At 71.0% G+C, this 57,140-nt stretch carries 54 protein-coding genes (2 of these 54 running past the window's edge); 9 read left to right on the forward strand and 45 right to left on the reverse strand.

What is annotated here, in order from left to right:
• The 3 genes from FPT20_RS08495 to FPT20_RS08505 form a co-directional block, all read left to right on the forward strand.
• A protein-coding gene (locus FPT20_RS08495; protein WP_158864372.1) for an LLM class flavin-dependent oxidoreductase crosses the window boundary here: on the forward strand, positions 1-561 show its 3' portion. The gene continues 465 nt to the left of window position 1, outside the view; only the last 561 of its 1,026 coding nucleotides appear in the window; its start codon lies beyond the left edge, outside the window; it ends in the stop codon at positions 559-561.
• A 120-nt stretch (positions 562-681) separates the two neighbouring features.
• Positions 682-1,644, forward strand: coding sequence for a hypothetical protein (locus FPT20_RS08500; RefSeq protein ID WP_158864374.1), 963 nt, complete (start codon positions 682-684; stop codon positions 1,642-1,644).
• Positions 1,645-1,706: 62 nt separating this feature from the next.
• Positions 1,707-2,483 (forward strand): SGNH/GDSL hydrolase family protein, encoded by a 777-nt coding sequence (locus FPT20_RS08505; protein ID WP_158864377.1) that lies wholly within the window; start codon positions 1,707-1,709, stop codon positions 2,481-2,483.
• Between the two features lie 6 nt (positions 2,484-2,489).
• On the opposite strand, the gene FPT20_RS08510 is transcribed toward FPT20_RS08505, so the two are convergent.
• A complete protein-coding gene (locus tag FPT20_RS08510; RefSeq protein WP_233265449.1) occupies positions 2,490-4,913 on the reverse strand; it encodes a phosphoketolase family protein in 2,424 nt (807 codons plus the stop codon).
• Between the two features lie 107 nt (positions 4,914-5,020).
• Between FPT20_RS08510 and FPT20_RS18110 the strand changes: the two genes are divergently transcribed.
• Positions 5,021-5,599: a GNAT family N-acetyltransferase gene (locus FPT20_RS18110; RefSeq protein WP_267902717.1), complete on the forward strand. Its 579-nt coding sequence runs from the start codon at positions 5,021-5,023 to the stop codon at positions 5,597-5,599.
• A gap of 32 nt (positions 5,600-5,631) precedes the next feature.
• A complete protein-coding gene (locus tag FPT20_RS08520) occupies positions 5,632-6,516 on the forward strand; it encodes an EamA family transporter (protein ID WP_158864379.1) in 885 nt (294 codons plus the stop codon).
• Positions 6,517-6,544: 28 nt separating this feature from the next.
• On the opposite strand, the gene FPT20_RS08525 is transcribed toward FPT20_RS08520, so the two are convergent.
• The 40 genes from FPT20_RS08525 to aroC form a co-directional block, all read right to left on the reverse strand.
• A complete protein-coding gene (locus FPT20_RS08525; RefSeq protein ID WP_158864381.1) occupies positions 6,545-7,453 on the reverse strand; it encodes an ABC transporter permease in 909 nt (302 codons plus the stop codon).
• On the reverse strand, positions 7,440-8,375 hold the full coding sequence (locus FPT20_RS08530) for an ABC transporter ATP-binding protein (protein WP_158864383.1): 936 nt from the start codon (positions 8,373-8,375) through the stop codon (positions 7,440-7,442). The genes FPT20_RS08525 and FPT20_RS08530 overlap by 14 nt, the downstream gene beginning before the upstream one ends.
• Positions 8,372-9,412, reverse strand: a complete 1,041-nt coding sequence (locus FPT20_RS08535) for a LolA family protein (RefSeq protein ID WP_199245723.1) — start codon at positions 9,410-9,412, stop codon at positions 8,372-8,374. The genes FPT20_RS08530 and FPT20_RS08535 overlap by 4 nt, the downstream gene beginning before the upstream one ends.
• 165 nt (positions 9,413-9,577) lie before the next feature.
• A complete protein-coding gene (gene pyk / locus FPT20_RS08540) occupies positions 9,578-10,993 on the reverse strand; it encodes a pyruvate kinase (protein ID WP_158864385.1) in 1,416 nt (471 codons plus the stop codon).
• A gap of 59 nt (positions 10,994-11,052) precedes the next feature.
• Complete coding sequence (locus FPT20_RS08545) at positions 11,053-12,510, reverse strand: glutamate synthase subunit beta (protein WP_158864387.1); 1,458 nt, start codon at positions 12,508-12,510, stop codon at positions 11,053-11,055.
• 42 nt (positions 12,511-12,552) lie between these two features.
• Positions 12,553-17,145 carry a glutamate synthase large subunit gene (gltB, locus tag FPT20_RS08550; protein WP_158867969.1) on the reverse strand — a complete coding sequence of 1,531 codons (4,593 nt, stop codon included), beginning with the start codon at positions 17,143-17,145 and terminating at the stop codon, positions 12,553-12,555.
• Positions 17,146-17,304: 159 nt separating this feature from the next.
• Positions 17,305-18,297, reverse strand: a complete 993-nt coding sequence (gene lgt / locus FPT20_RS08555; RefSeq protein ID WP_158864389.1) for a prolipoprotein diacylglyceryl transferase — start codon at positions 18,295-18,297, stop codon at positions 17,305-17,307.
• 86 nt (positions 18,298-18,383) lie between these two features.
• Positions 18,384-19,169, reverse strand: a complete 786-nt coding sequence (trpA, locus tag FPT20_RS08560) for a tryptophan synthase subunit alpha (RefSeq protein ID WP_158864391.1) — start codon at positions 19,167-19,169, stop codon at positions 18,384-18,386.
• Positions 19,166-20,413, reverse strand: a complete 1,248-nt coding sequence (trpB, locus tag FPT20_RS08565) for a tryptophan synthase subunit beta (RefSeq protein ID WP_158864393.1) — start codon at positions 20,411-20,413, stop codon at positions 19,166-19,168. Before trpB ends, trpA begins: the two co-directional genes overlap by 4 nt.
• A complete protein-coding gene (trpC, locus tag FPT20_RS08570; protein ID WP_158864395.1) occupies positions 20,410-21,183 on the reverse strand; it encodes an indole-3-glycerol phosphate synthase TrpC in 774 nt (257 codons plus the stop codon). The genes trpB and trpC overlap by 4 nt, the downstream gene beginning before the upstream one ends.
• Before the next feature lie 4 nt (positions 21,184-21,187).
• On the reverse strand, positions 21,188-21,418 hold the full coding sequence (locus tag FPT20_RS08575) for a DUF6704 family protein (RefSeq protein WP_158864397.1): 231 nt from the start codon (positions 21,416-21,418) through the stop codon (positions 21,188-21,190).
• A 67-nt stretch (positions 21,419-21,485) separates the two neighbouring features.
• Positions 21,486-22,244, reverse strand: coding sequence for a Trp biosynthesis-associated membrane protein (locus tag FPT20_RS08580; RefSeq protein ID WP_233265450.1), 759 nt, complete (start codon positions 22,242-22,244; stop codon positions 21,486-21,488).
• Positions 22,241-23,773, reverse strand: a complete 1,533-nt coding sequence (locus tag FPT20_RS08585) for an anthranilate synthase component I (RefSeq protein ID WP_158864399.1) — start codon at positions 23,771-23,773, stop codon at positions 22,241-22,243. Before FPT20_RS08585 ends, FPT20_RS08580 begins: the two co-directional genes overlap by 4 nt.
• Entirely contained in the window at positions 23,770-24,153 is a 384-nt protein-coding gene (gene hisI / locus FPT20_RS08590; protein ID WP_158864402.1) for a phosphoribosyl-AMP cyclohydrolase, read from the reverse strand. The genes FPT20_RS08585 and hisI overlap by 4 nt, the downstream gene beginning before the upstream one ends.
• Entirely contained in the window at positions 24,150-24,914 is a 765-nt protein-coding gene (gene hisF / locus FPT20_RS08595; protein WP_158864404.1) for an imidazole glycerol phosphate synthase subunit HisF, read from the reverse strand. Before hisF ends, hisI begins: the two co-directional genes overlap by 4 nt.
• Positions 24,914-25,753, reverse strand: coding sequence for an ATP phosphoribosyltransferase (gene hisG / locus FPT20_RS08600; protein ID WP_158864406.1), 840 nt, complete (start codon positions 25,751-25,753; stop codon positions 24,914-24,916). Before hisG ends, hisF begins: the two co-directional genes overlap by 1 nt.
• 55 nt (positions 25,754-25,808) lie before the next feature.
• Complete coding sequence (locus FPT20_RS08605; RefSeq protein WP_158864408.1) at positions 25,809-26,072, reverse strand: phosphoribosyl-ATP diphosphatase; 264 nt, start codon at positions 26,070-26,072, stop codon at positions 25,809-25,811.
• Between the two features lie 20 nt (positions 26,073-26,092).
• Positions 26,093-26,752, reverse strand: coding sequence for a ribulose-phosphate 3-epimerase (rpe, locus tag FPT20_RS08610; RefSeq protein WP_158864410.1), 660 nt, complete (start codon positions 26,750-26,752; stop codon positions 26,093-26,095).
• Positions 26,753-26,762: 10 nt separating this feature from the next.
• Positions 26,763-28,190: an RsmB/NOP family class I SAM-dependent RNA methyltransferase gene (locus tag FPT20_RS08615; protein ID WP_158864412.1), complete on the reverse strand. Its 1,428-nt coding sequence runs from the start codon at positions 28,188-28,190 to the stop codon at positions 26,763-26,765.
• A complete protein-coding gene (fmt, locus tag FPT20_RS08620; RefSeq protein ID WP_158864414.1) occupies positions 28,187-29,098 on the reverse strand; it encodes a methionyl-tRNA formyltransferase in 912 nt (303 codons plus the stop codon). Before fmt ends, FPT20_RS08615 begins: the two co-directional genes overlap by 4 nt.
• A gap of 75 nt (positions 29,099-29,173) precedes the next feature.
• A complete protein-coding gene (locus tag FPT20_RS08625) occupies positions 29,174-31,189 on the reverse strand; it encodes a primosomal protein N' (protein WP_158864416.1) in 2,016 nt (671 codons plus the stop codon).
• A gap of 2 nt (positions 31,190-31,191) precedes the next feature.
• Complete coding sequence (gene metK, locus FPT20_RS08630; RefSeq protein ID WP_158864418.1) at positions 31,192-32,385, reverse strand: methionine adenosyltransferase; 1,194 nt, start codon at positions 32,383-32,385, stop codon at positions 31,192-31,194.
• 96 nt (positions 32,386-32,481) lie between these two features.
• Positions 32,482-33,765 carry a bifunctional phosphopantothenoylcysteine decarboxylase/phosphopantothenate synthase gene (locus FPT20_RS08635; protein ID WP_158867972.1) on the reverse strand — a complete coding sequence of 428 codons (1,284 nt, stop codon included), beginning with the start codon at positions 33,763-33,765 and terminating at the stop codon, positions 32,482-32,484.
• Positions 33,766-33,854: 89 nt separating this feature from the next.
• The gene (rpoZ, locus tag FPT20_RS08640) at positions 33,855-34,112 is read right to left on the reverse strand and encodes a DNA-directed RNA polymerase subunit omega (protein WP_158864420.1); all 258 of its coding nucleotides are present in this window, start codon (positions 34,110-34,112) and stop codon (positions 33,855-33,857) included.
• Between the two features lie 75 nt (positions 34,113-34,187).
• Positions 34,188-35,120: a guanylate kinase gene (gene gmk, locus FPT20_RS08645; RefSeq protein WP_158864422.1), complete on the reverse strand. Its 933-nt coding sequence runs from the start codon at positions 35,118-35,120 to the stop codon at positions 34,188-34,190.
• Positions 35,113-35,988 carry an orotidine-5'-phosphate decarboxylase gene (gene pyrF / locus FPT20_RS08650; protein WP_158864424.1) on the reverse strand — a complete coding sequence of 292 codons (876 nt, stop codon included), beginning with the start codon at positions 35,986-35,988 and terminating at the stop codon, positions 35,113-35,115. Before pyrF ends, gmk begins: the two co-directional genes overlap by 8 nt.
• A complete protein-coding gene (carB, locus tag FPT20_RS08655) occupies positions 35,985-39,278 on the reverse strand; it encodes a carbamoyl-phosphate synthase large subunit (protein WP_158864426.1) in 3,294 nt (1,097 codons plus the stop codon). Before carB ends, pyrF begins: the two co-directional genes overlap by 4 nt.
• Entirely contained in the window at positions 39,278-40,480 is a 1,203-nt protein-coding gene (gene carA, locus FPT20_RS08660; RefSeq protein ID WP_233265451.1) for a glutamine-hydrolyzing carbamoyl-phosphate synthase small subunit, read from the reverse strand. Before carA ends, carB begins: the two co-directional genes overlap by 1 nt.
• On the reverse strand, positions 40,477-41,013 hold the full coding sequence (locus FPT20_RS08665; RefSeq protein ID WP_158864428.1) for a PH-like domain-containing protein: 537 nt from the start codon (positions 41,011-41,013) through the stop codon (positions 40,477-40,479). Before FPT20_RS08665 ends, carA begins: the two co-directional genes overlap by 4 nt.
• Positions 41,006-42,337 carry a dihydroorotase gene (locus FPT20_RS08670; protein WP_158864430.1) on the reverse strand — a complete coding sequence of 444 codons (1,332 nt, stop codon included), beginning with the start codon at positions 42,335-42,337 and terminating at the stop codon, positions 41,006-41,008. Before FPT20_RS08670 ends, FPT20_RS08665 begins: the two co-directional genes overlap by 8 nt.
• Positions 42,334-43,290, reverse strand: coding sequence for an aspartate carbamoyltransferase catalytic subunit (locus tag FPT20_RS08675; RefSeq protein WP_158864432.1), 957 nt, complete (start codon positions 43,288-43,290; stop codon positions 42,334-42,336). Before FPT20_RS08675 ends, FPT20_RS08670 begins: the two co-directional genes overlap by 4 nt.
• Positions 43,287-43,838 (reverse strand): bifunctional pyr operon transcriptional regulator/uracil phosphoribosyltransferase PyrR, encoded by a 552-nt coding sequence (gene pyrR / locus FPT20_RS08680; RefSeq protein ID WP_158864434.1) that lies wholly within the window; start codon positions 43,836-43,838, stop codon positions 43,287-43,289. Before pyrR ends, FPT20_RS08675 begins: the two co-directional genes overlap by 4 nt.
• 86 nt (positions 43,839-43,924) lie before the next feature.
• A complete protein-coding gene (locus FPT20_RS08685; RefSeq protein WP_158864436.1) occupies positions 43,925-44,626 on the reverse strand; it encodes a DsbA family protein in 702 nt (233 codons plus the stop codon).
• Positions 44,627-44,638: 12 nt separating this feature from the next.
• Complete coding sequence (nusB, locus tag FPT20_RS08690; RefSeq protein ID WP_158864438.1) at positions 44,639-45,049, reverse strand: transcription antitermination factor NusB; 411 nt, start codon at positions 45,047-45,049, stop codon at positions 44,639-44,641.
• A complete protein-coding gene (gene efp / locus FPT20_RS08695) occupies positions 45,050-45,613 on the reverse strand; it encodes an elongation factor P (protein WP_158864440.1) in 564 nt (187 codons plus the stop codon).
• A 102-nt stretch (positions 45,614-45,715) separates the two neighbouring features.
• The gene (locus FPT20_RS08700; protein WP_158864442.1) at positions 45,716-46,159 is read right to left on the reverse strand and encodes a type II 3-dehydroquinate dehydratase; all 444 of its coding nucleotides are present in this window, start codon (positions 46,157-46,159) and stop codon (positions 45,716-45,718) included.
• On the reverse strand, positions 46,156-46,539 hold the full coding sequence (locus FPT20_RS08705; RefSeq protein ID WP_158864444.1) for a hypothetical protein: 384 nt from the start codon (positions 46,537-46,539) through the stop codon (positions 46,156-46,158). Before FPT20_RS08705 ends, FPT20_RS08700 begins: the two co-directional genes overlap by 4 nt.
• The gene (gene aroB, locus FPT20_RS08710) at positions 46,536-47,621 is read right to left on the reverse strand and encodes a 3-dehydroquinate synthase (RefSeq protein WP_158864446.1); all 1,086 of its coding nucleotides are present in this window, start codon (positions 47,619-47,621) and stop codon (positions 46,536-46,538) included. Before aroB ends, FPT20_RS08705 begins: the two co-directional genes overlap by 4 nt.
• Positions 47,618-48,130 carry a shikimate kinase gene (locus FPT20_RS08715; protein WP_158864448.1) on the reverse strand — a complete coding sequence of 171 codons (513 nt, stop codon included), beginning with the start codon at positions 48,128-48,130 and terminating at the stop codon, positions 47,618-47,620. The genes aroB and FPT20_RS08715 overlap by 4 nt, the downstream gene beginning before the upstream one ends.
• Entirely contained in the window at positions 48,123-49,331 is a 1,209-nt protein-coding gene (aroC, locus tag FPT20_RS08720; RefSeq protein ID WP_158864450.1) for a chorismate synthase, read from the reverse strand. Before aroC ends, FPT20_RS08715 begins: the two co-directional genes overlap by 8 nt.
• Before the next feature lie 147 nt (positions 49,332-49,478).
• Between aroC and FPT20_RS08725 the strand changes: the two genes are divergently transcribed.
• The 4 genes from FPT20_RS08725 (at position 49,479) to FPT20_RS08740 (ending at position 53,015) form a co-directional block, all read left to right on the forward strand.
• Positions 49,479-51,353 (forward strand): alpha/beta hydrolase, encoded by a 1,875-nt coding sequence (locus tag FPT20_RS08725; protein WP_158864452.1) that lies wholly within the window; start codon positions 49,479-49,481, stop codon positions 51,351-51,353.
• Between the two features lie 83 nt (positions 51,354-51,436).
• The gene (locus FPT20_RS08730) at positions 51,437-51,889 is read left to right on the forward strand and encodes a hypothetical protein (protein ID WP_158864454.1); all 453 of its coding nucleotides are present in this window, start codon (positions 51,437-51,439) and stop codon (positions 51,887-51,889) included.
• A complete protein-coding gene (locus FPT20_RS08735; RefSeq protein ID WP_158864456.1) occupies positions 51,856-52,452 on the forward strand; it encodes a hypothetical protein in 597 nt (198 codons plus the stop codon). Before FPT20_RS08730 ends, FPT20_RS08735 begins: the two co-directional genes overlap by 34 nt.
• Positions 52,449-53,015, forward strand: a complete 567-nt coding sequence (locus tag FPT20_RS08740; protein ID WP_158864458.1) for a hypothetical protein — start codon at positions 52,449-52,451, stop codon at positions 53,013-53,015. The genes FPT20_RS08735 and FPT20_RS08740 overlap by 4 nt, the downstream gene beginning before the upstream one ends.
• Positions 53,016-53,064: 49 nt before the next feature.
• On the opposite strand, the gene FPT20_RS08745 is transcribed toward FPT20_RS08740, so the two are convergent.
• The 4 genes in view from FPT20_RS08745 to alaS are tightly spaced (at most 4 nt apart) and all read right to left on the reverse strand, a layout consistent with a single transcriptional unit that may run on beyond the window.
• Positions 53,065-54,192: a shikimate dehydrogenase gene (locus FPT20_RS08745; protein ID WP_158864460.1), complete on the reverse strand. Its 1,128-nt coding sequence runs from the start codon at positions 54,190-54,192 to the stop codon at positions 53,065-53,067.
• Positions 54,185-55,750, reverse strand: a complete 1,566-nt coding sequence (mltG, locus tag FPT20_RS08750) for an endolytic transglycosylase MltG (RefSeq protein ID WP_233265452.1) — start codon at positions 55,748-55,750, stop codon at positions 54,185-54,187. The genes FPT20_RS08745 and mltG overlap by 8 nt, the downstream gene beginning before the upstream one ends.
• Positions 55,740-56,207 (reverse strand): Holliday junction resolvase RuvX, encoded by a 468-nt coding sequence (gene ruvX, locus FPT20_RS08755; protein WP_199245725.1) that lies wholly within the window; start codon positions 56,205-56,207, stop codon positions 55,740-55,742. Before ruvX ends, mltG begins: the two co-directional genes overlap by 11 nt.
• A gap of 4 nt (positions 56,208-56,211) precedes the next feature.
• A protein-coding gene (gene alaS / locus FPT20_RS08760) for an alanine--tRNA ligase (RefSeq protein ID WP_158864464.1) crosses the window boundary here: on the reverse strand, positions 56,212-57,140 show its 3' end. 1,729 nt of this gene lie beyond the right edge of the window; only the last 929 of its 2,658 coding nucleotides appear in the window; its start codon lies beyond the right edge, outside the window; its stop codon occupies positions 56,212-56,214.

Raw genomic sequence — 57,140 nt, forward strand, 5'->3', positions numbered from 1 at the left:
GAGGCGAACCCTCAGATGACCGGAGGCCGGCGCGGCGCGCTGGCGATCGAGCCGCTGTCCCCGGGTCTTCCCGACCGGATCTGGTGGGGCTCGGGCACCCGCGCCAGCGCGGTGTGGACGGCGCAGCAGGGCATGAACCTCATGAGCTCGACCCTCCTCACGGAGGACACCGGCGTGCCCTTCTCCGAGCTCCAGGCCGAGCAGATCCGGCTCTACCGGGAGGCGTGGGCCGAGGCCGGCTGGGGGCGCGAGCCCCGGGTGTCCGTCAGCCGGAGCATCATCCCGATCACGACCGACACCGACCGCCGGTATTTCGGCGCCTCCGCCCTCGCCGACCGCCACGACCAGGTCGGGCACCTCGATGGCGGCCTCGCCCGGTTCGGCAAGAGCTACGTGGGCGAGCCCGACCGACTGGTGGAGGAGCTCCGCGAGGATGCCGCGATCGCGGAGGCCGACACCCTTCTCGTGACGATCCCCAACCAGCTCGGCGTCGAGTACAACGCCCACCTGCTGGAGACGATCGTCTCCCAGCTCGCGCCCGAGCTCGGCTGGCGGGACTGATCGGCCCGCACGGGGCCCGTCCCCCGAAGGTGGGCTGTCCCCCGCGCTCACGGCTGGGAGGATGAAAGGGCTGCACACCCGAAGCCGCAGCGTCGTCGTCGGTCGATCGAAGGGTGCGCCTTGCAGCTTCCACGGATCCGCTCCGCGCTCGTCGCGATCGGTCTGCTGCTCTCGCTCGGGACGATCGCCGCAGCGTCCGCTCCCGCCGCGGCCCGCCCGCACACCGGCGCCGGCCTCATGCTGACCGACCCGAGCGCGTCGTCCGCCCCCTCCGGCATCACCGCCCTGTGGGCCTGGGGCAACCCGATCGACCCCGCCGTCGACGCGCGAGGCCGCGGAGAGCCGCAGTTCGAGCCCGACGCGCTCGCCGACTTCGCGCGCGGTCACGGCCTCCGCACAGTCTACCTCTCCGTCCCGTGGGCGGCCGACGAGGGACCCTTCGGGCCCTGGCTCACGGCCGCTGTCACAGCGCTGCACGGAGCGGGTGTCACGAAGGTGGCGGCCCTCGGGGGCGACCCGGCCTGGGCCGACGACCCCACCTTGGCGGCGACCTGGGCCGCGGCAGCCCTGCGCGCGGCGCCGTTCGATGCGGTCCAGTTCGATGTGGAACCCTGGGCGGTCTCCTCGGATGCGGACCTCCCGGGCGTCGTCGCCCGGTTGTCGACGATGTACGACACGACCCGCGAGGCGATCGGCGCGACACCGATCGGGGCGGACCTCCCCTGGTGGCTCGCCGCCAAGCAGCAGCCCGACGGAGGTACGGCCTTCGATGCACTGCTGCCTCATCTGACATCCGTGGCGGTCGTCGCCTTCAGCGATCACGCGGAGGGGCCGGACGGCATCGTCGCGCTCGCACAACCGGCCGCGGCGGCGGCCTCGGCCGCCGGCGTCCCGTTCACGGTCGGCGTCGAGACGGACACTCCCGCGGTCGCGGGCGGCGCGTCGGCGACGTTCGGCGATGACACGGCGGCCGCCCTGGAGGAGCAGACCGGGCTGGTGCGCGCCGCCCTCTCGTCCCTCCCCGGCTATCAGGGGGTCTCGGTCGAGCACCTGCTCGCCTGGCAGGCGTTGATCGCCCGCTGACGCGAAGCCGCGGGATCGGCGCACGCGACGCCGCCCCCGATACGCGCGGTAGCGTTGGTCGGGTGTTCACCAGCTATATAGCGATCGGAGACTCCTTCACGGAGGGTGTCGGAGACGATCTCCCGGACGGGCGCCAGCGCGGCTGGGCCGACTTCGTCGCGCTGGGCCTCGCGGCTGCGTCGCCGGGCCCGGTGCGGTACGCCAACCTCGCCGTGCGGGGCCGGAAGCTCGGGCCGATCGTGGCCGAGCAGGTCGAGCCCGCGATCGCGCAGAAGCCCGACCTGATCAGCCTCAACGGCGGCGGCAACGACATCATGCGACCCCGTGTCGCGATCGAGTCGGTGGCCCGGGTCCTCATCGACACGGCCGATCGCGTCGTCGCCGGCGGGGCGCACATGCTGCTCCTTAGCGGCGCGGACCCGACCGCGCACCTGCCGCTCGGCGGTCTCGTCCGGAGGCGCGGCGAGGAGCTGGCACGAGCGGTCCGGGCGGAGCTCCCGCGCGACGGGGTCACCTTCGTCGAGAACTGGGCGGACGCCGGACTGCGCGACATCCGGTACTGGTCCGAGGACCGCCTCCATCTCAACGCTCTCGGGCATGCCCGCGTCGCGAGCAACGTTCTCCGGGCGTTCGACGTGCCGGTCCCCGCCGAGTGGGGCGTGGAGGAGGTCGCGAGCGCCCCCGCAGGCGGCCGTTCGCGCCGCACCGCCGACTACTACCGGCGCTATGTGCTGCCCTGGATCGGCCGCCGGCTGACCGGCCGGTCGTCGGGTGACGGCCGCACGGCAAAGATCCCCGTCCTCACCGTGGTGGACCCCGCCGGAGCCCAGCCGCTCTGACCCGCGTCAGTCGTTGTCGGCCTCGGTCGAGTCGATCCTGCTCGTCCGGGAGCCGCCTCCCCACGTCCACTCCGCGACCTCGGGGATGTCCTCGCCGTGGGCGCGGGTGTACTCCCGGGCGCGGATGCGCGCGTCCTGCATCTCCTGCCTGAGGTCCGCCTCGCGGGCCGCGAGACCGGGGACACGGTCGATCACGTCGATCACGAGGTGGTAGCGATCGAGGTCGTTGAGCATGACCATGTCGAAGGGCGTCGTCGTCGTCCCCTCCTCCTTGTACCCGCGGACGTGGAGGTTGGCGTGTCCGGTCCGGCGGTACGTCAGCCGATGGATGAGCCACGGGTAGCCGTGATAGGCGAACACCACGGGCTTGTCGGGCGTGAACAGCGCGTCGTACTCCCGGTCGCTCAGGCCGTGCGGGTGCTCGCCCTCGCTCTGCAGCCGCATGAGATCGACGACGTTCACGACGCGCACCTTGAGCCCGGGCAGGCGCCGGCGCAAGATGTCGGCGGCGGCCAGCACCTCCAGGGTGGGGACGTCGCCGGCGCAGCCCAGGACCACGTCGGGCTCCTCCCCCTCCGCCTCGGTGCCCGCCCACGGGAAGATGCCGATCCCGCGCGTGCAGTGGGCGATCGCGTCCTCCATGTTCAGCCACTGCGGTGCGGGCTGCTTGCCCGCCACCACGACGTTGACGTAGTCGACCGAACGGAGGCAGTGATCGTACGTCGACAGGAGCGTGTTGGCGTCGAAGGGCAGGTAGACCCGGACCACATCCGCCTTCTTGTTGACCACGTGGTCGATGAACCCCGGGTCCTGGTGCGAGGCGCCGTTGTGGTCCTGCCGCCACACGTGCGAGCTGAGCAGGTAGTTGAGGGAGGCGATCGGCCGGCGCCAGGGGATCTCGCGCGAGCTCTTCAGCCACTTGGCGTGCTGATTGAACATGGAGTCGACGATGTGGATGAACGCCTCATAGGACGTGAGGACGCCGTGCCGCCCGGTCAGCAGGTAGCCCTCGAGCCAGCCCTGGCACTGGTGCTCGCTCAGCACCTCCATCGAGCGCCCCGCGGGGCCCAAGTGGTTGTCGGCGTCGATCGGCAGATACTCGCCGTTCCACTGCTTCGGCGAGACCTCATAGACCGCCTGAAGCCGGTTGGAGGCGATCTCGTCGGGCCCGAACAAGCGGAAGTCCTCGGGGTTGCCGCGCATGACATCGCGCAGCCACTGACCGAGCACCCGCGTCGCCTCCGCCACCGTCTCACCGGGACGGTGCACGTCGACCGCATAGTCGCGGAAGTCGGGCAGCCGGAGGTCGCGCCGGAGGAGTCCGCCGTTCGCGACCGGGTTGGCGCTCATGCGCCGGTCGCCTTCCGGGGCGAGCGAGAGGACGCGCTCGACGGGGGCCCCCGACTCGTCGAACAGCTCCTCCGGACGGTAGGAGAGCAGCCAGTCCTCGAGGATCCGCGTGTGCTCCTCCGAATCGCGCGCGTTCTCCAGCGGCACCTGGTGAGCGCGCCAGTTGTTCTCCGCCGGATGCCCGTCGATCTCCGCCGGGCAGGTCCATCCCTTGGGCGTCCGCAGGATGAGCATCGGCCAGGCCGGACGGCCGTCGAGCTCACCGGCGGCGGCCGCGCGCTTGATCTCGGCGATCCGGTCGAGGATCTCGTCGAGGGTCCCCGCCATGCGCTTGTGGACCTCGCGGGGATCCTCCCCGTCGAATCCGCCCGAGACGAGGTAGGGCGAGTACCCGTAGCCGCGCATGAGCTGGAGGAGCTCGTCCTCGGGGATGCGTGCGAGCACCGTGGGATTCGCGATCTTGTACCCGTTCAGGTGGAGAATCGGGAGGACGACGCCGTCGGTGACCGGGTTGAGGAACTTGTTCGAGTGCCACGCGGTCGCGAGCGGACCCGTCTCCGCTTCGCCGTCGCCGACGACGGCTGCGACCAGGAGGCCCGGGTTGTCGAAGGCGGCGCCGTACGCGTGCGAGAGGGCGTAGCCCAGTTCGCCTCCCTCGTGGATGGACCCCGGCGTCTCGGGCGCGGCGTGACTCGGGATCCCTCCCGGGAAGGAGAACTGCCGGAACAGGCGGCGCAGGCCGTCCTCGCTGGGGTCGATCGCGCTGTAGGTCTCGCTGTACGTCCCGTCGAGGTAGGCGCTCGCGACGACGCCGGGCCCTCCGTGACCGGGTCCGGCGACGAAGATCGTGTCGAGGTCCCTCTCCTGGATCGCGCGGTTGAGATGCGCGTAGACGAAGTTGAGGCCGGGGGTCGTGCCCCAGTGGCCGAGCAGCCGCGGTTTGATGTCCTCGCGCGCGAGCGGCCGACGCAGCAGCGGGTTGTCGAGCAGGTAGATCTGCCCGACCGAGAGATAGTTCGCGGCGCGCCACCAGGCGTCCAGCCGGTCCAGCGTGTCGTCGGAGAGCGGAGCGTTCGTCATGTGTGGTCCTCCCGCGCGCATCGTACGCGGCGGCCGCACCGCGGCGACAGGGCGGAGGGCCATCGTCCAGCAGACGTTCACCCGCCGGTCGGCACTAGGGTCGACCCATGACTCACGACGAGGTGACGGTGGCCGCCGCGGGCGGCGCCCGGTGGGAGGACGTGTCGGCCGTGATGGGCACCAGGGGCGATCCCGCGTCGTGCTGGTGCCAGTGGTTCAAGCTGCGCCGGTCGGAGTGGGACGCCGCATCGCGGCAGGAGAAGTCCGCGCTCCTCCACGAGCAGCTGGACGAGACCGACCGGGGTGTGCTCGCTTACGTCGGAGGCGCTCCCGTGGGCTGGGCGGCGGTGGAGCCCTTCTCGGCCTACCCCGCGCTGACCCGGTCGCCCATCACCCGTAGGCGCGACGGCGATCCGGCCGACCCGTGGGCCGCCACGTGCTTCGTGGTGCGCCTCGAGTTCCGCGGGCGCGGGATCGCGCGGGCGCTCCTCGCGGGCGCGATCGGCCACGCACGCGACCACGGCGCCGAGGTGCTCGAGGGATACCCGGTCGACCCGCAGGTGCGTCCCTCCCTGTCGAGCGCCGAGCGCTACCACGGGACGGTCGGGCTGTTCCGGGCTGCCGGCTTCGAGGAGGTCCGCCGCCCGAGCGCGACGCGCGCCATCATGCGGCTCCGGTTGCGCTGATCGGGCCTGCGCGACGACCTAGAATCGACCGGGTGAGTTCTCAGCGCGACCGCCTCGTCGGAGCGGGCACGCAAGTCGCGACCGAGGTCAGCATCAACTTCGGATCGTCGATCGCCGGACTGCTGATCCCCGTCGTCGGCTCCGTCGTCGTCGTCGCTGTGCGCCAGGTGGTGATCGCCGCGGCCGTCCTGCCCTTCTACCGGCCGCGCCGCGCCGAGCTCACCTGGCGGCGCCTCTGGCCGGCGCTAGCCCTCGGGGTGGTGCTCGCCGCCATGAATCTCAGCTTCTACGAGGCCGTGGGGAGGCTCGGCCTCGGCATCGCCGCGACGATCGAGTTCCTGGGTCCGTTCGCGCTCGCGCTCGCCGGCTCGCGCCGGCTGCTCGACGCCGCCTGTGCCGTCGCGGCCGCGGCCGGTGTGGTCCTCCTCACCGGAACGGAGGGCGCGATCGACCCGGTCGGGGTCGCGCTCGCCCTGACAGCCGCGGCGTCGTGGGCCGCGTACATCCTGCTGACCCGCCAGGTGGCGACGCGCCTCCCCGGTCTCGAGGGGCTCAGCGTGGCGAGCGTGGTATCGATGGTGCTGACGGTGCCGATCGCGCTCGCACTGATCGACGTCTCGCGCATCGACTGGAGGATCGCCGTGCTCCTGCTCGCCGCCGGGGTGCTCTCGAGCGCCGTCCCGTACAGCCTCGACACCTTCATCCTCCGGCGGATCACCCCGCGCCTGTACGCCGTGATCACGAGCGTCGGCCCGGTGATCGCGACCGCCTTCGGCGTGCTGGTCCTCGGCGAGCGGTTCTCACCCGTCCAGCTGGCCGGGATCGTGATCGTCTGCCTGGCCGCAGGGATCACCATCGCGACGCAGCGCGACCATCCGAGGTCCGAGCTCGAGTCGGCGGCCGAGTCGATTCCCTGAGGCGACGGGCCACCGCCACGCTGTCAGCTCAGGACAGGATGTCCTTCGTCGTGAAGCGGCCGATGGCGAGAGCGCCGAAGACCGCGATGTAGCCGAGCTGCAGGAGCGCGTTACTCCCGAACGAGTCCCAGACGATCGGGGCGCGCAGGAAGTCGCCGAACCCCAGCCAGTAGTGGCTGAACAGCCACGGGTGCAGCGCCGAGAGCTGCGGCAACTGGTCGAGCACCTGCGAGATCACGGCGAGCACGGCGGTCGCGGCCATCGCCCCGACCGGGACGTCGGTCATGGTGGACAGGAACAGCCCGATCGCGCACAGCCCCAGCAGCGAGACCACGATGTACAGGGCGATCAGCAGCAGGCGGAGGTACGCCTCCCCGATCCCGACCTGGACGCCCGACAGCAGCGTCACCGGACCGATCGGGAAGAGCAGCATCCCGATGAGGGCGCCCGCCACGCCGACGACGAGAGCGGCCGCCACGCAGAACGCCGCGCAGCCCGCGTACTTCACGGCGAGCAGGCGCAGACGACCGGCTGGCGCTATGACGAGGTACCGCAGCGTGCCGTGGGACGCCTCCCCCGCGATGGTGTCCCCGGCCACGACGCCGATCGTCAGCGGCAGGAACAGGGGCACGCACACGACGAGCGCCGTGAACGAGACGAAGATGCCGTTGCTCGTGATCTGGCTGAGGAACGCGGGGCCGCGGGACGACCCGGTGATCCGGACCGCGACGGCGATGAGCACCGGGATCGCTGCCAGCGCCGCCAGCATGGCCCACGTGCGCCAGCGACGGAACAGCACGGCGAGCTCGGAGCCCAGCAGCGCCCAGCCCGCGGAGGGACGCTGCAGGCGGTCCGCTGCCGGACGCGCGGCGGCGATCGTCGCCGATGGGCGCTCGGTTCCCGTGCCTGCGCCCGGGGCCGCCTCACTGCTCGACATCGAAGCCCTCCCCGGTGAGCTCGACGAACCGCTCCTCCAGGCTGGAGCTGCGGACGGCGTAGCCGCGCAGGCGGACGCCGCCTTCGACGAGCGCGGCCGCCAGCTCCTCGGCCGGCGGCGAGCCGGGCGGGAGGGGCGCCTCCACACCGTCGTCCCGCGCCTCCGTGTGAAGGCCGCGACCGGCGAGGACGCGGTTCGCGATGTCCCGGTCGGGCGTCACGACGACGACCCTCGGGCCGCTGCCCGTGCGGAGATCGTCGAGCGGTCCCTGGGCGACGATCCTCCCGGCGCGCATGATCGCGGCGTGCGTGCAGATCTGCTCGATCTCCGCGAGCAGGTGGCTCGAGACGAACACCGTCGTCCCCTCGCCCGCGAGCGAGCGGATGAGCGACCGCACCTCCCGCGTCCCCTGCGGATCAAGGCCGTTGGTCGGCTCGTCGAGCACGAGGAGGTCGCGGTCGGTGAGCAGAGCGCCCGCGATCCCGAGCCGCTGCTTCATCCCGAGGGAGTACGCCCTGACGTGCTTCCCGGCGGCATGCGAGAGTCCGACGCGCTCGAGCGCCGACCTGACTCGGGCAGCGCGGGTCGCGCCGGGCGCCCACCGGTCTGCCGAGTCCCGGCGGATGAGGTTCGCCTCACCGGACAGGTAGGGCGCGAAGGCCGGACCCTCCACCAGGGCACCGACGCGGGGCAGGACGTGCTCCAGGCGGTCCGGCATCGGCTCGCCCAGCACGTGCATCGTGCCCGCCGAGGGTGAGATCAGGCCGAGGAGCATCCGGATGGTCGTCGTCTTCCCCGACCCGTTGGGGCCGAGGAAGCCGAACACGGACCCGCGCGGGACCGACAGGTCGACGCCGTCGACGACCGCGCGCGACCGGAAGCGCTTCGTCAGGCCGCTGGTCGCGATCGCGACGTCGGTCACCGCGCCGCGGCCTGCAGGGCGGAGACCGGCACCGCCCCCGCGAGCACCCGGCCGTCGTCGGTCACGAGGACCGACAGGAGGGAGGAGCTCAGCGCGCGCCCGCCGGCGACCGGCTGCGTCAGCTGCCCGAAGAGCGGGTCGCTCGTGACCGAGGCCGGAGCGGACCCCGCGGGGAGCGTCACGATGGCCGCCCAGCCGTCGCCGGTGACGGTCGGCTTCGGCTCGCCGCTGTGCCGGGGGGATTCCTCCCCCCGACTCGGCGGCTGCGACACCGAGGCGCCGGGCGGGGGCGTGAAGGCGAACAGAGCCGGGTCGGGTCGGTCGCTGCTGAAGCTCGAGAAGGCGGCTTCGAACGCCGGGGAGCCTGCTCCCCGCGCGGTCACCGAGACCCGCAAGGGGACGCCGGTGCTGCCGTCTACGGCGATCGACACGGACCCGACCAGCGTGGCGTCGGTCCGTGGCTTGAGGACGAGGTCGTACGCGTTCCGACCCGCGACGGTGACGTTGTCAGCGAGGGTGACGCTCGTGCTCGGGTCGACGGAGGCGAGGAAGCGCTGCGCGAGCTGCTCGGGCGTCATCGCGGAGGCGTCCGGAGCGGTGCTCGCGCCGGCGTGCTCGGGCAGCGTGGCATGGGTGGCCTTCTCGCCCTTCGAGTCGTACAGCCAGACATCCGAGCCGTTCCGGATGACGTCGCGCTCCGCGAGCTGGTCGAGCACCTGGACGCGCTGACGGGTCGCACCATCGGCCCACACCTTGGCCGTGTGATCGGCGAGAAGCAGTTCCAGGGTGTTCGTCGCGCTGCTGTCCGACGCACTGGACGAGGTCTTCGGGAGGTCCGGGAGTCCGAGCGACGAGGTCTGCTCGACCGTTCCGGAGAACGCCTGCGAGCCGCTCGAGGCGACGAGGCGGAGCACGTCGGACGGGGTCCGGACCGGCAAGTCCGCCGCACCCGCGGCGAGAGGAGCCGCGATCGCCCCGACGGCGATCACGGCGGGGACGACGACAGCGGGCAGCCAGCGCACCCAGCGATGCTTCATGGATTCAGGGTACGCGCGCGGAGGGCCTCCCGGCCCTGCGAAGTCGATGTGAACCCGGGGAACCGTTCGCAGGGATGAGCGGTGTCATCCGAAGGGATGACCCTGCTCCTGCGGTCGCCGAAGACGCGGAAGGCCCCGCACGAAGCGGGGCCTTCCTCCGGGTGGTCAGAGGACGTCGCCGACCTTGTGCACGCGGATGTCGTTCGTGGTACCGGGGATCCCGGGAGGGGAGCCGGAGATGATGATGACCTTGTCGCCGTTCACGGCGCGGCCGGTGGACTTCAGCGCCTCGTCGACCTGGGCGACCATCTGGTCGGTGTGGGTCACACGATCGACGACGAACGACTCGACGCCCCAGTAGAGCGCCATCTTGCGACGCGTCTCCTCCTCGGGCGTGAACGCCAGGATCGGGATCTGGTTCCGGAGACGGGCCATGCGACGAGCCGACTCCCCCGACTCCGTGAACACGCAGAGGTACTTCGCCTCGACGAACTCGGCGACCTCGGTCGCAGCGGCCGTGATCGCGCCGGACTGGGTCCGGGGCTTGGTGCCGAGGGGCGCGATCCGCTCCAGCCCGTGCTCCTCGGTCGACTTCACGATCCGCGCCATGGTCTGGACCGTGATGGCCGGGTACTCGCCGACACTGGTCTCACCCGAGAGCATGACCGCGTCGGCGCCGTCGAGGACCGCGTTCGCCACGTCGGACGTCTCGGCGCGGGTCGGGACCGGGCTCGAGATCATCGATTCGAGCATCTGCGTCGCCACGATGACCGGCTTCGCCGCGCGGCGGGCCAGCTCGATCGCGCGCTTCTGGACGATCGGGACGGCCTCGAGCGGGAGCTCGACGCCCAGGTCGCCACGGGCGACCATGATCGCGTCGAACGCCTCGATGATGCCCTCGAGCGCCTCCACGGCCTGGGGCTTCTCGATCTTGGCGACGACGGGGACGCGGCGCCCCTCCTCCGCCATGATCTCGTGAACGCGCGCGATGTCGGAGGCGTTGCGCACGAACGAGAGCGCGATCAGGTCTGCGCCGAGGCTGAGGCCCCAGCGCAGGTCGGCCTCGTCCTTGTCGGACAGCGCCGGCACGTTGACCGCGACACCCGGGAGGTTGATGCCCTTGTTGTTCGAGACGGGACCGGCCACGACGACCTCGGTCGTGACGACCGTCCCGTCGGTCTCGAGCACGCGGACACGGACCTTGCCGTCGTCGATCAGGAGGTAGTCGCCCGGGTTGACGTCGTGCGGGAGCCCCTTGAACGTCGTCGACGAGATCTCCTTCGTCCCGATGATGTCCTCGGTGGTGATCTTGAAGATGTCGCCCTCGGCGAGCTCGTACGGCCCCGCCTCGAACTTGCCCAGGCGGATCTTCGGACCCTGCAGGTCGACCAGGACGGCGACCGGCTTCCCGGCGTCGGCGGCGGCCTTCCGCACGTTGGCGTAGACCCCCTCGTGCACCTCGTAGCTGCCGTGGCTCAGATTCATCCGGGCCACGTCAACGCCCGCGTCGATGATCGCGCGGATGTTGTCATAGCTGGAGGTCGCCGGACCCAGGGTCGCGACGATTTTCGCCCTTCTCATGCTTTCTTGCTGCTCCGTGATTCTCGCGCGCGAGGGCGCGTTATCGGTGGTGGAGGGGGTCAGACCAGGATGCCGCGGTCCGTCGGACGGACCGGCGACGGCAACTGGGTCTCCCCTTCAAGATACCGGTCGACGGCGGCGGCCGCTGCCCGGCCCTCCGCGATCGCCCACACGATGAGCGATTGACCCCGCCCGGCGTCGCCGGCGACGAACACGCCCGGCTGATCGGTGTGGTACTCGCCGTCGCGGCGCACGTTCCCGCGGTCGTCGAACGCGAGGCCCAGCTGACCGGCGAGGTCGGACTGCTCCGGGCCGGTGAACCCGAGCGCCAGCAGCACGAGGTCCGCCGGGATCTCGCGCTCGGTTCCGGCCTTCGGGACACGCCGGCCGTCGAGGTACTCGGTCTCGGCGACGCGCAGCGCGCGCACCTCCCCGTACTCGTTCGCGAGGAACTCGACGGTCGACGCGAGGTACTCGCGGTGACCGCCCTCCTCGTGGGCGCTCTGCACCTCGAAGAGCGTGGGCGTGGTCGGCCACGGCTGGTGCCCGGGACGCTCCGCGGGCGGCTGCTTGCCGATCGCGAGGTTGGTCACGCTCGCGGCGCCCTGACGGTGGGCCGTGCCGATGCAGTCAGCACCGGTGTCGCCGCCGCCCAGGACGATGACGTGCTTGCCGTCGGCGGTGATCTGGTCCGCGACCTGGTCGCCGGCACCAGCCTTGTTCTGCTGGACCAGGTACTCCATCGCGAAGTGCACGCCGGAGAGGTCGCGTCCCGGGATCGGCAGGTCACGCGGGACCATGGCACCGGTGGCGACGATCACGGCGTCGTACCGTGCGCGGAGGTCGTCCCAGCTGATGTCGACGCCGATGTTCACGCCCGCGCGGAAGCGGGTGCCCTCCGCCATCATCTGGTTGAGCCGGGCCTCCAGATGCTTCTTCTCCATCTTGAAGTCCGGGATGCCGTAGCGCAGCAGGCCCCCGATGCGGTCGTCGCGCTCGTAGACCGCGACGGTGTGGCCGGCGCGGGTGAGCTGCTGGGCAGCGGCCAGGCCCGCGGGACCCGACCCGACGACGGCGACCGTCTTGCCGGTGAGACGCTCCGGCGGGTGCGGCTGCACCCAGCCGTTCTGCCAGGCCTGGTCGATGATCGACACCTCGACCTGCTTGATCGTCACCGCCGGCTGGTTGATGCCGAGCACGCACGAGGACTCGCACGGCGCGGGGCAGAGCCGCCCGGTGAACTCCGGGAAGTTGTTCGTCGCGTGGAGGCGCTCGATCGCCTGACGGCCCTCGCCCCGCCACATGAGGTCGTTCCACTCCGGGATGAGGTTCCCGAGCGGGCAGCCCTGGTGGCAGAACGGGATGCCGCAGTCCATGCAGCGACCGGCCTGACGCCGCAGCTGCGCCGGGTCTCCGGCTTCGTAGACCTCTTTCCAGTCCATGATCCGGACGGAGACCGGGCGCCGCTTCGGCAGCTCCCGTTCGGTCACCTTCAGGAAGCCCTTCGGGTCAGCCATGGTTCTCTCCTTGTCGCGGGAAGTCCGGGGAACTCGAGCTCGTCATCCGCCCGTCACCTCCAGGATCCGGTTCCAGACGATGTCGCCGTCGGGGTCGAGACCCTCGTCGACGGCCTCCTGCCGCATCTGCAGCACGGCGGCGTAGTCGCGCGGCAGCACCTTCACGAACGCGGCGACCGTCCGGTCGAAGTCGGCGAGCATCCGTTCAGCGAGAGCCGACCCGGTCTCCGCGCGGTGCCGCTCGAGCAGGTCGCGGACGATCTCGATGTCGGCGCTGCCGAGCGGGAGGAGCTCGAGCTCGCCGCTCGCCAGGGCCTCGCGGTTGACGCGCTCGGTGGCGAGGTCGTACACGTACGCCGTGCCGCCGGACATCCCGGCGCCGAGGTTGCGACCGGTGCTGCCGAGGATGACGGCCAGGCCACCGGTCATGTACTCGAGCGCGTGGTCGCCCACGCCCTCCACCACCGCGGTCGCACCCGAGTTGCGGACCAGGAAGCGCTCCCCCACGATGCCGCGGATGAACATGCTGCCCTGGGTGGCGCCGTACCCGATCACGTTGCCGGCGATCACGTTGCGCTCGGCCGGGAACACGCTGTCGCGCGGCGGCCGGACGACGATCTCGCCGCCGGAGAGCCCCTTGCCGACGTAGTCGTTGCTGTCGCCCTCGAGGCGGAGCGTGATGCCCGCCGGGAGGAACGCGCCGAGCGACTGCCCGGCGGAGCCCGTCAGCGTGATGTCGATCGACCCCGCGGGAAGGCCGTTCTCGCCGTGCCGCAGCGTCACCTCGTGGCCGAGCATCGTGCCGACGGCACGCTCGGTGTTGCGGATCGGCAGCGAGAGCTCGACGCGCGAGCCGTCCGGGCCTCCGCGACCCTCGAGCACGGGACGGGCGGCGTCGATGAGCTGCCGGTCGAAGTGCTCATCGAGCCCGTGCTCCTGCGCGCGGCCGTTCTTGCGCGGCTCGTCGTCGCGGAAGCGCGGACCGCGCAGGATCGGCGAGAGGTCGAGGCCGGAGGCCTTCCAGTGATCGATCGCCGTGTCCACGTCGAGCAGCTCGGCGTGGCCGATCGCCTCGTCGAGGCTGCGGAATCCGAGCTCGGCGAGGTACTCGCGCACCTCCTCGGCGATGAACTCGAAGAAGTTCACGACGAACTCGGGCTTGCCGGAGAACCGTGCGCGCAGCTCGGGGTTCTGCGTGGCGACACCCACCGGGCACGTGTCGAGGTGGCAGACGCGCATCATGACGCAGCCGGAGACGACGAGAGGCGCGGTCGCGAAACCGAACTCCTCGGCCCCGAGCAGCGCGCCCACGATCACGTCGCGGCCGGTCTTCAGCTGGCCGTCGACCTGGACCACGACGCGCTCCCGCATGCCGTTCAGCATGAGGGTCTGCTGGGTCTCGGCCAGGCCGAGCTCCCACGGGGTGCCGGCGTGCTTCAACGAGTTGACCGGGGAGGCGCCCGTGCCGCCGTCATGGCCGGAGACGAGGATGACGTCGGCCAGCGCCTTCGCCGTCCCCGCGGCCACCGCGCCGATCCCGGACTCGCTCACGAGCTTCACGTGGACCCGGGCGCGGGGGTTCGCGCGCTTGAGGTCGAAGATGAGCTGCTTGAGGTCTTCGATCGAGTAGATGTCGTGGTGCGGAGGCGGCGAGATCAGGCCGACGCCCGCCGTCGCGTGACGGGTCCGGGCCACCCACGGGTAGACCTTCGTCGGCGGCAGCTGGCCGCCCTCGCCGGGCTTCGCGCCCTGCGCGAGCTTGATCTGGATGTCGTCGGCGTGGGTGAGGTACATCGAGGTGACGCCGAACCGGCCCGACGCGACCTGCTTGATCGCGCTGCGGCGTTCGGGGTCGAGGAGGCGGTCGAGGTCCTCGCCGCCCTCACCGGTGTTCGACTTGGCTCCGAGCCGGTTCATCGCGATGGCGAGCGTCTCGTGGGCCTCCTTCGAGATCGAGCCGTAGCTCATCGCACCGGTTGAGAAGCGCTTCACGATCGACGCGACCGACTCGACCTCGTCGAGCGGCACGGGCGGACGCTCGCCCGTCTTCAACTTGAACATCCCGCGCAGCGTCATCAGCGACGACGACTGGTCGTCGACGCCCTTCGTGTACTCGCGGAAGATGTCGTACCGGCGCGTCCGCGTCGAGTGCTGGAGACGGAAGACCGTCTCGGGGTTGAACAGGTGGGGCGAGCCGTCCCGGCGCCACTGGTACTCGCCTCCGGTCGCCAGGCGCTCGTGGGCGAGGGCGGCGCCCTCCGACGGGTAGGCGGCGGAGTGACGCGAGAGGTTCTCGGCCGCGATCACCTCGATGCCCACGCCGCCGAGCTTGCTCGTCGTGCCGGTGAAGTACTGGTCGACGAACTCCTGGCTGAGGCCAACGGCCTCGAACGCCTGGGCCCCGGCGTACGACGAGACCGTCGAGATGCCCATCTTCGACATGATCTTGAGCACGCCCTTGCCGAGCGCCTTGATCACGTTCTTGACGGCCTTCTCGGGCGTCACGCCCGTGATGAGGCCGCTGCGGACCAGTTCCTCGCAGGTCTCCATGGCCAGGTAGGGGTTGATGGCGGAGGCGCCGTACCCGATCAGCAGGGCCACGTGGTGCACCTCGCGCACATCCCCGGCCTCGACGATGATGCCGACCTTCAGCCGGTTGTCGTCGCGGATGAGGTGATGGTGCACGGCGGCCAGCATGAGCAGCGACGGGATCGGGGCGAGGTCCTTCGTCGAGTCGCGGTCGCTCAGCACGATGAACTGCGCGCCGGCCTCGATGGCCTCGTCGACCTCGTCGCACATCTCGGCCAGCCGGCGCTCGAGGGCGTCCGGCCCCGCCTCGACCCGGTACAGGCCGCGGATCGTCGTCGTCAGGCGGCTCCCCGGCGTCGGGTCGATGTGCTGGATCTTCGCGAGCTCGTCGTTGTCGATCACGGGGAAGTCGAGGACGACCTGGCGCGCGTGCTCCGGGCCGGCGGAGAGCAGGTTGCGCTCCGGACCCAGGCCGAGCTTGAGGGAGGTGACGACCTCCTCGCGGATCGAGTCGAGCGGCGGGTTGGTCACCTGCGCGAACTGCTGCGTGAAGTAGTCGAACAGGAGGCGCGGCCGCTCCGACAGGACGGCCACCGGCGTGTCCGACCCCATGGCGCCGAGGGGCTCGGCACCCGTCGTCGCCATGGGCTTCAGCAGGATGCGCACCTCCTCCTCGGTGTAGCCGAAGGTGCGCTGGCGGCGCACGATCGAGGCCGGGGTGTGCACGATGTGCTCGCGCTCCGGGAGGTCCTTCAGGTTGATGCGGCCGTTCTCGAGCCATTCCCCGTACGGTGCGCCGGCGGCGAGCTCGGACTTGATCTCGTCGTCCTCGATGAGGCGCCCGGCGACCGTGTCGACCAGGAACATGCGGCCCGGCCGCAGGCGGCCCTTGCGGACCACGCGGCTCGGCTCGATGTCGAGCACGCCGATCTCGGAGGCGAGCACCACGAGGCCGTCGTTCGTGACGACGTAGCGTCCCGGGCGGAGCCCGTTGCGGTCGAGGGTCGCGCCGACGAGCGTGCCGTCGGTGAAGACGATCGCCGCGGGGCCGTCCCATGGCTCCATGAGCATCGAGTGGTACTCGTAGAAGTCCCGGCGGACCGGGTCGATCTCCGTCTGGTTCTCCCACGCCTCGGGCACCATCATCATGACGGCGTGCGGCAGGGAGCGGCCCGTCAGCGACAGCAGCTCCACGACCTCGTCGAAGGAGGCCGAGTCGCTGGCGCCGGGCGTCACGATCGGGAGCACCGGGGACAGGTCGCCGAGCAGCTCGCTCTCGAGCTGCGACTGGCGCGCCCGCATCCAGTTGCGGTTGCCCTGCACCGTGTTGATCTCGCCGTTGTGCGCGATCATGCGGAACGGCTGGGCGAGCGGCCACGATGGGAACGTGTTGGTGGAGTACCGGGAGTGCACGAGCGCGAGCCGGGAGGCGAACCGGTCGTCCGACAGGTCGGGGTAGAACGGCTCCAGCTGGAGGGTCGTGACCATGCCCTTGTAGACGAGTGTGCGGCTCGAGAGCGACGAGAAGTAGAGGTCGAGCTCGCGCTCTGCGCGCTTGCGCAGGAAGAAGGTCTGCCGGTCGAGCGCGATGCCGCCAGCCGTCTCCCCCTGCTCGTCGCGTCGCGTGGACACGACGAAGAGCTGCTCGATCACAGGCATGGCGTCGCGGGCGAGCGTCCCGAGCTCCTCCGGGCGGACCGGGACCTCGCGCCAGCCGAGCACGGCGAGCTCGTGCTCGCCCGCGATCGCAGCGACCGCCTCCTTGACGCGGTCGCGAGCGGCCCGGTCGGTCGGGAGGAAGGCGTTGCCGACGGCGTAGCGACCGGCGGGCGGCAGGTCGAAGTCCGCCACAGCCCGCAGGAAGGCGTCGGGCACCTGCGTGATGATGCCCGCGCCGTCGCCGGTGCCCGCGTCGGAGCCGACGGCGCCGCGGTGCTCGAGGTGACGGAGCGCCTCGAGCGCCGCGTCGATGATGTCGTGCCCGGCGGTTCCGCGCAGGGTCGCCACCATGGCGAGGCCGCAGGCGTCCTTCTCGTGCGCAGGGTCGTACAGGCCCTGCCGCTCGGGCATGGTGCCGAACCGGCTATGGGGAGGCGTGAGCGCCATGGTGACCGTCCTCACAGTGTCGTGGATGTGGGGATGTGGTGTGCGGGGACGCCATCGGCCCGTCACGGGGAGGGGTTCCGCCGCATGGTCCACCGGGCTGTGTGCGGCCCGGCGTCTCGCGTGCGGTCAGTGGTGCGTGCGGGATCGCCTCGACGGGTGCTATCGGGAGCCGGACGGGCTTGTGGCCTCGGCCTTCCGAGACCTGGCAGGCTCTCCGTCGGCATCGTCGGAGACCTCGTCATCCAGGTCCGTGTCGTCAGAGTCTACCGCAGCATCGGGTCGCACCCATTCACGACCCGGAACGTACGGGCTCGGCTCGAGCCCGGTGTGCCTCCGGGACTGCACGATGAAGAGCGCGACGCCGAGGACGACGGCGGCGAACGCGGCCCACACGTTGCTCGGGATGCCGAGGAAGGAGAACTCGCTCGGGTCGATCCGGATCGACTCGAGGTAGGAACGGCCGAGGCCGTACCAGACGAGGTAGAGGGCGAAGAGCTTGCCCCACTGCATGCGGAACCGGCGCTCGATGAGCACGAGCAGGACGACGCCGATGACGTTCCAGATGATCTCGTACAGGAACAGGGGCTGGAACAGCGTGCCCTCGGGCAGGCCCACCGGGATCGCCTTGTTGCCGGCGTCGATCTGGAGCCCCCAGGGCAGGTCGGTCGGCAGACCGAAGAGCTCCTGGTTGAAGTAGTTGCCGAAGCGCCCGATCGCCTGCGCGAGCAGGAGCGCCGGCGCCAGCGCGTCGGCGAAGGTCCAGAAGCGGAGGCCGGTCCAGCGGCAGCCGATCCAGGCGCCGACCGCGCCGCCGATCAGGGCTCCGAAGATGGCGTTGCCGCCCTCCCAGATGAAGAACACCTTCCACAGGTCGGCGCCCGGGAAGAAGTAATCCTGCGGGTGCGTGAACACGTGATAGAACCGCGCGCCGATGATGCCCAGCGGCACGGCCCAGAGCAGCACGTCGAGCACCACGCCCGGCTCGGCGCCGCGCTTGGTGAGCCGGCGGGAGGTCCACATCGCGGCTATGACGATCCCGATGAGGATCATGATGGCGTAGGTCTGGATCCGCCAGTGCAGACCGAAGATGTCGATCGGGATCTGCTGCCACTCGGGCCCCGGGCTCGGGATGCTGGTAACCCAGCCGCTCATCGTCGCAACCACCCGATGACTCACCTTTCGATTCCGTTGGGATTCCGCGCAGAAGGGCGCGCGGCCACCCTAGTCTAAAGCCGCGATCAGGCCCGCTTCGCGCCCTCGGCGAGAGCCGCGGCGACGCGACCGGCCTCGGCGACGCCGCCGTCTCCGAGCGCCTTGACGAGCGCGGAGCCGACGATCGCGCCGTCGGCGTACTCGAGCACCTCCGCCACCTGCGCTGCGCTCGAGATGCCGAGCCCCACGCAGGTGCTCGTGGCGCCCGCGTTCCGCAGCCGGCCGACGAGCGTCCTCGCGGCCGCGTCGACGTCGGTGCGCGCTCCGGTGATGCCCATCGTCGAGACCGCGTACACGAACCCGCGGCTGCGTTCGACGGCCTGACGGAGCCGCTCATCGGTGGAACTCGGCGCCGCGAGGAAGACGCGGTCGAGGTCCGTGCGATCCGAGGCGTCGAGCCAGAGACCGGCCTCGTCGGGGATGAGGTCCGGCGTGATCAGCCCGGCGCCTCCCGCCTCGGCCAGGTCGTCGGCGAACCGGTCGACCCCGTACTGCAGCACGGGGTTCCAGTACGTCATGACGAGCACGGGGACGTCGACCGCGGCCGTGATCTCGCGCACCGCGGTGAACCCGTCACGCAGCCGGAAACCGCTCGACAGCGCCTGCTGCGTGGCGGCCTGGATCACGGTGCCGTCCATCACCGGGTCCGAGTACGGCAGACCGAGCTCGATGATGTCGACGCCGTTCTGCGCGAGGGCCACGGCCGCCTCGACGCTGGTCCGCAGGTCGGGGAACCCGGCGGGCAGGTAGCCGATGAGAGCGCCGGCGGCCTCGTCATTGCGGCGGGCGATGGTGTCGGCGACGCGGCTCACGACTGCACGGCTCCCTCGTCGATCAGTCCGAAGTAGCGTCCTGCGGTCTCCATGTCCTTGTCGCCGCGGCCGCTCAGGTTGATGAGGATGATCCCGTCGGGACCGAGCTCACGGCCGAGCTCGAGGGCACCGGCGAGGGCGTGGGCGGACTCGATGGCGGGGATGATGCCCTCGGTCCGGCTCAGCAGTCGGAGCGCCTCCATCGCCTCGGCGTCGGACACGGGGCGGTACTCCGCGCGCCCGATGGAGGCGAGGTGCGAGTGCTCCGGGCCGACGCCCGGGTAGTCCAGGCCGGCCGAGATGGAGTGCGACTCGATCGTCTGGCCGTCCTCGTCCTGCAGGAGCATCGTGCGCGCGCCGTGGAGAACGCCGGGGCGCCCCTTGGAGATCGTGGCCGCGTGGCGCGGCGTCTCGGCGCCCTCTCCCCCGGCCTCGAAGCCGACGAGGCGGACGTCCTCGTCGTCGAGGAACGCGTGGAAGATGCCGATGGCGTTCGAGCCGCCGCCGACGCACGCGGCGACGACGTCGGGCAGGCGGCCGGTCAGCTCGAGCACCTGCCCGCGCGCCTCCTCACCGATGATCTTCTGCAGGTCGCGGACCATCGCCGGGAACGGGTGCGGGCCGGCCGCCGTGCCGAAGATGTAATTGGTGGTCTCGACGTTCGTCACCCAGTCGCGCATCGCATCGTTGATGGCGTCCTTCAAGGTGCGCGACCCGGTCTTGACCGCGATCACCTCGGCGCCGAGCAGCCGCATCCGCGCAACGTTCAGGGCCTGGCGCTCGGTGTCGACCTCGCCCATGTAGATCGTGCACTCGAGGCCGAACAGAGCGGCCGCCGTCGCGGTGGCCACGCCGTGCTGACCCGCGCCGGTCTCGGCGATCACGCGGGTCTTGCCGATGCGGCGGGTCAGGATCGCCTGCCCGAGCACGTTGTTGATCTTGTGCGACCCGGTGTGGTTCAGGTCTTCGCGCTTGAGGATGATGCGCGCGCCGCCCGCGGCCGCCGCGAACCGGGGCACCTCCGTGATGATCGAGGGGCGGCCGGTGTAGCTGCGGTGCAGCTCGTCGAGCTCGGCGTGGAAGGCGGGGTCGGCCTTCGCCAGCTCCCACGCCTCCGTCAGCTCGTCGAGCGCGGCGACGAGGGACTCGGGGACGAAGCGGCCGCCGAACTCGCCGAAGTACGGGCCCGTCGCGTTGCGGCGGGAGGCCGCGTCAGCGGACGACGGCGGGGTGTGGAGGGTCATCGTGCTCCCAGGAACTGGTGGAGGGTGGCGACGGGATCGCTGGTGACCAGCGCCTCGCCGACCAGGACGACATCGGCCCCCGCGTCGCGGTAGTGCGCGACGTCGGCGGCGGTCTTGACGGCGGACTCGGCGACGCGGACCGCGCCGGCCGGGAAACGGCCGGACAGCCGTCCGAACAGGTCGCGGTCGAGCTCGAACGTGGTGAGGTCGCGCGCGTTGACGCCGATGAGCCGCGCTCCGGTGTCGGCGGCGCGGGCCAGCTCTTCGGCCGAGTGCGCCTCGACGAGTGCGGTCATGCCGAGCTCGGTGATCAGCCCGTACAGCTCGACGAGCTGCGCCTGATCGAGCGCGGCAACGATGAGGAGCACCAGGTCGGCGCCCGCCGCGCGGGCTTCGAACACCTGGTACGGCTCGGCGATGAACTCCTTGCGGAGCACCGGGATGGAGACGGTGCGGCGCACCGCTTCGAGATCGGCGAGCGATCCGCGGAAGCGGCGCTCCTCGGTCAGGACGCTGATCGCGCTCGCTCCGCCCTGCTCGTAGCGGGCGGCGAGGGCGGCGGGATCGGGGATCTCGGCGAGGGCGCCGCGGGAGGGGCTGGCGCGCTTCACCTCGGCGATGATCTTGACGCGCTCGGCCGGCGCCAGCGCGCTCAGCGCGTCGATCGCCGGTTCGCGGTCGAGAGCGGCTGCCTCCACAACGGCGAGCGGTCGCTCGGACCGCCGCCGCTCCGCATCCTCCAGGGCGCCGGCGACGAGGTCTGCCAGCACGGGGTCAGTGGCCCTTCGGCGTGTACTTGGAGCCGCCGACGCCGTACCCGGCGCGCTTCATGACCCAGCCCACGATGAGGCCGATGACGGCGAGGGCCGCGGAGGCCCAGACGATGATCGCGGCGTCGAAGAAGAACGCGACGGCTCCGATGGCGAAGGCGACCAGCATGATGATGACGGCCGTCCACGCCGCCGGAGAGTGACCGTGGCCTGGCTCGACTGACTCGGTGCTCATGGGACTCCTGCACGTCGGGTGCGCACGTCGGTGCGCACGGGGGTTGGATCGGATCCAGTCTAGTGGCTCAGCGCGTGGGGTCGTCGCCCCGGCTGAGCTCGTCCCAGCTGTCGATGGCGGTGTCGCGGTCGAGCGTGCCCGGCTCACGCGGGCTCTCCCCCTCCGCGACCGCACGCGCCTCGGCGTCGTCATCCGGGCGCGCCTGCGGTTCCTCGCCGCCAGCGGAAACCGCCGACGCATCGAGGGCCTCGGCGGCGGGCCGCCCGTCCTCCGTCTCGAAGCGGGTCCGGTACTTGCGCGACGCTCCCGGCCACAGGCGGGAGAAGACGATGACGGAGGCGCCCCCGAGCACCAGCACCACTCCGCCGGCGACCGCCGCCCACGGCCACGGCTCGACCACGACGGACTGCACGAGACGGCGGATCGACGCGTCCCCCGCCACCCCGGTCGCGGTCGTGACCGCGGCCGACGAGGAGCGGATCGGGTCCGCCAGCGCCGTTCCCGCCGAGATCAGGACGGAGACCCCGAGGAGCACGCCGAGCAGGGCGAGCACGATGCGGAAGGCCGGTCCGGCGATCGCGAGGGCGGCGGTCAGGGCCAGGCCGGCCAGGGCCAGGGCCGTGAGGGCGGGCGCGGCCGCCGACCCCGCGACGCTGATCGTCGCAACGTGGTCGGCCGTGTCGACGAGGCGGACCGAGAACCACGACTGCGTGGCTGCGAGCAGGCTGAACGCACTCCCGACCACGAGCGCGAGCATCGATGCGTACTTCCAGCGGCGCCCCACGGCGGCGCGCCGGACGTCCGCGGTGCTCTCCGCCTCCGTCACAGCACCCTCGTCATGGCGTTGGCGACCGCGACGGCGCGCAGCGGTGCGGCCGCCTTGTTCCAGGACTCCTGGTACTCGTTCTCCGGCACGGAGTCGGCGACGAGTCCGCCCCCGGCCTGCACGCGTGCCACGCCGTCCATGATCGTGGCCGTGCGGATCGCGATCGCCAGGTCGGCGTCCCCCGCGAAGTCGAAGTAGCCGATCACGCCGCCGTAGACCCCGCGCTGCGCCGGCTCGAGCTCGTCGATGATCCGGAGCGCCATCGGCTTGGGGGCGCCCGACAGCGTCCCCGCGGGGAAGGTCGCCCGGAAGACGTCGATCGCGCTCGCCTCGGGACGGAGGTCGCCCTCCACCGACGACACGATGTGCATGATGTGGCTGAACCGCTCGACGCGCATGAACTCGGTGACCTCGACGGTCCCGGCCTCGCACACCTTGAGCAGGTCGTTGCGTGCCAGGTCGACGAGCATGAGGTGCTCCGCCCGCTCCTTGTCGTCGGCGAGGAGGGACGCCTCGAGGTCGAGGTCCTCCTCCGGGGTGGCGCCGCGCGGCCGGGAGCCGGCGATCGGGTGCGTGAAGGCGCGCCCCTCCTGGACCTTGACCAGCGCCTCCGGCGAGGAGCCGACGATCTCGTAGCGGTCGCCGTCGGGCTTCTCGAGCGACAGGAGGTACATGTACGGACTCGGGTTGAGCGCCCGGAGCACCCGGTAGACGTCAAGCGCGGAGGCATGGCACTCGAGCTCGAAGCGCTGCGAGACGACGACCTGGAAGATGTCGCCTGCGACGATGCGCTCCTTCGCCGTCTCGACGGAGGCGAGGAAGTCCTCCTTGCGCGTCCGGAACTCGGGCTCGGCGGGCGTGGACAGGTCGATCTGCGCGAGGACCGCCTCCGCGGGCTGCGCCAGTTCGGCCTGCATGCGGTCCAGTCGCGCCTGCGCGTCGGCCCAGAGGGCGTCCGCCGTCTCCTCGCCGTCGGCCAGCGCGTTGGCGACGAGCTTGACGGTGCCCGTGCGGTGGTCGATCACCACGAGGTCGGCGACGAAGGCGAGGGCCTGGCCGGGCACGGCGTAGTCGGCGGGCGGGCGGTGCGGGAGCCGCTCGAGCTGGCGGATCGCCTCCCAGCCGATGAAGCCGACGAGACCACCGGTCAGCGGCGGCAGCCCCGGGATGCGCGGTGTCGTCCAGCGCCGGTGGAGAGCAGCGAGGGCGGCGAGCGGCTCGGCCGGCCGCTCGGTTCCGAGGGCCCGCTCGGCGTTCAGGCCGTAGTCGAGCCACCGCACCTCGTCGCCCTGCTGCGTGAGCACCCCGAAGGAGGCCGCGCCGACGAACGAGAACCGCGACCAGATGCCTCCCTGCTCGGCGGACTCGAGGAGGAACGTGCCCGGGCGCCCCGCCGCCAGCTTGCGGTAGATGCCCACGGGCGTCTCGCTGTCGGCGAAGAGCTCCCGGATGACGGGCACGACGCGATGTCCGGCCACGAGCGACCCGAATTCGTCGCGGGTCGTCGTGCCGGCGACCTCGGCGATCACCGGTCCTCCCGGGCGGCTTCGGGGCTCTCCCCCACCACGGGCGAGAGCTGGTCGGCGTCGAAGCACGTGCGCGTGCCGGTGTGGCAGGCGGCGCCGATCTGGTCGACGGTCACGAGCAGCGTGTCGCCGTCGCAGTCGATGGCGAGGCCCTTCACGTACTGCACGTGTCCGGAGGTGTCGCCCTTCCGCCAGTACTCCTGGCGCGAGCGCGACCAGAACGTGACGCGGCCCTCGCTCATGGTCCGGCGGAAGGCCTCCGCATCCATCCAGCCCATCATGAGCACCTCACGGGTGTCCCACTGCTGGATGATCGCCGCGACGAGTCCCGCCTCGGTGAAGCGGATGCGGCTGAGCGCCTCGTCGATCTCGGTCGTGCTCATCGTCGTACCTCCAGTCCGGCGGCGGCCAGCTCGTCCTTCACGTCGCCGATCGTGAGCTCCCCCTGGTGGAAGACGCTGGCGGCCAGCACGGCGTCCGCTCCCGCCTCGATCGCCGGGGGGAAGTGCTCGACGCGTCCCGCGCCTCCCGAGGCGATGACGGGCACGCTGCTCAACTCGCGCATGGCGCGGATGAGCTCGAGGTCGAAGCCCTCCTTGGTGCCGTCGGCGTCGATCGAGTTGACGAGCAGCTCGCCGGCACCGAGCTCGATCGCCCGGGTCGCCCACTCGAGTGCGTCCAGCCCGGTCTCCGTCCGGCCGCCGTGCGTGGTGACGACGAACCCGGAGGGGGTCGCCGCCGAGCGCTTGACGTCGAGCGACAGCACGAGCACCTGCGCGCCGAAGCGCGCGGCGATCTCGGCCACGAGCTCCGGCCGGGCGATCGCGGCCGAGTTGACGCCGACCTTGTCGGCGCCGCTGCCGAGGAGCCGGGCCACGTCCTCGGGGCTGCGCACGCCTCCTCCGACCGTGAGCGGGATGAACACCTGCTCGGCGGTCGCGCGGACGACGTCGTACGTGGTCGCCCGGTCGTCGACCGTGGCGGTCACGTCGAGGAACGTGAGCTCGTCGGCGCCCTGCTCGAAGTAGCGGCGAGCGAGCTCGACCGGGTCGCCCTGGTCGCGCAGGTTCTGGAAGTTGACGCCCTTCACGACGCGGCCGGCGGCCACGTCGAGACACGGGATCACGCGGACCGAGACGCCCATCAGATCCGTGCCGCGTGGATCGAGGTCACGAGGATCGCCCGCGCTCCCAGCTCGTAGAGGTCGTCCATGATGTGGTTCGTGTGCTCGCGGCGGATCATGACGCGGACGGCGACCCAGTCCGGCTCGCCGAGCGGCGACACGGTCGGGGACTCGACACCGGGGGTCAGCGCGACCGCCTTCTCGAGCAGGGCGACCGGCAGGTTGTAGTCGACGAGAACGTACTGGCGCGCGACCATGACGCCCTGGAGGCGCCGCAGGAGGGTGTCGACCCCGGTCGCGGGCTCCGGTGACGAGATGAGCACCGCCTCCGACTCGAGGATCACCGGCCCGAAGATCTCGAGGCCCTGCTTCCGCAGCGTGGAGCCGGTCTCGACGACATCGGCGACCGCGTCGGCGACGCCGAGGCGCACGGCCGACTCGACGGCGCCGTCGAGCTTGATGAGCGCGGTATCGACGCCGTTCTCGGCGAGGAAGGCGCCGACGAGCCCGGGGTAGCTGGTCGCCACCCGCTTGCCGGCGAGGTCGGCGAGCTCGGTGAACGCGGCGGCGGGCCCGGCGAAGCGGAACGTCGACGCGGCGAAGTCGAGGGCGGCGATCTCGGCGGCGGCTGATCCGGAGTCGAGAAGAAGGTCTCTCCCCGTGATGCCCACATCGAGTGCGCCGGAGCCGACGTACGTGGCGATGTCGCGCGGTCGCAGGTAGAAGAACTCCACGCCGTTGCGCTGATCGGTGACGATCAGCTCCTTCGGGTCGCGGCGGCCGACATAGCCGGCCTCGTGGAGCATCTGCGCCGCGGTCTCGGAGAGGGAGCCCTTGTTCGGGACGGCGATCTTCAGCATGGTCGAGTCTTTCGTGACGGGTCCGGTGTCGTGGTCGGGATGCCTCGGCGGCCGATCACAGATGTCGGTACACGTCGGCCGGGGTCAGGCCCTTCGCGAGCAGCAGCACCTGGAGGTGGTACAGCAGCTGCGAGATCTCCTCGGCGGTGGCCTCGTCGGTCTCGTACTCGGCGGCCATCCAGACCTCGGCGGCCTCTTCCACGATCTTCTTGCCGATGGCGTGCACGCCGGCGTCGAGCTCGCGCACCGTCCCGGAGCCCTCCGGACGGGCGGCGGCCTTCTCGCTGAGCTCGGCGAAGAGGTCGTCGAAGGTTTTCACCGTTACAGCGTACCGGTCCGTCAGTGACGGTGCGCCGCGACCGCGTCCCTCAGCGCCGCGATGCGCTCGGCCGGCTCGCCGCGGAACACGCTGGAACCGGCGACGAACGTGTCGGCCCCGTTCTCGGCTGCTGTGACGATCGTCTCCTCGGTCACGCCGCCGTCGACCTGCAGCCAGACGTCGAGGCCGCGCGCGTCGACCGCCTCCCGGAGGGCGCGGAGCTTGGGCATGGTCTCCGGCATGAACGACTGGCCGCCGAACCCCGGTTCGACCGTCATCACGAGCACCTGGTCGAACTCGGGCAGCACCTCGAGGAACCGGTCGGCCGGGGTGCCGGGCTTCAGCGCGATCCCGGCCCGCGCGCCGATGTCGCGGAGCCGCCGGGCGAGCGCGACCGGATCGGAGGCCGCCTCGGCGTGGAACGTCACCGAGAACGCGCCGAGTTCGGCGTACCCGGGCGCCCAGCGGTCGGGGTCGTCGATCATGAGGTGCACGTCGAGCGGGATCGGGCTGACGTCCTGGATGCGGCCGACCATCTGCGGCCCGAACGTCAGGTTGGGCACGAAGTGGTTGTCCATCACGTCGACGTGCATGAGATCGGCGCTCGCTATCCGCTCGATGTCGCTCTGGAGGTTGACGAAGTCAGCGGCCAGGATGCTCGGGTTGATGCGTGCTGCCATGCCCTCCAGCCTAGAGGCGGCCTCCGTCGCGCTTGCGCAGCAGGGCGATGAACATCGCGTCGGTGCCGTGCCGGTGGGGCCAGAGCTGGACCGTCTCCGGCGCGCCCGCGAGATCGAGCCGCTGCATGGCCACATCCTGCAGCACGGCGGCGGTGTCGAGCTGCTCGATGGCACCATCGTGACGGTCGAGGGCGCCCGTCACGACGCCCCGGGTCTCGGCCAGATGGGGCGAGCACGTCACGTAGGCGAGGGTCCCGCCGGGGCGCAGCGCCGCGAAGGCCGAGTCGAGGAGGCGGGACTGGAGGGCCGTCAGCTCGGCGACGTCGCGCGGGGTCTTCCTCCACCGCGCCTCCGGGCGCCTGCGGAGTGCGCCGAGGCCCGTGCACGGCGCGTCGAGGAGGATGCGATCGAAGGCCTCGGGCTCCTCACGCCCGACGAGCGTCCCGTCCTTCTCCCAGACGGGCACGTCCATGGGCACGGCGGAGAGCGCGCGGCGCACGAGATCGGCGCGCGCCGGGACGAGCTCGTTGGCGACGAGGGACGCGCCTCCCGCCAGCGCTTCGGCCGCGAGGAGGGCGGCCTTGCCTCCGGGCCCCGCGCACAGGTCGAGCCAGCGCTCGCCGGGCTGGACGGGGGTGGCGCGCGAGAGCGCGAGGGCCGCGAGTTGCGAGCCCTCGTCCTGCACGCGGAGCCGGCCGCCGCTCTCCTCGACCAGCCGGAGGGGGTCGCCGCCGCCGGTCGTGAATCCGGGCGGCGAGAACCGGTCCGGGGTGGAATCCGCGGGCGCGTCGGCGAGCCCGGGCAGGGCGACGAGGTTGACGCGAGGCGCTGCGTTGTCCTCGTCCAGGAGCTGCTCGAGCTCCGCCTCCCTCCCCTCGGCCTCGAGCGCCCGGCGGAGCGCTCGGACGATCCACACCGGGTGGGAGGCGAGCACGGCCAGGCGCTCGTCCTCGGAGCGCACGCGCTCGACGACGCGGAGGCGCCACTCCTCCTCCGCATGGCGTCCGATCTCTCGGAGCACGCCGTTCACGAAGCCCGTTCCGGACCGGCTCCCGACCGTCCGCGCGAGCGCGACGGACTCGTTCACCGCGGCATGGGCGGGCACGCGCATCGACAGCAGCTGGTGCGCCCCGAGGCGGAGCACGTCGAGGAGCGGCGGGTCGATCATGTCCACGGATCGGCCGGCCGCCCGGGCGATCACACGATCGTAGTAGCCCTGCATGCGCAGGGTTCCGTAGGTGAGCTCCGTCGCCAGCCCCGCGTCGGCCGGGGAGAGGCCGGCCTGCGCGATGCGTCCCGGGAGGAGGAGGTTCGCGTACGCGTCGGACTCCCGGACGGCGGTCAGGACGTCGAGCGCCACGCGCCGGGCGGGCTGAGCGCGGGTTCCGGCGGCGGGAGCGCCTCCGCGTCGCCCTCCCCTGCTGTTCCGGTCGGTCATGACAGCACCACTCCCTCCCCCGCTCCGCGGTACCAGTCAGCGGCCGGCATCGCGCGCTTGCCCGCCGGCTGGACGGTGATCAGCTCCAGCGGATGAGTACCCGTCCCCATGAGGACGCGGTCGCCGCGCAACGCGACGGCACCGGGGGCCCGAGGCTCGTCGTCGGCTGCGAGCCGCGCCGCGTGGATCTTGAAGCGATCGCCTCCGAGCAGCACGAAGGCGCCCGGCTCAGGCGTCACTCCCCGAAGTCGTGCGTAGACGCGTTCGGCCGGCTGCGCCAGGTCGAGCCGCGCGTCGTCGATCGTCAGCTTCGGTGCCAGCACCGGCTCGCCGGCCTGGGGCTCGGCCATAGCGGTGCCGTCGGCCAGCGCATCGACGGTGTCGGCAAGGAGGTCGGCGCCCGAGACGGACAGCGCCTCGAGGAGCTCGCCCGCGGTCTCGTCCGGTCCGATCGGGCGGCGGAGCTCGCTGAAGACATCGCCGGCGTCGAGCTCCCGGACGAGCCGGAAGACGGCGGCCCCCGTCTCGGTGTCGCCCGCCATGACGGCACGCTGGACCGGCGCGGCCCCGCGCCATCGCGGCAGCAGCGAGAAGTGGAGGTTCACCCAGCCGTGCCGGGGAAGCGAGAGCAGCGGCTCGCGCACGAGCCCCCCGTAGGCCACGACCACCCCGAGCTCCGGCTCGAGGGCGGCGACCCGCTCGGTCACCTCGTCGCCGAGGCGGTTCGCTTTGATGACCGTCAGCCCGAGGGCCTCGGCCGCGCCGGCGACCGGGGACGGCGTGAGAACCCGTTTGCGACCGAGAGGGGCGTCCTCCCGGGTGATCACCGCGACCACATCGTGGCGGGCGGCGACCGCCTCCAGGGAGGGGACGGCGACGGCGGGCGTGCCGGCGAAGACGAGGCGCATGGCAAGGTTCTTTCGGTTCAGGTCAGTCCGGCAGTCTACTCGCGCCGGGTGTGCCGGAGGTGGTCGGCGGACGCGCTACAGCACATCGGGGTCGTCGAACCGCACCCGCAGGGTCGGGGCCGGGCGGTATCCCGAGCGGCCGGCCGGCGCGCGGCGGCGGCGCGTGGCGTTCCGGACGACGGCCGCGCGGACGGCGGCGGCGACCTCGGCCCCACGGGCGTACTCGAAGCGGAGCACGGCCCGCACGAGGTCGCGACCGCGGTCGTCGGAGACGGTGGCCGGTCCGAGCACGTCGATGAGGAGGATCGGATCGACCGCAGCGATGACCTCGCGCACGGCCTGCTCGACGCCCGTCACCGACGCCAGGCGCACGGCCGGCGGGAAGCGGAGCTCCCGGCGCTCGACCAGCTCCTGATGGGCGAACGGCGCGAGCCTCCCCGTGGCGAAATCGCGCGCGATCGGGCCCGAGACCCCGACGAGCACGGTCGGCGCGCCAGGCGCTGCCAACCCCGCGGCCGACGACCACCAGCGCAGGCAGTCCTCCGCCACGCGGAGATCCTCGCGGGCGAGCATGCGCTCGCCGTCGAGGAGGAGCACCGCCTGATAGCCGCCCTCGGCGATCGGCTCCGCACCGCGCGTCGCGACCACGAGAGCGGGTGCCGCGCCCACCCGGAGGACGGGATGGTCCCCGTCGGCGAGGACGACCCTGGTGCCCGGGAAGGCGCGGCCCAGCTCCTCGGCCGTGCGGCCGGAGCCGACCGTGACGATCCGGAAGCGCTCGTGCTCGCAGTGCTCGCACCTCCACTCGGTCGCCAGGCGGCCGCACACGCCGCACGACGGCACGGCGCCGGCCCTCGTCTGCCCGAGCGGTCCGCGGCAGTTCGTGCAGTGCGCGGCGCGAGCGCAGTTCGCGCACGCGACGAGGGGCGCATAACCCGGGCGAGCGACCTGGACGAGCACCGGTCCGCGGGGGCGCCCGCTGTCGCCGCTCAGCGCATCCTTCGCGGTGCGCCAGGCGGTCGACGGGATCCGCGCTGCTCGCACGGCCGGTTCCGACGCCTGCTGCGCCGCCGTGAGGACCACCCGGGGGGTGACGGCGCGCTCCGGGCCCACCTCGGAGAGCCAGCCCACCTCCACCAGCCGCTGCGCCTCGACACTCCTGATGTGGCCGCTCACCACGAGTGCGCAGCCCTCGAGCTCCTGGCGCACGAGGGCGGCGTCGCGCGTGTGGACGTAGGGGCTGAGCGGCTCGGAGTGCAGGGGGTCGCTGTCCTCCCAGATCGCGATCAGGCCGAGTCGCTCCGCCGGCGCGTAGACCACCGAACGGTTGCCGATGATGATCCGCGGGCCGCCGAGGGCGTCCAGGAAGCCCCGGTATCGATCGGCGTTGGCCTGTCCGGCGTCGGCCCGGACGACGGCGCGCGGCGGCGCGATCGCGGCGAGGGAGGCGGCGAGCTGGTCGAGATCGCGATGGTCGGGCACCGCGATGATCGCGGTCCGGCCCCCGCTCCAGACATCGAGCGCGAGAGCGGCCAGGGTCACGGACCACTCGCCCACCCAGGCGCCGTCGGGGAGCCGCGTGAGGCCGGGAATCGCGGTCAGGGCGATCCGGCGCCCGGCGGCGACCGCGTCTTCGAGCGCTCGCGCGCCGTATCCGCGGACGGGGACTGTCGTGGGAGCGGACGCTGAAACCGGGTCGGCGTCGCCGCCCTCGCGCCGGGCCGCCAGCCACGCCTTCTCGACCCGGACCATGCGAGGAGGGACGGCCAGGCGCAGGATGTCGCTCGCGGTCCCGGCGCTCCGGTCGGCGAGCCGCCTCGCCAGGGCCCAGACCTCCGGAGTCAGGACGGGCACGGGAGAGACGACCGCCTCGAGCGGGCTGAGGGCGCCGTCGAACGCGTCATCCGGGTCTCCCAGCCCGACGAGGAAGCCGTCGGCCACCCGGCCTGCCGAGCGCAGCGGGACGCGAACGCGCACGCCCGGCTTCGCCTGCTCGGCGAGCTCCTCGGGGACGAGGTAGTCGAACAGGTGGTCGAGCTGCGGGAGCGGCGAGTCGATGACGACGCGGGCGACCCGGCCGGCCGCCGGCACCGCTACAGCCCCGCGGCCGACCGCAGGTCGTCGACGCGATCCAGCCGCTCCCAGGTGAAGTCGGGCAGCTCGCGGCCGAAGTGGCCGTAGGCGGCCGTCTGCGCGTAGATCGGACGGAGGAGGTCGAGATCGCGGATGATGGCGGCCGGGCGGAGGTCGAAGACCTCGCGGATCGCCGCGATGATCCGGCTGTCCGGCACGGTGCCGGTGCCGAACGTCTCGACGTAGAGACCGACCGGCGCGGCCTTGCCGATCGCATAGGCGACCTGCAGCTCCAGCCGGTCGGCGAGTCCGGCGGCGACGGCGTTCTTGGCGACCCAGCGCATCGCGTAGGCGGCGGAACGGTCGACCTTCGACGGATCCTTGCCCGAGAAGGCCCCACCGCCGTGACGGCTCGCGCCCCCGTAGGTGTCGACGATGATCTTCCGGCCGGTGAGACCCGCATCGCCCTTGGGGCCGCCGATCTCGAACCGGCCGGTGGGGTTGATCAGGGTGCGCACGTGCGAGGACTCGAGGCCGGCCGCGTGGAGCACCGGCTGGATGACCTCCTCGATGACCTCCGCCTGGAGCTGCTCGGTGGAGACGTGCGGCGCGTGCTGGGTCGACAGCACGACCGTCTGCACCGACCGGGGCACCGAACCCTCGTAGCCGACGGTCACCTGCGTCTTGCCGTCCGGCCGGAGGTAGTCCAGCGTGTCGTCCTTGCGGACCGCGGCGAGGCGCTCCGCGAGACGGTGCGCCAGCCAGATCGGCATCGGCATGTACTGGGGGGTCTCGGTGGTGGCGTAGCCGAACATGATGCCCTGGTCGCCGGCGCCCTGCCGGTCGAGGTCGTCATGGCTCTGCTCGGCCCGCGTCTCGAGCGCGTTGTCGACGCCCTGCGCGATGTCGGGCGACTGAGCGCCGATCGAGATGGAGACGCCGCACTGGTTGCCGTCGAAGCTGACCTCCGACGAGTCGTACCCGATCTCGACGATCTTGTCGCGCACGAGCGCGGGGATCTCGACGTAGCCGGCGGAGGTGACCTCGCCCGCGACGTGCACGAGCCCCGTCGTCACGAGCGTCTCGACGGCGGCGCGGCTGTGCGGGTCGACAGCGAGGAGCGCGTCGAGGATGCTGTCGGAGATCTGGTCGCAGATCTTGTCCGGGTGGCCCTCGGTGACCGACTCGGACGTGAAAAGACGCAGATCTGCCATGTGTTCTCTCTCGGTAATGGACGTGACCTCGGTCGCAGGCTCCCTCGGCGCTGGGATCGCGGAACCGCTTCGCGCTTCCCCAAGCTCCCCCGCGCGCTAGGCGATGACGTCGAGAATACGGTCGGCCACCGACAGCTTGCTGCCCGAGGCCTCCATCACTATATCGCCGCCCCTCCGGAGCACGACGACCTCGTTGCTCTCCGTTGCGAAGCCCTGCGACCAGCCCACCTGGTTGAGCACGAGGAAGTCGCTGCCCTTGCTGTCGAGCTTGCGGCGGCCGAGCTCGATCAGGGCCTGCGGGTCGAGCTCGGTCTCGGCGGCGAAGCCGACGATCACCTGCCCGTCGCGCTTGCGAGAGGCGAGGCCGGCGAGGATGTCCGGGTTGGCGACGAGCTCGAGCGTCATCCGGTCGCCGTGATCGGACTTCTTGATCTTGGCGTCCTGCGCCTCTGCGGGCCGGTAGTCGGCGACCGCGGCGGTCATGACGACGATGTCGGCGGCGCGGGCCGCCTCCTCGACGGCCTCTTGCAGCTCGAGGGCCGTGCCGACCTCGATGAGCTCGACGCCGTCCGGCGGTTCGACCTCCAGATGGGCGGCGACCAGGACCACCTCGGCGCCGCGCGCGAGCGCCGCGCTCGCGAGGGCGACGCCCTGCCGTCCGCTCGAGCGGTTCCCGATGAACCGCACCGGGTCGAGCGGTTCGCGGGTGCCGCCGGCGGTCACGACGACGCGCTTGCCCGAGAGGTCGACACCTCCGCGCGGTCGTCGTGCGGCCTCGTTCGCCCGGCGGCGCTCGGACAGCACGACCACGTCGGCCACGGGCTCCGGGGCCGCAGCGACCGCGGGACGGGGCGAGACGCCGGCGGCGCGCAGCGCGGCACGGACGATGACCTCGGGCTCCTCCATGCGGCCCGGGCCGGAGTCGGCACCGGTCAGTTGACCGCTGGCCGGGCCGACGACGGTGACGCCGCGGCCCCGGAGGGTCGCGATGTTCGCGACGGTCGCCGGGTTCCGCCACATCTCGGTGTGCATCGCCGGAGCGATGACGAGCGGCGCGGTGGAGGCGAGGACGGTGTTGCCGAGGAGGTCGTCGGCGATGCCGGCCGCGAGCTTGGCGATCGTGTTCGCCGTGGCGGGCGCGATGACGATGAGGTCGGCGGACTGCCCGATGGCGACGTGGCGGACCTCGGCGACGCCCTCATAGAGGTCGGTGGCCACCGGGTTGCGGCTGATGGCCTCGAGGGTGGGGCGCCCCACGAACCGGAGCGCCGCCTCCGTCGCGACGACGTGGACCGAGTGGCCCTCGAGCACCAGGGCGCGGATCACGCCGACGGCCTTGTACGCGGCGATGCCGCCGGTCACTCCGACGACGATGGTCAATCGTGGGCTCAACGGCGCCAGCCTCCTCAGCGGCAGGGGTGTCTCGGCCCCGGGACCCTCCCGGCGGCCGGGCTGTCGTTACGGGGCGATCACTCGGCGATCGGCTTGATGACGAGCTTGTCCTCGTTGATCTCGTGGAGGGCGACCGACAGCGGCTTGTCGTCGACGGAGGAGTCGACGAGCGGGCCGACGTTGTCGAACAGGCTGCCCTCGTGGAGGTCGGCGTAGTAGTCGTTGATCTGACGGGCGCGCTTGGAGGCGAAGATGACGAGCGCGTACTTCGACTCGACCTTCGCGAGCAGGTCGTCGATGGGCGGGTCGATGATGCCGTTGGTGCTGGTTGCCATGCGGAAGCTGCCTTTCTTGCAGTGGAGCGGCCAGGCCGGGGGCGGAGACGCCCGCCGCGGCGCGACGATGTCGGTCTAGGGGCGCGGTGAAGCCGCGCGGACCTTCATCAAGTCTACGACCTCCCGGGCGGCCTCGGCGACGTCGTGGTTCACGACCCGGTAGTCGAACTCGTCCTGGGCGGCGAGCTCGACCTTCGCGGTCTCGAGCCGCCGCGCCTGCTCGGCGGTGTCCTCCGTGCCCCGCCCGATCAGCCGCCGGACCAGTTCCTCCCAGGTGGGAGGCAGCAGGAAGATGAGCCGCGCCTCCGGCATCGCCCGGCGGACCTGCCGGGCGCCCTGCAGGTCGATCTCGAGCAGGACGCTCCGGCCGGCGGCCAGCGCCTCCTCGATCGGGGCGCGCGGTGTGCCGTACCGGTAGGCGTTGTGGACGGTCGCGTGCTCGAGGAGCTCGCCCCCCGCGATCATCCGGTCGAACTCCGCGTCGTCGACGAAGTAGTAGTTGACGCCGTCGACCTCGCCGGGCCGCGGAGCGCGCGTGGTCGCCGAGACCGAGAGCAGCACCTCCGGGTAGTTCTCGCGGATGTAGGTCGAGACGGTGCCCTTGCCGACCGCCGTCGGGCCCGCGAGCACCACGAGCCGGTTGCGCTGCCGGGCGGTCCGGTTCTCCCGCTCGATGAGGTACTCGCGCAGCCGGAGGCGCTGGTGCCGGCCGAGGCCGCCGAGCCGCTTGGCCGGGGAGATCTGGAGGCGTTCCAGCGCCTCCTTCATCTTCGTCGTCCCGATCGCGGGCACGCTGAGGAGGAACTCGGTCACGCGGAGCCGTCCCTCCACGCCCTCCGGGTCCGTCGTCGCACGGTCGAGAACGACGAGCGGCGAGATCTCGCGCGCGGCGATGGCCGCCTTGACCGCGGCGCGCGCCCGCCTCGCGGCGACCGCCGCCACAGACGCGGCGCGGCGGTCGACCTCGGGAGGCTGGGGACGGCGGGAGGCGGTGGCCGGCTCAGACATCGGCCGCTCGCACTTCCTCCGCCCGGCGCTGCACGGCCGAGGCCAGCCCGTCGGGGCCGGCGCCGAGCAGTCCGCGGGACTCGCTCACGATCACGCCGCGCGCCAGGCCGCCGAAGATCCGGCGGACGTCCTCGACGCGGGCGCCCTGGTGGCCGAAACCGGGGGCGAGCACCGGCAGCGGCGGGGTCCGCTCCCCCGCGGTCGCCACGTCGATCCCGTAGTCGCCGAGGTCGACGGTCGCGCCGAGCACGAGCCCGACGGTCCCGAAGGAGTGCGTCGGCTGGTCCTGGTTGAACGAGTGCACGTCTTCGATGATGGCACGAGCGACGGTGAGTCCCGCACGGGGACCCGTCCCGACGACGGCGCGCTGCACGTCGGCCGCCTCCGGATTGGATGTCGCGGCGAGCACGAACAGACCCGTCCCCGTCCGCTCGGCGAGGGCCATCGGCTCCGCGAGCGACCCGACACCCTGGTAGGCGGCGACCGTGATCGCGTCGGACCGGAGCGGCGAGCCCGGGCTGAGCCACGCCTCCGCGTAGGCGGCGACGCTGGTGCCGATGTCGCCGCGCTTGACATCGGCGATGACCAGCAGACCGGCGGCCCGCGCCGCGTCGAGCACCTCCTCGAGCGCCGCGTACCCGGCGGACCCGAAGCGCTCGAAGAAGGCCACCTGCGGCTTCACGATGGCCGCGTGACCGGAAGCGGCCTCCACGACCTTCAGGCCGAACGCGCGGACGCCCTCCGCCGAGACGGGGAGTCCCCACCGCTCCAGCAGGTGCGCGTGCGGGTCGATGCCGACGCACAGGCGGCCGCGCTCGTCGAACGCGGCCGCCAGGCGGTCGCCGAAGGCCTCGACGGCCGCTGTCATGCGCGGGCGGCCCGCGCGGCGGCGTACTCCTGCAGCGATGTGACCGCGAAGCCCTCACGGATCGCATCGAGCGAGGCGACCGCCGCGCTCAGCTCGGCGATGGTCGTGAACAGCGGTTTGTCCGCGGCGACCGCCGCGGCACGGATCTCGTACCCGTCGGCCCGCGCGGAGCGGCCGCTCGGCGTGTTGATCACGACGTCGACCTCGTTGCGGTTGATCAGGTCGACGATCGAGTCGCCCGTGGCGTCCGCCTCGTGGACCTCGCTGTACTTGCGCACCAGTCGTGCGGGAATGCCGTTGCGGTTCAGCACCTCGCCGGTGCCCTCCGTCGCGAGGATCTCGTACCCGAGCTGTCGGAGGCGGAGCACCGGGAGGACGACAGCGCGCTTGTCGCGGTCGGAGACCGAAACGAACACCGTCCCGCTGAGGGGCATCCCGCCATAGGCGGCGGACTGGCTCTTCGCGAAGGCCGTCGGGAAGTCGGTGTCGATCCCCATGACCTCGCCCGTGGAACGCATCTCCGGGCCGAGCACCGAGTCGACGACCGTGCCCTCGCGCGTGCGGAAGCGCTTGAACGGGAGGACCGCCTCCTTGACGGCGACGGGCGAGTCCATCGGGATGACCGAGCCGTCCTGCTCGGGCAGCAGTCCCTCTACGATCAGATCGCCGATCGACGAGCCGACCATGATGCGCGAGGCGGCCTTGGCCAGCGGGATGCCGAGGGCCTTCGAGACGAACGGGACCGTGCGCGAGGCGCGCGGGTTCGCCTCCAGCACGTAGAGCACGCCGGCCCCGACCGCGAACTGCACGTTCAGGAGGCCGCGGACGCCGATGCCCTCGGCGATCCGGTGGGTCGCCTCGCGGACGCGGTCGATCTCGCGCCGGCCGAGCGTGATCGGCGGGAGCGTGCACGAGGAGTCGCCGGAGTGGACGCCGGCCTCCTCGATGTGCTCCATCACGCCGCCGATGTAGAGCCGCTCGCCGTCGTAGAGGGCGTCGACGTCGATCTCGATGGCGTCGTCGAGGAAGCGGTCCACGAGGAGGGGGTGGGCCGGCCCGACGATTCCCTGCCCGGCGACCCGCTCGAAGTAGTCGGCGAGGGAGGCCGAGTCGTACACGATCTCCATGCCGCGCCCCCCGAGCACGAAGCTCGGGCGCACGAGCACCGGGTAGCCGATCTGCTCGGCGACGTGGGCCGCGCTCGGGTAGTCGACGGCGGTGCCGTTGCGCGGGGCCACGAGGCCTGCGGCGTCGAGGATGCCCGAGAACAGGCCCCGCTCCTCCGCGAGATCGATCGCCTCGGGCGTCGTGCCGAGGATGGGCACGCCGGCCGCCTCGAGCCCCTTGGCGAGGCCGAGCGCGGTCTGGCCGCCCAGCTGCACGACGACGCCCACCAGCTCGCCGGTCTGCGACTCCGCGTGGATGACCTCGAGGACGTCCTCCAGAGTGAGCGGCTCGAAGTAGAGCCGGTCGCTCGTGTCGTAGTCGGTCGAGACCGTCTCGGGGTTGCAGTTGATCATGATCGTCTCGAACCCGGCGTCGCGCAGCGCGAACGAGGCGTGGACGCACGAGTAGTCGAACTCGACGCCCTGGCCGATGCGGTTCGGGCCCGATCCGAGGATCACCACCTTGCGGCGGTCGCTCGGCTCCACCTCCGTCTCGATGTCGTAGCTGGAGTAGTGATACGGCGTCAGCGCCGGGAACTCGCCCGCGCAGGTGTCGACCGTCTTGTAGACCGGACGGACGCCGAGGATGTGCCGCACCTCGCGGACGTCGCTCTCGCCGAATCCGCGCAGCTCGCCGATCTGGGCGTCGGAGAAGCCGTGGTCCTTCGCGTAGCGCAGCGTGTCCGTGTCGAGGGTCTCGGCCGCGCGGATCTGCTCCGCGACCTCGTTGACGAGGACGATCTGGTCGATGAACCAGGGGTCGATCTTGGTCGCCTCGAAGACCTGCTCCGGCGTGGCGCCGAGGCGGAGCGCCTGCTGCACGTCGACGATGCGTCCATCGGTCGGGGTGGCGATCGAGGCGAGGAGCTCCTCCACCGTGCGGCTCTCCGGGCCCCAGTGGAAGGACGAGCCCCGCTTCTCGAGCGAGCGCAGCGCCTTCTGGAGGGCGGAGGTGAAACTCCGGCCGATCGCCATGGCCTCGCCCACCGATTTCATGGTCGTGGTCAGCGTCGGGTCGGCGGCCGGGAACTTCTCGAAGGCGAACCGCGGCACCTTGACGACGATGTAGTCGAGCGTCGGCTCGAAGCTCGCCGGGGTGACCTTCGTGATGTCGTTCGGGATCTCGTCGAGGCGGTAGCCGATCGCGAGCTTGGCCGCGATCTTGGCGATCGGGAACCCGGTCGCCTTGGAGGCGAGCGCCGACGACCGCGAGACGCGCGGGTTCATCTCGATGACGATGATGCGGCCGTTCTCCGGGTTGACGGCGAACTGGATGTTGCAGCCGCCGGTGTCGACGCCGACCGCGCGGATGATGTCGATGCCGATGTCGCGGAGTCGCTGGTACTCGCGGTCGGTGAGCGTGAGCGCCGGCGCGACCGTGATCGAGTCGCCCGTGTGGACGCCGACGGGGTCGACGTTCTCGATCGAGCAGACGACGACCGTGTTGTCGGCCGAGTCGCGCATGAGCTCGAGCTCGTACTCCTTCCAGCCGAGGATGGACTCCTCGAGGAGCACCTCGCTGGTCGGGCTCTGGTGGATGCCGTCGCCGGCGATCCGCCGCAGCTCCTCGGGCGTGTGGGCGAAGCCCGACCCGAGCCCGCCCATGGTGAAGGAGGGACGCACCACGAGCGGGTACCCGAGGTCCTCGGCGAACTCGAGCGCCTCCTCGACGGTGTGCGCGATGTGCGAGCGCGCCACCTCCGCGCCCGCCTCGATGACGAGCTCCTTGAAGACCTGGCGGTCCTCGCCCTTCCGGATCGCCTCGAACTTCGCGCCGATGAGCTCGACGCCGTACTTCTCGAGGATGCCCCGCTCGTGCAGCTGCGTCGCCGCGTTGAGCGCCGTCTGGCCGCCGAGGGTCGGGAGGATCGCGTCGGGCTTCTCCTTCGCGATGATCGTCTCGATGACCTCCCAGGTGATCGGCTCGACGTAGGTCGCGTCGGCGAAGTCCGGGTCGGTCATGATCGTGGCCGGGTTGGAGTTGACCAGGATGACCCGGACCCCCTCCGCCTTCAGCACGCGGCAGGCCTGCGTGCCGGAGTAGTCGAACTCGACGGCCTGGCCGATGACGATCGGGCCGGACCCGATCACGAGGACCGAGTTGATGTCGTCGCGCTTGGGCATCAGGCGTTCTCCTCCGGGGTGGTCGCGTCGCCGCTGGTCTCGTCCGAGCCGTGCTGGGCACGCATGCCGTGCTGTTCGCGGATCATGTCCAGGAAGCGGTCGAACAGGTAGTTCGCATCGTGCGGGCCCGCCGCCGCCTCGGGGTGGTACTGAACGCTGAAGGCGTTCAGGTCGAGGCAGTTGAGACCCTCCACGACGTTGTCGTTGAGGCTGAAGTGGCTCACCTCGACGCGGCCGAAGCCGGCGGGCGAGTCGAAGGTCGCGTCGATGGGCGCCTTGACGGCGAACCCGTGGTTCTGCGCGGTGATCTCCACCCGGCCGGTCCGCTTGTCGAGCACCGGCTGGTTGATGCCGCGATGCCCGAAGGGCAGCTTGTAGGTGTCGAGGCCGAGCGCGCGGCCGAGCAGCTGGTTGCCGAAGCAGATGCCGAAGTACGGCAGACCGGCGCGCAGCGTCTCCTGGAGGAGCGCTACGTGCCGGGTGGACGCCTTCGGGTCACCGGGGCCGTTCGAGAAGAACAGGGCGTCGACGCCCAGGCCGAGGACGTCCGAGGCGCTGACCTGCTGCGGGAGGACGTGCACGTCGAGGCCGCGCGACGCGAGGTTGTCGAGCGTCGACTTCTTCACGCCGAGGTCGAGGACGGCCACCGAGCCGACCTTCTCGCCGACCGCCGGGACGGTGTACGGCTCGATCGTCGACACCTCGGCCGACAGGTTCCGGCCGCTCATGGCGGCGCCCGCGCGCACCAGCTCGAGCTGCTCGCTCTCGCTGAGCTCCGCCTCCTCGCCCGAGAAGATGCCGGCACGCATCGCACCGGCCGAGCGGATGTGGCGGGTGAGCGCCCGCGTGTCGATCCCGCTGATCCCCACGACGCCCTGGGCGACGAGATCGTCGTCCAGGCTCCGCTGGGCTCGGAAATTCGACACAACGCGGCTGGGCTCGCGTACCACGTAGCCGGCGACCCAGATCTGCCGCGACTCCATGTCCTCGTCGTTCGTGCCCGTGTTGCCGATGTGGGGCGCCGTCATCACGACGATCTGCCCCGCGTACGACGGGTCGGTCAGGGTCTCCTGATAGCCGGTCATCCCGGTCGCGAACACGGCTTCGCCGAGCGTGCGCCCCACGGCGCCGTACGCCCGGCCCGTGTACCGTGTGCCGTCCTCGAGGACGAGCACCGCCTGCTGTGCAGCCACTGTCGTCACACCTCGCTTTCGTCGGTCGTTCCCTCGGCGCCGCGGTCGCCCGCGACGGGGAGGATGTCTTCGATGGCCGAGGCGAGAGCCGCCCGGCCGGCCGGGTCGACGACCCGGAAGTAGCTGTCGGCGGGAGCCCCGCCGGTCGTGGTCCAGCTGATACGGAGGAGCCCATCGCGCTCGACGGCCCGGTCGATCGCGACCGTCGCCACGCCGACCCCGCTGAGGGCGGAGGCGGGCACGAAGACCGGCTGCTCGCCGGTCACCGCGATCCGGATGCCCTCCGGTCTCACGCTGACGCTGCCCTTGCCGCGGAACGCGAGGCCCGGGAGGGCCAGCCGCTCGAGGTGCTCCCCCGCCTTCGTCGTGGCGACGTAGAGCACCGGCGCCTCCAGCACGGCGGCGGAGAGGACCTCGGGGGCCGGGTAGCCGCCTCCCGCGGGAGCGTCCCGCCGGACCCGGCGACGCCACCCGGCGACGGCCAGCCCGACGAGGACGACCACCACGAGGACGATGGCCAGGGTCAGGAGCGCCCTATCCACGCACGCCCTCCCCCCGCGAGACCAGCTCGGCGTCGAGCACGGCGCCGTCGAGCACGGTCGGCCGGCCGCGGTGGAAGGTCGCCATCACGCGTCCCGGCAGGGTCATGGAGAGGTAGGGCGAGTTCGTGCCCTTCCCGGCGAGATCGCCGCGAGAGAAGCTGCGAGAGACGCTCGGGTCGTAGAGGAACAGGTTGGCCGGCGACCCTGCGGTGAGCGGCGCCCCGTGACCGGAGAGCCGTCCGATGCGGGCGGGCGTCGCGGAGAGGACCCTCGCGATGTCGGCCCAGCCGAGCATCCCGGTGTCGACGACCGCCGCCTGGACGACCGAGAGAGCCGACTCGAGACCGACCATCCCGAACGCCGCGGCGTCCCACTCGCAGTCCTTCGACTCGACGGGATGCGGGGCGTGGTCGGTGGCCACGATGTCGATCGTGCCGTCCGCGAGACCGGCGCGGAGCGCCTCCACGTCCTCGGCCCGGCGGAGCGGCGGGTTCACCTTGTAGCGCGCGTCGTATCCGGCGGCGAGCTCCTCCGTGAGCAGGAGGTGGTGCGGCGTGACCTCGGCGGTCACGTCGATCCCCCGCGCCTTCGCCCACCGGATGACATCGACCGACCCGGCCGTGGAGACGTGGCAGACATGGAGGCGGGACCCGACGTGCTCGGCGAGGAGGACGTCGCGCGCGATGATCGACTCCTCCGCAACGGCGGGCCAGCCGGCGAGCCCCAGCTGGCCCGAGAGCGCGCCCTCGTTCATCTGGGCGCCCTCGGTGAGCCGCGGCTCCTGCGCGTGCTGCGCGATGACCCCGTCGAAGGCCTTGACGTACTCGAGCGCCCGGCGCATGAGCAGCGGGTCGGACACGCACTTGCCGTCGTCGGAGAACACGCGGACCGCCGCCCGGGACTCGGCCATGGCGCCGAGCTCGGCGAGGCGCTCCCCCGCGAGCCCTACGGTGACGGCGCCGATCGGGCGCACGGTGGCGTAGCCCGCCGCCTCGCCGAGGCTGAGCACCTGCTCGACCACACCGGCGGTGTCGGCGACCGGGGACGTGTTGGCCATCGCGAAGACCGCGGTGAAGCCTCCGGCGGCCGCGGCCCGCGTCCCGGTCAGCACCGTCTCGCTCTGCTCGTATCCGGGCTCGCGCAGGTGCGTGTGCAGGTCGACCAGGCCGGGGAGCGCCAGCAGCCCGTCCGCGTCGATGACGCGGGCGCCGGAGTGGGACAGACCGGTGCCGGTCTCGGCGATGCGCCCGTCCGCGACGAGGAGGTCGGCGACGGAGCCGTCCGCCAGGGTGGCACCCGCGATCAGGTACGTCTCGTCAGTCATGCTCTTGCCTCTCGATCGGCGCCGGACAGCAGCAGGTAGAGAGCGGCCATCCGCACGGAGACGCCGTTCGCGACCTGCTCCCGTACCGTCGAGCGGGGCGAATCGGCCGCCGCAGCGGAGATCTCCAGCCCGCGGTTCATCGGGCCCGGGTGCATCACAATGCTATCGGGGCGGAGCCGGGCGAGGCGCTCCTCGTCGAGGCCCCAGCGGCGCGAGTACTCCCGGGTCGTCGGGAAGAAGGCGGCGTTCATCCGCTCGCCCTGGATCCGCAGCATTATGACGACATCGGGACCGGAGGCGATCGCGTGGTCGAGGTCGAAGCCGACGGAGGCCGGCCATCCCGACACATCGACGGGCAGCAGCGTCGGAGGAGCCACGAGCGTCACGTGCGCGCCGAGCGTCTCCAGCAGCCACACATTGCTCCGCGCCACGCGCGAGTGGAGGATGTCGCCGACGATCGCGACCGAGACGCCGTCGAGGTCCTTGCCGCGGCTCGCCGGGCCGTGCAGGCGGCGGCGCATGGTGAAGGCGTCGAGCAGCGCCTGGGTGGGGTGCTCGTGCGTCCCGTCCCCCGCGTTGACGATGCCGGCGTCGATCCAGCCGCTCGCCGCCAGCGTCTGCGGTGCGCCCGAGGCGCTGTGCCGCACGACGACGGCGTCGGCGCCCATCGCCGCGAGCGTCTGGGCGGTGTCCTTGAGGCTCTCGCCCTTCGAGACGCTGGAGCCCTTCGCAGAGAAGTTGATCACGTCGGCCGACAGGCGCTTCGCCGCGGCCTCGAACGAGATCCGCGTGCGCGTCGAGTCCTCGAAGAAGAGGTTCACCACGGTCTTGCCGCGCAGCGTGGGGAGCTTCTTGACCTCGCGCTCCTGCACGTCGGCCATGTCCTCCGCCACATCGAGGATCTGGAGGGCGTCCTCGCGGGAGAGTCCTTTCGTGGACAGCAGGTGCCTCACGCGGCGCCCTCCTCGATCGTCACCGACTCCTCGCCGTCGATCTCGTCCAGCCGGACGAAGATCCGCTCGGAGGAGGCCGATGGGAGGTTCTTGCCCACGAAATCCGCGCGGATCGGCAGCTCCCGGTGACCCCGGTCGACGAGCACGGCGAGGCGGACGGCGCGCGGCCGGCCGAGGTCGTTCAGCGCGTCCAGCGCGGCGCGGATCGTGCGCCCCGAGTAGAGCACGTCGTCGACGAGCACGACCGTCTTGCCGTCGATCGGCACGGGGACCGAGGTGGGCTGCGGCGTCCGCGTGGGGTGCCGCGACAGATCGTCGCGGTACATGGTGACGTCGAGGGCGCCGACGATCGCATCCGGGGAGGCGACCGCTCCCGGCTCGATGCGCTGGATGTTCTCGGCGATCCGGCGGGCGAGGACGACCCCCCGCGTCGGGATCCCGAGGATCACGAGGTTCTCCGTGCCCCGGTTGGACTCGAGGATCTCGTGCGAGATCCGAGTCAGGGCACGCGCTACGTCAGCCTGCTGCAGCACGATGCGCGCTGTCATGCCGACCTCCTTCCCCGCCTCACAGGACGGCTGTTAAAGGATGTCTGTCGGGATAAGAGCTTAGCGGAAAGCGCGAGCCGCCCGTGTCACGCCCCGAGGAACTTCTCGAAGGCCTTCGCGTCCGTGACGCTGCCCGGGTACTGCTTGCCGTCCACGAGCACAGTCGGCGTCCCCTGGATCTTGTCGAGGAGCTTCTTTCCGTCGACCACGATCGGCCCGGAGACGGACTGCGTCGTGTTCGCCTGCGCCCACACTTTGAGCGGGTCGGACCGCGAGAGGCAGCCCGAGATGTCGGTGATCCCCAGGGCCGACGCGCGACGAGCGAGCTCCGCGTCGGTAAGGCCGCTCGATCCCTCCTCGGGCTGGTCGGTGTACAGCGCCCGGAAGTAGTCGAGCACCCGGTGCTGGTCGTGGATGCCGACGCAGGTGAGTGCGGCCGCCGCTCGGGTCGAGTAGCCGGTCCCGTTGGAGTTCGGGTCGAGGAAGGTGAGCGGGTGGAGGCGGACCGTCACCGAGCCGTCGTCGACGGCCTTCGCGATGGTCTCGCCGTTGGTGCGCTCGAACTGACCGCAGTACGGGCACAGGGCGTCGAACCAGATGTCGACCTTCTTCGCGCCCGTGCCCGCGGCGATGTAGCGCTCGTCGAAGTTGACGGCGCCGTCCGTGCCGGTCGGAGCCTTGCCGGTGGCGACCGGCGCACTGGAGCCGCCGATCAGCGAGCACGCACTGACGGACGCGGCCACGCCGAGGGCGAGCAGGAGCGCGAGCAGGAGGCGCAGCGGCTTCACGAGACGCGCCCGCTACTTCGTCTGAGCGATCTTGGCGAGGAGCCCGTTGACGAACCCCGCCGAGTCGTCCGTCGACAGCACGGTCGCCGCCTCCACGGCCTCGGAGATGGCCACGCCGTCCGGGATGTCGTCGTTGAACAGCAGCTCCCAGACGCCGATCCGCAGGATGGCGCGGTCGACGGCGGGCATCCGCGCGAGCGTCCAGCCCTGCGCGTAGGTCTCGATCTGCTCGTCGATCTCGTCCTGGTGGTCGATCACGCCGTCGACGATCTCGCGGGCGTAGAGCCAGGAGGCCTCGCGGGCGGGCTGGGTCGCCGCACGCTCGGCCTCGACCGCCAGGGCCTGCGGCAGCGGCACGCCACGGAGGTCGGCGCTGTAGAGCACGTCGAGGGCGCGCTTGCGCGCCTTGGTCCGCGCGCTCATCTAGTCGTTGACGCGGCCGAGGTAGTCACCCGTGCGGGTGTCGACCTTGACCTTGGTGCCGGTCTCGAGGAACAGGGGGACCTGGATCTGGTACCCGGTCTCGACGGTCGCGGGCTTCGTTCCGCCGGTCGAGCGGTCGCCCTGGAGGCCCGGCTCGGTGTAGGTGATCTCGAGTACGACAGAGGCGGGGAGCTCGACGTATAGCGGGGAGCCCTCGTGCAGCGCGACCGTGACGTTCTGGTTCTCGAGCATGAAGTTGGCGGCGTCGCCGACGACGGGGCCCGGGATGGTGATCTGGTCGTAGTCGCTCGTGTCCATGAACACGAAGTCGGCGCCGTCCTGGTAGAGGTACTGATAGTCGCGGCGGTCGACGTTGGTGATGTCGATCTTCGCGCCGGCGTTGTAGGTGCGGTCGACCGTCTTGCCGGTGGTCACGTTCTTGAGCTTCGTGCGGACGAACGCGCCTCCCTTGCCCGGCTTGACGTGCTGGAACTCGATCACCGTCCAGAGCTGTCCGTCGATGTTGAGGACGATGCCGTTCTTGATGTCAGCGGTCGATGCCATGCGCGAGTTCCATTCGATGTGCGGAAGATTCGGGTGGATGCGACCGCTCGGGCCGCCCACAGTCGGGCCGCGGCGTCGCGCGGCCCCAGAAGATTCTAGACGTCAGCGACCGATTCGGCGAATGTGTGCGAGGGCCAGCCGGTACGAGCCGAAGCCGAATCCGGCGATCACTCCGCTGGCGACGGCGCTGATCACGCTCGTGTGGCGGAACTCCTCCCTGGCGTGCGGATTCGACAGGTGCACCTCGATCACGGTCCCGCCCGACTTCGTGACGAGCGCGACGGCGTCGCGCAGCGCGTACGAGTAGTGCGTCCAGGCGCCGGCGTTCAGGATCACGGGGTCGCCGGAGTCGGCCGCCTCGTGCAGCCAGCCGAGCAGGGTCGCCTCGTCGTCGGTCTGACGCACGTCGACGGTCAGCTCGGGGGCGTCGTCGGCGAGCAGGGATCGGAGGTCGTCGAGCGTGCCCGAGCCGTAGACGTCCGGCTCCCGGGTTCCGAGTCTCCCGAGGTTCGGGCCGTTGAGGACCAGGACGGTCGCGGTGTTCACTCCTCGCCCTCCTTCAGCGGACGAACCCGGACCGCGGACCACGTGTCGTCCACGGCGATGTTGCTGACCCCTCGCCAGCCGAAGGCGCGCGCCTCACCCGCGACCACATCGCGGTTGACATCGGCGCGGCCTCCCTTCGGGTAGACGACCCACACGGCCTTCGCGCTTGCGAGCACCGGAAGCTGCTCGGCGTAGCGGGCCTGGAGCTCCTCCTTGGTGCGCACGAAGGTGGCGACGACAGCGGCGCCGGAGACATCCGTCTCCGAGCTGCCCGCGGGCGCGTCGCCGAGAACGGCGCGCTCGTCGTCCCCCGCGCCGACGACGGCGAACGCATCGCCGGCTTTCACCTGGAACCTGTCGAGGGCCGACTTCGCGGTCATGAACCCACCTCCTGGTAAGCGGCGAACAGCAGGCTCTGGTCCGGGCCGGCCAGCACCGTCGGCCGGGCCACGTCGTCGAGCACGATGAAGCGCAGCATACTGCCTCGCGCCTTCTTGTCGCGCTGCATGGTGGCGAGGAGGGTCTGCCAGCGCCCGAGCGGATAGCTCGTCGGGAGGGTCAGCGACTCGAGGATGCGCCGGTGCCGGTCCACGGCCTCGTCGCCGAGGCGCCCGCTGAGGCGGGCGAGTTCGGCGGCGAACACCATGCCCACCGAGACGGCGGCGCCGTGCCTCCACTGGTATCTTTCCGCATGCTCGATGGCGTGTCCCAGGGTGTGGCCGTAGTTGAGGATCTCGCGCAGTCCCTGCTCGGTGAAGTCCTCCCCCACGACCCGGGCCTTGATGCCGATCGAGAGCTCGACCAGGCGGCGGAACTCGGGAGTGGAGGGGTCGGTCGCCCGGTCGACGTCGCGCTCGATGATGTCGAGGATCTCCGGCTCGGCGATGAAGCCGTATTTCACGACCTCCGCGAATCCGGCCAGGATCTCATTGCGCGGCAGCGACGTCAGGGTGTCGAGGTCGCAGACGACCGCGGACGGCGCGTAGAACGCTCCGACCAGGTTCTTGCCCTCTGCAGTGTTGATGCCCGTCTTGCCGCCGACGGCCGCATCGACCATCCCGAGCAGTGTGGTCGGCACCTGGACGAGCTTCACGCCGCGCAGCCACGTCGCGGCGACGAACCCCGCGAGGTCGGTCACGGCGCCGCCGCCGAAGCCGACGACGGCGTCCGACCGCGTGAAGTCCGCCTGGCCCATGATCTGCCACAGGAACGAGGCGACCTCGACCCGCTTCGCCGCCTCGGCGTCCGGCACCTCGGCGAGGAGGACCTCGTAACGGCCGCTCAGGCTCTCGCGGAGCTCGGCGGCCGCGGCGCCGAGCGTCGGCGGGTGCACGACGAGGACCTTCGCGACGGCGGTGCCGAGGAGCGGCTCCAGGTCGAAGCGGAGACCGCGGCCGATCAGCACCGGGTACGGGTGGTCGCCGCTCACCGTGATCTCGGTGGGGGCTTGGGCGTCGGTCATGCGTCGTCCTCCTTCGGGGATTCCACCCACCGGGCGATCTCCTCCACGATGGTCTCGATGGGCCGCGACGACGTGTCCGCCGTGTACCCGGCCAGCGAGTGGTAGATCTCGCTGCGCTCGGCGAGGAGGCGCTTCCACGAGTCGAGATCGGTGATGAGCGGTCGTTTGCCGTTCGTGATGCGGGAGGCGATTGCCTCCGGCCGGACTGTCAGGAGCACCACCCGCTTGCCGTCGAGGTCGGCGCGGGTCTCCGGGTCCAGGATGGCTCCCCCGCCGAGCGAGACCACCGCGGGGCGATGAACCGCCTCGGCGACGGCCGAGCGCTCGAGCGCGCGGAAGTGCGGCTCCCCGTGCTCGGCGAAGATGGCAGCGATCGGTCCGTGCTCGGCCACCACCATCGCGTCGGTGTCGACGAAGGGCAGGCCGAGCCTCTTGGCGAGCCGCTTGCCCACCCGCGTCTTGCCTGCCGCGGGCGGCCCGATGAGAACGACCGTCACCGGCTCAGGCATACGGCGCGCTGACGCGCTCCGTCGCGAGGTTCTCCGGGATCGCCTCCAGGTAGCCACGCAGGTTGCGGGCCGTCTCGCGGATCGAGTCGCCCCCGAACTTCTCGAGGACGGCGTTGGCGAGGACGAGCGCGACCATGGCCTCGGCGACGACGCCGGCGGCCGGGACGGCGCAGACATCGGAGCGCTGGTGGTGCGCAGGCGCGGCCTCCGAGGTGGCGACGTCGACGGTCCGCAGCGCGTGCGGCACGGTCGCGATCGGCTTCATCCCGGCGCGGACGCGGAGCACTCCCCCGGTGCTCATGCCGCCCTCGGTGCCCCCGGCGCGGTCGCTGGTGCGGGAGATGGTGCCGTCCTCGGCGACGAGCTCGTCATGAGCCTCGGAGCCGCGTCGGGTCGTCGTCAGGAAACCGTCGCCGACCTCCACGCCCTTGATCGCCTGGATACCCATCAGCGCCGCCGCAAGCTGCGCGTCGAGGCGACGATCCCAGTGCACGTGCGAGCCGAGCCCAGGCGGGAGGCCGTACGCGAGCACCTCCACGACGCCGCCGAGCGTGTCGCCGTCCTTGTGGGCGGCGTCGACCTCCGCCACCATCCGCTCGGAGGTGGCGGGGTCGAAGCACCGCAGCGGATCGGCGTCGAGCGCATCGACATCGGCAGGCTTCGGGAGGGGCGAACCATCCGGGACGCGGACGGGCCCGATCGCCAGGGTGTGGCTCACGAGCGTGATGCCGAGCTCTCCGAGGAACGAGCGAGCCACCGCGCCGAGGGCGACCCGCGCGGCCGTCTCGCGGGCGCTGGCGCGCTCCAGCACGGGGCGCGCCTCGTCGAACCCGTACTTCTGCATCCCGACGAGGTCGGCGTGACCCGGGCGTGGACGGGTGAGCGCGGCGCCGCGGCCGCTTTCGAGCTTCTCCGGGTCGACCGGCTCGGCGCTCATCACGTCAACCCACTTCGGCCACTCGGTGTTGCCGATGCGCAGCGCGATGGGGCTGCCGAGGCTGAACCCGTGACGGACTCCGCCCGAGATGTCGAGGGCGTCCTGCTCGAACTTCATGCGCGCACCGCGGCCGTACCCGAGCTTGCGCCGCGCGAGATCGGCGCAGATCGCATCGAGCGAGACCGGAACCCCGGCGGGGAGCCCCTCCAGGACGGCGATGAGTTCGGGGCCGTGGGATTCCCCGGCCGTGAGCCAACGAAGCATGAATCGATTCTGGCACAGGGCGCGCGCGGCCCCGGGTCGCATGACAGCCGCATCCTGGCGGCGAAAGATCTCTGCTATTGTCAAATTTCACATATCAATTCGAGTTGCGTCCACATCCGTGGTGACGGCACGAAGGTGGTGAGCTTCTTGAGCTTGATCTACGACGCGCGCGATTCGAAGCGTGTCATCGACGCGCTGTCGGCCAACCTCGACAGCGCCGCGTCGGTGCTCGCTCAGCTGGAGCTTGCGCGCCGTCACCTCGACTCCGTTCTGGGCACCGGCGAGCTATCGGGCCAGGCCTACTCCGCGGTCGGTCTGCTCTTCACGGAGGTCATTGGGCCCTGCATCCAAGATGCGAAGAGCCAGATCGACAAGACCCGGGAGGACCTCGAGAAGTACGAGTGGGAAGACTCCAAGGTCAGTCGCTTCGGTGTGCTGAACGAGGACGCTCTCGCGGTGCAGTTGTCGGCAACGAGGCGCCAGCGGGATGCGACGGAGCGCCTCATCGAGGTGAACCGCGAAGCGGCCACTGCGCTAGCTGCTTACCCGGCAATGGGCGATGCCGTGCGGCTGATCAACCGTGGCTTGGAGGTGGTGCTGGAGGGCCTGGAGAAAGACATCCGAGATCTGGACGACAGGCTCGCAGCTTTGGAGGCGTTCGCGGTCGGGACCCGGGGGTTGTTCAAGACCGATTTCTCCACCGGCATGACGCGCTCGCTGGTTACGGCATTGAGATCGAGCAGCAGCTCACTGACAGCGAACGCGTCGCCCGACGCGAACGTTTCACAACTGATGAGCCTCCTCGCTCTCTTCGGCCCGGAGCAAGTGGAACTGCTCCTGAACCGCAACCCGGAGCTGGCCCAGCTCTTCTGGGACAACCCTCCCTCGGCCGAAGCCGTCGCGACCTGGTGGAAGGCTCTCAGCCCCGATGCGCGCGAGAAGTGGTGCCAGGCGGCGCCTACGATCATCGGGAATCTCCCCGGCCTGGACGCGGACACCCGCATCCACGCCAACACGATCCAACTGAAACGCGACCTGTACGACGGCAGCATCGACCCGAACTCTCCCCGCGGCATCCTCCTCAGAGACATCCTCAAGGCCCTCGACGTGGAGAAGTACTCGGGGCCGGCACTGGACTACGAGAGGCTGGCAAAGGAAGGAAAGACTCCACGCGGGCTGTTGGCGTACAACTCCACGCGTACGCCACCGTTGGCGGCGGTCGCGATCGCGGAAACCAGCGCAGAGAAATCAGGAAAGGTGACCTGGGCAGTTCCCGGCATGAACAGCGGGCTCGGCGAACCCGGCCGCCTCGCCGGGTGGACGAACGCCGCCGCGAAGCTCCACAAGGCACAGAACGAGCTTGAACCCGGCGTGCCGCATCTCGTTGTCGCGTGGATAGGGTACGCACCCCCGACCTTGGACCAATCGGTGATTCAGGGAGACCACGCCAGAGCAGGGGCGGCCCGCTTGACCAAGGAACTGGACGGGCAGTGGGCTGCGAGTTCGATCGTGAGCGGGAACCCACACCCGTTCACAGCGGTGGTCGGTCACTCGTATGGGACCACGGTGGCCACCAATGCAGTGAACGGAAACGGACCTCTCTCGCGGAACGTGCAGTCGGTTGTGTTGCTGGCCTCAGCGGGAGTGGAGAGAAGCATCCCAACCGCGGATTCGTTAGCCGTGGACGGCGGCGCTGGCCGGGTCTACGCGTCACAGTCCTCCCGGGACGAGGTTGCGGACGCCGGCCGTGACTTGTCCCGGCGGGGCGATCCCCGGGATGGATCGTTCGGTGCGAAGGTGTTCTCCTCCGATGGGGACACCGCTCAGCTATACCAGCCGACGGACGGGCACGATGCGATCGGCTACGGGAAGGACCGTGGCGGGCCCTGGATCTTCGCTCACGCCACGGCCGGGCACGGCTATCTAGACGCGGGGACCGAAGCTCTGAAGAACACTGCCGCCGCTGCGCTCGGGCTGGACCACGAGATCAATGGTGGCACGTGGCAAGGCAATAACCGATGATGTCTACTCGCCGTATCCACGCGACCATCACCGTAACCATGCTGACGTTCGCACTCAGCGGATGCGCGCAATCAGGAGGAATCATGACCAACTCTGGCGATCAGGTGGCTGTCCCCCCGGCGGAGTTCTCCACTAAGACCGACCGGCAAACTCTGGACGAGGCCCTGGGCCACACCGACGACCTTGTCCAGCTCCTCGGCGGAGAATGGTACGCCGGATCCGGGACCGTATTGTTTGACCGCGCGGACCACACGGGTTGGTCTTACGGCCCTTGCGGCGCGGTGAACACTAACCAATACTCGATCAGTGTTCGCCAGGTCACCCCTATCGCAGACCCGCTGGCGAACATCGAGCAGGTCCGACAACACTGGACGGGCCTCGGCTACATCCCCCGCCAAATCGGACCGGCCGAAGCCAGCGAATCGAAGATCACCGAAATCGTCGTCGACCTTCCCTTCGGTGCACGCCTCGGCTTCGTCGCCAGCACACAAATGATGTCCATTTGGACCGAGAGCGAGTGCATCAAAGAGCACTGACGACGACCCGGAACTCCGCACGAATCACAAGCTTCACTCGCCGGATCCTCGCGACCATCACGGCAGCGGTTGCGGCGTTCGCCGTTGCCGGGTGCATGCAATCAAGAGGAATCATCACCAACCCCGGCGATCAGGTCGTCGTCCCTCCGGCGGAGTTCTCCACCAAGACCGACCGGCAAACGCTGGACGACGCTCTGGCGCACACCGACGACCTGGTCCAGCTCCTTGGTGGAGAGTGGCTGGACAGCCATGATCGCCCGTTCGCGGTGACCAACCAGATCAACTGGTCCTACGGGCCGTGCGGCGCGGTGGGCACCAACCAGTACTCGATCAGTATTCGACAGGTCATCCCGATCGCGGATCCGTTGGAGAAGATCGAGCAGGTCCGGCAACACTGGAAGAGCCTCGGCTATAGGGTCCGGCAAATCGGACCAGCCGAAACGAGTGAAACGAAATTCACCGAAATCGTCGTCGACCTCCCTTTCGGTGCATCCCTGGGGTTTCTCGCCAGCACGCAGATGATGGGGATCTCCACCCAGAGCGAGTGCATCAAAGAGCAATGACAGCGCCCAGGAACACCGCACGAAATCGGGGCTTCCCCCTCCGGATCCTCGCGACCATCACCGTAACCTTGCTGACGTTCGCGCTCAGCGGGTGCACAGTAGCGGAAGTAATCACCACCAACGCTGGCGACCAGGTGGTCGTGCCCCCGGTGGAGTTCTCGACCAAGACCGACCGGCAAACCCTGGACGACGCGCTGGCCCACACCGACGACCTCGTCCAACTCCTCGGCGGAGAATGGCTGGACAGCCATACACGCCCGTTTGCGGTGACCAACCCGCTCAACTGGTCGCACGGCCCCTGCGGTGCGGTCGGCACCAACCAATACTCCATCTACGTCCAGCAGGTCACCCCGATCGCGGACCCGTCGGAGAAGATCGAGCAGGTCCGACAACGCTGGAAGAACCTCCACTACAGGATCCGCCAAATCGGACCGGCCGGAACCGACGAGGAGAAGTGCACCGAGATCGTCGTCGACCCTCCCTTCGGTGCAGGACTGGGCTTCAACGCCAGCACGACAGGGATGGGCATCTCCACTGACAGCGAGTGCATCATCGAGCAATGACGGCGCGACGGACGTGGAAGGCCACGCCACCGAGCGGGGAAGACTGCGGTCAGAGCTCCAGCAGCGACCCGTCGGCGTCGAGACCGACCGCAGCGAGCATCGCCTCCAGCACACCCTCCTCATCGGGGAGCGGCTGGAGCGGGTCGCCCGCCACGAAGATGCGGACCTGCAGGAGGGCCTGATGCACGAGCATGGCTAGCCCCGACACGACACGGCCGTCGACAGCCAGCCACTGACGCGCGAGCGGCGTGGGCCACGGCTCGTAAGCGACGTCGAGGAGCAGGGCGCGCCTCCTTGTGGAATCGGTGTACACGGCCTCTGTGACGGCGCCCCCGGGCAGAGTGCTGATGACGAGCTGCGGGACGTCGAGGGCGCGGTCCGCCTGGGCGAAGGGCCGGATGCGGACACGCAGCCCGAGCTGGTGCGCCAGCGGTTCGAGCCAGACGCTCCGCTCCAGATCCCGGACGTGGATGTCGACCTGCTCGGCCCCCAGCTCGGCTGCCGCCACCAGCGCGGATGCCGCAGTCGCTCCGCCGCCGAGGATGTGCGCGAAACGGACTTCGCCTAGTCCTGCCGCGCGCAGCGCGCGCACGATTCCCGCCACATCGGTGTTGAACCCGCGGACCGCGTCGTCCTCGAGCAGGACCGTGTTGGCCGCGCCCGTCTGCTCCGCGACACGGTCGACCTCGTCAAGCAGCGGGAGGACCGTTTTCTTGAGCGGCATCGTCAGGGAGAGCCCACGCCACTCTGGCCCGAGGCCCTCGATGTAGGCGGCGAGCCCGTCCTCGGAGATCTGCACAGCCTCGTACGACCAGTCGAGCCCGAGGGCGTCGTACGCGGCGCGATGGAGATTCGGTGAGCGGGAGTGGTCGATCGGCGACCCCAGCACGGCGAGGCGCCGGCTCGGTTCGCGGAGCGTTTCCGAGGCCTCGTCCGCGTTCGGCTCTTCGCCCGCGGTGCCAGCTACGGACTCGTTGTTCGGTTCCTCGGCCGTGACCGACTCATCGTCGGCCGGTTCCTCGCGCTCAATCGCCGCCTCGGCCTCATCAACAGCCTGCTCCTCGGCTTCGGCCTCGCGCTCCGCCTCGACGAGCTCGGCGATCATCGCCTCCGCGGAGGCCTCGCTCACGCCGTCCTGCTCGGGGAGCGGATCGCGCTCCGCGCGGGCCTCATCCATACCCGGGGTTGTCCTTCATCCACTGCTGCCACTTCTCGACCGCGGCCTGGTGCTCCGCGTCGGTGGTCGAGAAGATCGTCTCGCCCGTCTTGAGGTTCCAGGTCACGAAGTACATCCACGGGCCGTCGGCCGGGTGCTGCGCCGCATTGATGGCCAGGTCACCCGGATTCGAGATCGGCCCGACGGGGAGCCCGGAGTGCACGTACGTGTTGTAGGGGTTCCCCGCGTCCGCGCGCTCGGCGTCAGTCGTCGTCACTCGGTCCGTGTGGCCCGTGCCGTAGGCGACGGTCGCATCCGACTGGAGGTCCCAGCCCTGTGCCAAGCGGTTGAGGAAGACCCGGGCGACCTTGGGGTAGTCGTCCTTGAGGCCCGCCTCCTTCTGAACCACCGACGCAAGCACGACGGTGTTCCAGCGGTCGGCCGGGGCGACGCCGGCCTGGTCGAGCGCCTGGAACATCCGGTCGACCATGGTCTTGATGGCGTCGTGCGCCGAGATACCCGGGGCGAAGGTGTACGTCGCCGGGAACAGGAAACCCTCGAGCGTCTTCGCCTGCGCCGGGACGCCGAACTGGGCCGGGTTGGCCGCCTGGGCTTGCAGGTCCGCGAGCGGGAGCTTCGTGGCGGTGGCGACGGTCTGGAGGATGTCCTTCTCGACCGTTCCCTCCGGGATCACCGCGGTGTTCTCGACGCGAGCGGAGGGATCCTGCAACGCGACCAGGGCCGCCTGCGCACTCATCTGCTTGGCGAGCTTGAAGACGCCCGGTTGGAACTGCACCTCCGGCTTCTGGCGGAGCAGCAGGGTGTAGAAGGCCTCGGAGGTCTTCACGACGCCCGCCTTGTGGAGGTTCGCGGCGATCGCGGACCCGTCGTCGCCCGACTTGATCGTGAACAACACCTGGCCGCTGCCCGAGCCCTTGTAGTCGTCGTCCGGCGGGAACAGCTTCGCCGCGATCTTGGCGACCTGCGGCTGGAAGATCGCATACGCGCCTCCGGCCATTCCACCGAGCAGCGCGAGGACGACGACGGTGACGACGAGCCGCTTCACCCAGCGACGCTTGCGGCGAGGGGGCTCCTCGTGGGAGAGGTAGTGCTGCTGGCGCCAGGCGAGGGGCGATTCCACCTCGGCGTCGAGCGTGTCCGTGTCCTGATCTTCCAGCACGCCGAACAGAGTACGCGCCGGGTTGTCGTGGCGCGAGTGGAGGCCCTCCTGCGTCCCGTGCCGCGCGGCGGCGCCGACGGGCTGGCGCTCCTCGACCTGGGCGATCGGGCCCGTGATCACGGCGTCGAAGTCGAGACCGGCCAGCGTCTCGGCGTCCGTGGCCGGCGCGGATTCCGGCGCGCCATCCACCGGCCGCGCCGACTCTGCCGCCGGCTCGGCAGCCGGGCCGGCGCTCGAGCGAGGCGCGGAAGCCGACTCCGCCTGCGGACGCCCGGCGGCGCGCTCCTGCTCCTCCTGGAGCCGGCGGGCCTCGCGTCGCGTCAGCGGCTGCCGGTTCACGGCCGGGAACACCGGCGGCTGCGGCCTCTCCTGGGGGTTCTGCGACAAACTACGGTCCAATGCTCGTTTCGACGGGGTCGCCCGGCGGGCGGCCGGTGGCTCGCTCCGCGTCGAGGGCGTGCTGCAAAATTATCGTGGCCGCCACCTGATCCACCACCGGTCGGGCCTTCTTGCTGTTCTTCCCGGAGGCCCGGAGCGCGGACGACGCGGACATGGTGGTGAGTCGCTCGTCGACCATCCGGACAGGCACGCCGACTTCGCCGGCGAGTGACCGGGCGAAGGCCACGGCGTCGTCGGTGGAGGCGGTGCGGGCGCCCGAGAGCGCCAGCGGCAATCCGACGATAACCTCGACGGCCTCGAGTTCGTCCACGATCCGGGCGATCCTACGACGATCCGCAGCGTCTTCGGAGCGAGCCACGGTTTCCACCGGGGTGGCGAGCATGCCGTGGAGGTCGGACCGGCTCACGCCGATCCGCACCTTGCCCACGTCGATCCCGATCCGGACGCCCATCCGCACGCGGCTATCCGATCGCCGAGACGACGGCCCCCAGCGCGGCCGGGATCGCCTCGGGGTCGGTGCCGCCGCCCTGTGCGAGGTCGGCCTTGCCGCCGCCGCCGCCTCCGAGCACGCCCGCGGCGGTCTTCGCCAGCGCACCCGCGTTGGCGCCGGCGTCTCGCGCCGCCTGGTTCGTCGCGACGATGACGACCGGCTTGCCCGCCGCTCGTGCCGCAAGGGCGACGACGGCGGGGTCGGAGCCGAGCCGCTCGCGGACCGTCGTCACGAGCAGGCGCAGGTCGTCGGCCGAGTTGAGGGTGCCGGCGTCCTCGGCGATGACGGACATGTCACCGCGCCGGGTCGCCGCCGCCAGAAGCGTCGGGACCTTGTCGAGCACCGCCCGCGCCTCGAACGCCTGGATCCGCTTCTCAGCGGCCTTGAGGCTGGCCATCAGATCGGCGATCTTCTCGGGGAGCTGCTCCCGCGGCGTCTTCAGCGAGCTCGAGAGCTGCGATACGATCGTCCGCTCGACGGCGAGGTCGCGGAACGCCTCCAGACCGACGAGCGACTCCACGCGGCGGTTCGTCGAACCGACCGACGACTCGCTGACCAGGTTGATCATGCCGATCTCCGCGCTGCTCGCGACGTGCGTTCCTGCGCACAGTTCGCGCGACCACGGACCGCCGATGTCGACGACCCGCACGACGTCGCCGTACTTCTCGCCGAACAGGGCCATCGCGCCGAGCGCCTTCGCCTCGGCGAGGGGCAACTCGCGGGTGGTGACCTCGAGGTTCTCGCGGATCGCGTTGTTCGAGATCTCCTCGATCTCGCTCCGGGTCTCCGCCGAGAGGGCCTGGTTCCACGAGAAGTCGAGCCGGAGATAGCCCGCCTTGTTGTAGGACCCCGACTGGTGGGCGTTCGACCCGAGCACCTGGCGGAGCGCGGCGTGGATGA

Source organism: Leifsonia sp. AG29, assembly GCF_009765225.1.
GTDB lineage: Bacteria > Actinomycetota > Actinomycetes > Actinomycetales > Microbacteriaceae > Leifsonia.

What these genes read in the sequence shown, in the direction of transcription:
- pyrR (WP_158864434.1), bottom strand. Translation starts at nt 43,838, where the DNA reads ATGACAGCGCGCATCGTGCTGCAGCAGGCTGACGTAGCGCGTGCCCTG.
- hisI (WP_158864402.1), bottom strand. Translation starts at nt 24,153, where the DNA reads ATGAGCACGACCGAGATCGACGAGGCGCTCAGCCGCATCCGCTTCACC.
- carB (WP_158864426.1), bottom strand. Translation starts at nt 39,278, where the DNA reads ATGCCCAAGCGCGACGACATCAACTCGGTCCTCGTGATCGGGTCCGGC.
- FPT20_RS08715 (WP_158864448.1), bottom strand. Translation starts at nt 48,130, where the DNA reads ATGCCTGAGCCGGTGACGGTCGTTCTCATCGGGCCGCCCGCGGCAGGC.
- rpe (WP_158864410.1), bottom strand. Translation starts at nt 26,752, where the DNA reads ATGGCAGCACGCATCAACCCGAGCATCCTGGCCGCTGACTTCGTCAAC.
- FPT20_RS08525 (WP_158864381.1), bottom strand. Translation starts at nt 7,453, where the DNA reads ATGTCGAGCAGTGAGGCGGCCCCGGGCGCAGGCACGGGAACCGAGCGC.
- FPT20_RS08535 (WP_199245723.1), bottom strand. Translation starts at nt 9,412, where the DNA reads ATGAAGCATCGCTGGGTGCGCTGGCTGCCCGCTGTCGTCGTCCCCGCC.
- FPT20_RS08510 (WP_233265449.1), bottom strand. Translation starts at nt 4,913, where the DNA reads ATGACGAACGCTCCGCTCTCCGACGACACGCTGGACCGGCTGGACGCC.
- pyk (WP_158864385.1), bottom strand. Translation starts at nt 10,993, where the DNA reads ATGAGAAGGGCGAAAATCGTCGCGACCCTGGGTCCGGCGACCTCCAGC.
- FPT20_RS08740 (WP_158864458.1), top strand. Translation starts at nt 52,449, where the DNA reads ATGACAGCGCCCAGGAACACCGCACGAAATCGGGGCTTCCCCCTCCGG.
- FPT20_RS08545 (WP_158864387.1), bottom strand. Translation starts at nt 12,510, where the DNA reads ATGGCTGACCCGAAGGGCTTCCTGAAGGTGACCGAACGGGAGCTGCCG.
- gmk (WP_158864422.1), bottom strand. Translation starts at nt 35,120, where the DNA reads ATGTCTGAGCCGGCCACCGCCTCCCGCCGTCCCCAGCCTCCCGAGGTC.
- efp (WP_158864440.1), bottom strand. Translation starts at nt 45,613, where the DNA reads ATGGCATCGACCGCTGACATCAAGAACGGCATCGTCCTCAACATCGAC.
- hisF (WP_158864404.1), bottom strand. Translation starts at nt 24,914, where the DNA reads ATGGGCGTCTCGGTCCGCGTGATCCCGTGTCTCGACGTGGCCGCCGGC.
- hisG (WP_158864406.1), bottom strand. Translation starts at nt 25,753, where the DNA reads ATGCTGAAGATCGCCGTCCCGAACAAGGGCTCCCTCTCCGAGACCGCG.
- gltB (WP_158867969.1), bottom strand. Translation starts at nt 17,145, where the DNA reads ATGGCGCTCACGCCTCCCCATAGCCGGTTCGGCACCATGCCCGAGCGG.
- FPT20_RS08615 (WP_158864412.1), bottom strand. Translation starts at nt 28,190, where the DNA reads ATGACCGACCGGAACAGCAGGGGAGGGCGACGCGGAGGCGCTCCCGCC.
- aroC (WP_158864450.1), bottom strand. Translation starts at nt 49,331, where the DNA reads ATGCTTCGTTGGCTCACGGCCGGGGAATCCCACGGCCCCGAACTCATC.
- rpoZ (WP_158864420.1), bottom strand. Translation starts at nt 34,112, where the DNA reads ATGGCAACCAGCACCAACGGCATCATCGACCCGCCCATCGACGACCTG.
- lgt (WP_158864389.1), bottom strand. Translation starts at nt 18,297, where the DNA reads ATGAGCGGCTGGGTTACCAGCATCCCGAGCCCGGGGCCCGAGTGGCAG.
- FPT20_RS08575 (WP_158864397.1), bottom strand. Translation starts at nt 21,418, where the DNA reads ATGAGCACCGAGTCAGTCGAGCCAGGCCACGGTCACTCTCCGGCGGCG.
- trpB (WP_158864393.1), bottom strand. Translation starts at nt 20,413, where the DNA reads ATGACCCTCCACACCCCGCCGTCGTCCGCTGACGCGGCCTCCCGCCGC.
- FPT20_RS08705 (WP_158864444.1), bottom strand. Translation starts at nt 46,539, where the DNA reads ATGACCGCGAAGTCGGCCCTCGACAGGTTCCAGGTGAAAGCCGGCGAT.
- metK (WP_158864418.1), bottom strand. Translation starts at nt 32,385, where the DNA reads ATGGCAGATCTGCGTCTTTTCACGTCCGAGTCGGTCACCGAGGGCCAC.
- FPT20_RS08670 (WP_158864430.1), bottom strand. Translation starts at nt 42,337, where the DNA reads ATGACTGACGAGACGTACCTGATCGCGGGTGCCACCCTGGCGGACGGC.
- FPT20_RS08745 (WP_158864460.1), bottom strand. Translation starts at nt 54,192, where the DNA reads ATGGATGAGGCCCGCGCGGAGCGCGATCCGCTCCCCGAGCAGGACGGC.
- fmt (WP_158864414.1), bottom strand. Translation starts at nt 29,098, where the DNA reads ATGCGCCTCGTCTTCGCCGGCACGCCCGCCGTCGCCGTCCCCTCCCTG.
- aroB (WP_158864446.1), bottom strand. Translation starts at nt 47,621, where the DNA reads ATGACCGACGCCCAAGCCCCCACCGAGATCACGGTGAGCGGCGACCAC.
- FPT20_RS18110 (WP_267902717.1), top strand. Translation starts at nt 5,021, where the DNA reads ATGACTCACGACGAGGTGACGGTGGCCGCCGCGGGCGGCGCCCGGTGG.
- FPT20_RS08730 (WP_158864454.1), top strand. Translation starts at nt 51,437, where the DNA reads ATGACCAACTCTGGCGATCAGGTGGCTGTCCCCCCGGCGGAGTTCTCC.
- pyrF (WP_158864424.1), bottom strand. Translation starts at nt 35,988, where the DNA reads ATGACAGCGGCCGTCGAGGCCTTCGGCGACCGCCTGGCGGCCGCGTTC.
- nusB (WP_158864438.1), bottom strand. Translation starts at nt 45,049, where the DNA reads ATGAGCGCGCGGACCAAGGCGCGCAAGCGCGCCCTCGACGTGCTCTAC.